Annotated in this window: 41 protein-coding genes (1 of these 41 running past the window's edge); 22 read left to right on the top strand and 19 right to left on the bottom strand. The window is 45.6% G+C overall.

The window, feature by feature from the left end; genetic code table 11:
* Positions 1-883: the 3' portion of an alpha/beta hydrolase gene (locus WJR50_RS07130; RefSeq protein WP_341292554.1), read on the top strand. 11 nt of this gene lie to the left of the window's left edge; 883 of the gene's 894 nt are visible here — the last part of the coding sequence; the start codon falls outside the window, past its left edge; the stop codon is at positions 881-883.
* A gap of 73 nt (positions 884-956) precedes the next feature.
* Here the strand turns inward: WJR50_RS07130 and WJR50_RS07125 are convergent, their stop codons facing one another.
* Positions 957-1,514, bottom strand: coding sequence for a DJ-1/PfpI family protein (locus tag WJR50_RS07125; protein ID WP_341292553.1), 558 nt, complete (start codon positions 1,512-1,514; stop codon positions 957-959).
* An 85-nt stretch (positions 1,515-1,599) separates the two neighbouring features.
* Here WJR50_RS07125 and WJR50_RS07120 point away from each other — a divergent pair, with 85 nt between their 5' ends.
* A complete protein-coding gene (locus WJR50_RS07120; protein WP_341292552.1) occupies positions 1,600-2,190 on the top strand; it encodes a DUF6940 family protein in 591 nt (196 codons plus the stop codon).
* A gap of 5 nt (positions 2,191-2,195) precedes the next feature.
* Here the strand turns inward: WJR50_RS07120 and WJR50_RS07115 are convergent, their stop codons facing one another.
* A complete protein-coding gene (locus WJR50_RS07115) occupies positions 2,196-2,570 on the bottom strand; it encodes a DUF1801 domain-containing protein (protein WP_341292551.1) in 375 nt (124 codons plus the stop codon).
* Between the two features lie 142 nt (positions 2,571-2,712).
* On the opposite strand from WJR50_RS07115, the gene WJR50_RS07110 reads away from it, so the two are divergent.
* The gene (locus tag WJR50_RS07110; RefSeq protein WP_341292550.1) at positions 2,713-3,360 is read left to right on the top strand and encodes a hypothetical protein; all 648 of its coding nucleotides are present in this window, start codon (positions 2,713-2,715) and stop codon (positions 3,358-3,360) included.
* 78 nt (positions 3,361-3,438) lie between these two features.
* On the opposite strand, the gene WJR50_RS07105 is transcribed toward WJR50_RS07110, so the two are convergent.
* The 8 genes from WJR50_RS07105 to WJR50_RS07070 all read right to left on the bottom strand — a co-directional run bounded on the left by WJR50_RS07105 (position 3,439) and on the right by WJR50_RS07070 (position 15,723).
* Positions 3,439-4,029 carry a class I SAM-dependent methyltransferase gene (locus WJR50_RS07105; protein ID WP_341292549.1) on the bottom strand — a complete coding sequence of 197 codons (591 nt, stop codon included), beginning with the start codon at positions 4,027-4,029 and terminating at the stop codon, positions 3,439-3,441.
* Between the two features lie 29 nt (positions 4,030-4,058).
* The gene (locus tag WJR50_RS07100) at positions 4,059-4,190 is read right to left on the bottom strand and encodes a hypothetical protein (protein ID WP_341292548.1); all 132 of its coding nucleotides are present in this window, start codon (positions 4,188-4,190) and stop codon (positions 4,059-4,061) included.
* A gap of 54 nt (positions 4,191-4,244) precedes the next feature.
* Complete coding sequence (locus WJR50_RS07095; RefSeq protein ID WP_341292547.1) at positions 4,245-5,384, bottom strand: DUF819 family protein; 1,140 nt, start codon at positions 5,382-5,384, stop codon at positions 4,245-4,247.
* A gap of 98 nt (positions 5,385-5,482) precedes the next feature.
* Positions 5,483-5,911, bottom strand: coding sequence for a large-conductance mechanosensitive channel protein MscL (gene mscL, locus WJR50_RS07090; RefSeq protein WP_341292546.1), 429 nt, complete (start codon positions 5,909-5,911; stop codon positions 5,483-5,485).
* A gap of 440 nt (positions 5,912-6,351) precedes the next feature.
* Positions 6,352-7,815, bottom strand: a complete 1,464-nt coding sequence (locus WJR50_RS07085) for a SusD/RagB family nutrient-binding outer membrane lipoprotein (RefSeq protein WP_341292545.1) — start codon at positions 7,813-7,815, stop codon at positions 6,352-6,354.
* A gap of 2 nt (positions 7,816-7,817) precedes the next feature.
* Positions 7,818-11,165 carry a SusC/RagA family TonB-linked outer membrane protein gene (locus WJR50_RS07080; RefSeq protein WP_341292544.1) on the bottom strand — a complete coding sequence of 1,116 codons (3,348 nt, stop codon included), beginning with the start codon at positions 11,163-11,165 and terminating at the stop codon, positions 7,818-7,820.
* A gap of 257 nt (positions 11,166-11,422) precedes the next feature.
* Positions 11,423-12,709 carry an FAD-dependent oxidoreductase gene (locus WJR50_RS07075; protein ID WP_341292543.1) on the bottom strand — a complete coding sequence of 429 codons (1,287 nt, stop codon included), beginning with the start codon at positions 12,707-12,709 and terminating at the stop codon, positions 11,423-11,425.
* Positions 12,706-15,723 (bottom strand): LpqB family beta-propeller domain-containing protein, encoded by a 3,018-nt coding sequence (locus WJR50_RS07070; RefSeq protein WP_341292542.1) that lies wholly within the window; start codon positions 15,721-15,723, stop codon positions 12,706-12,708. The genes WJR50_RS07075 and WJR50_RS07070 overlap by 4 nt, the downstream gene beginning before the upstream one ends.
* Before the next feature lie 176 nt (positions 15,724-15,899).
* On the opposite strand from WJR50_RS07070, the gene WJR50_RS07065 reads away from it, so the two are divergent.
* Positions 15,900-17,438 (top strand): FAD-binding protein, encoded by a 1,539-nt coding sequence (locus WJR50_RS07065; protein ID WP_341292541.1) that lies wholly within the window; start codon positions 15,900-15,902, stop codon positions 17,436-17,438.
* A 17-nt stretch (positions 17,439-17,455) separates the two neighbouring features.
* On the opposite strand, the gene WJR50_RS07060 is transcribed toward WJR50_RS07065, so the two are convergent.
* Both WJR50_RS07060 and WJR50_RS07055 read right to left on the bottom strand, forming a co-directional pair.
* Positions 17,456-18,538, bottom strand: coding sequence for a S66 peptidase family protein (locus tag WJR50_RS07060; RefSeq protein WP_341292540.1), 1,083 nt, complete (start codon positions 18,536-18,538; stop codon positions 17,456-17,458).
* Positions 18,539-19,091: 553 nt separating this feature from the next.
* Positions 19,092-19,901, bottom strand: a complete 810-nt coding sequence (locus WJR50_RS07055; RefSeq protein WP_341292539.1) for a GNAT family N-acetyltransferase — start codon at positions 19,899-19,901, stop codon at positions 19,092-19,094.
* A gap of 163 nt (positions 19,902-20,064) precedes the next feature.
* Between WJR50_RS07055 and WJR50_RS07050 the strand changes: the two genes are divergently transcribed.
* Positions 20,065-20,700: a 3-keto-disaccharide hydrolase gene (locus tag WJR50_RS07050; RefSeq protein ID WP_341292602.1), complete on the top strand. Its 636-nt coding sequence runs from the start codon at positions 20,065-20,067 to the stop codon at positions 20,698-20,700.
* An 89-nt stretch (positions 20,701-20,789) separates the two neighbouring features.
* Here WJR50_RS07050 and WJR50_RS07045 read toward each other — a convergent pair whose 3' ends face one another.
* The 3 genes from WJR50_RS07045 to WJR50_RS07035 form a co-directional block, all read right to left on the bottom strand.
* Positions 20,790-21,455, bottom strand: a complete 666-nt coding sequence (locus tag WJR50_RS07045; protein ID WP_341292538.1) for a ClpP family protease — start codon at positions 21,453-21,455, stop codon at positions 20,790-20,792.
* A 138-nt stretch (positions 21,456-21,593) separates the two neighbouring features.
* The gene (locus tag WJR50_RS07040) at positions 21,594-21,863 is read right to left on the bottom strand and encodes a hypothetical protein (RefSeq protein WP_341292537.1); all 270 of its coding nucleotides are present in this window, start codon (positions 21,861-21,863) and stop codon (positions 21,594-21,596) included.
* Positions 21,844-22,392: an RNA polymerase sigma factor gene (locus WJR50_RS07035; RefSeq protein WP_341292536.1), complete on the bottom strand. Its 549-nt coding sequence runs from the start codon at positions 22,390-22,392 to the stop codon at positions 21,844-21,846. Before WJR50_RS07035 ends, WJR50_RS07040 begins: the two co-directional genes overlap by 20 nt.
* Positions 22,393-22,627: 235 nt before the next feature.
* Between WJR50_RS07035 and WJR50_RS07030 the strand changes: the two genes are divergently transcribed.
* Both WJR50_RS07030 and WJR50_RS07025 read left to right on the top strand, forming a co-directional pair.
* Positions 22,628-25,720 carry a PVC-type heme-binding CxxCH protein gene (locus tag WJR50_RS07030; protein WP_341292535.1) on the top strand — a complete coding sequence of 1,031 codons (3,093 nt, stop codon included), beginning with the start codon at positions 22,628-22,630 and terminating at the stop codon, positions 25,718-25,720.
* Positions 25,721-25,736: 16 nt separating this feature from the next.
* The gene (locus WJR50_RS07025) at positions 25,737-27,098 is read left to right on the top strand and encodes an FG-GAP repeat domain-containing protein (protein WP_341292534.1); all 1,362 of its coding nucleotides are present in this window, start codon (positions 25,737-25,739) and stop codon (positions 27,096-27,098) included.
* 5 nt (positions 27,099-27,103) lie between these two features.
* Here the strand turns inward: WJR50_RS07025 and WJR50_RS07020 are convergent, their stop codons facing one another.
* Positions 27,104-30,115, bottom strand: coding sequence for a glycosyltransferase family 117 protein (locus WJR50_RS07020; protein WP_341292533.1), 3,012 nt, complete (start codon positions 30,113-30,115; stop codon positions 27,104-27,106).
* Between the two features lie 141 nt (positions 30,116-30,256).
* Here WJR50_RS07020 and WJR50_RS07015 point away from each other — a divergent pair, with 141 nt between their 5' ends.
* The 3 genes from WJR50_RS07015 (at position 30,257) to WJR50_RS07005 (ending at position 33,127) form a co-directional block, all read left to right on the top strand.
* The gene (locus tag WJR50_RS07015; protein ID WP_341292532.1) at positions 30,257-31,609 is read left to right on the top strand and encodes a hypothetical protein; all 1,353 of its coding nucleotides are present in this window, start codon (positions 30,257-30,259) and stop codon (positions 31,607-31,609) included.
* Between the two features lie 276 nt (positions 31,610-31,885).
* Positions 31,886-32,539, top strand: coding sequence for a response regulator (locus tag WJR50_RS07010; RefSeq protein ID WP_341292531.1), 654 nt, complete (start codon positions 31,886-31,888; stop codon positions 32,537-32,539).
* A 318-nt stretch (positions 32,540-32,857) separates the two neighbouring features.
* The gene (locus WJR50_RS07005) at positions 32,858-33,127 is read left to right on the top strand and encodes a hypothetical protein (RefSeq protein WP_341292530.1); all 270 of its coding nucleotides are present in this window, start codon (positions 32,858-32,860) and stop codon (positions 33,125-33,127) included.
* Positions 33,128-33,479: 352 nt separating this feature from the next.
* Here WJR50_RS07005 and WJR50_RS07000 read toward each other — a convergent pair whose 3' ends face one another.
* The 3 genes from WJR50_RS07000 to WJR50_RS06990 all read right to left on the bottom strand — a co-directional run bounded on the left by WJR50_RS07000 (position 33,480) and on the right by WJR50_RS06990 (position 41,497).
* Complete coding sequence (locus WJR50_RS07000; RefSeq protein WP_341292529.1) at positions 33,480-38,735, bottom strand: PAS domain S-box protein; 5,256 nt, start codon at positions 38,733-38,735, stop codon at positions 33,480-33,482.
* Between the two features lie 1,422 nt (positions 38,736-40,157).
* Positions 40,158-40,760: an outer membrane beta-barrel protein gene (locus WJR50_RS06995; protein ID WP_341292528.1), complete on the bottom strand. Its 603-nt coding sequence runs from the start codon at positions 40,758-40,760 to the stop codon at positions 40,158-40,160.
* A gap of 47 nt (positions 40,761-40,807) precedes the next feature.
* Complete coding sequence (locus WJR50_RS06990; protein WP_341292527.1) at positions 40,808-41,497, bottom strand: DUF4136 domain-containing protein; 690 nt, start codon at positions 41,495-41,497, stop codon at positions 40,808-40,810.
* Positions 41,498-42,438: 941 nt separating this feature from the next.
* Between WJR50_RS06990 and WJR50_RS06985 the strand changes: the two genes are divergently transcribed.
* The 12 genes from WJR50_RS06985 to WJR50_RS06930 all read left to right on the top strand — a co-directional run bounded on the left by WJR50_RS06985 (position 42,439) and on the right by WJR50_RS06930 (position 57,588).
* Positions 42,439-42,654 (top strand): dodecin family protein, encoded by a 216-nt coding sequence (locus tag WJR50_RS06985; protein ID WP_341292526.1) that lies wholly within the window; start codon positions 42,439-42,441, stop codon positions 42,652-42,654.
* 68 nt (positions 42,655-42,722) lie between these two features.
* Positions 42,723-43,283: an EF-hand domain-containing protein gene (locus WJR50_RS06980; protein WP_341292525.1), complete on the top strand. Its 561-nt coding sequence runs from the start codon at positions 42,723-42,725 to the stop codon at positions 43,281-43,283.
* A gap of 250 nt (positions 43,284-43,533) precedes the next feature.
* A complete protein-coding gene (locus WJR50_RS06975) occupies positions 43,534-43,932 on the top strand; it encodes a hypothetical protein (RefSeq protein ID WP_341292524.1) in 399 nt (132 codons plus the stop codon).
* Between the two features lie 133 nt (positions 43,933-44,065).
* Entirely contained in the window at positions 44,066-45,766 is a 1,701-nt protein-coding gene (locus WJR50_RS06970) for an ABC-ATPase domain-containing protein (protein ID WP_341292523.1), read from the top strand.
* 4 nt (positions 45,767-45,770) lie between these two features.
* Entirely contained in the window at positions 45,771-46,745 is a 975-nt protein-coding gene (locus tag WJR50_RS06965; protein ID WP_341292522.1) for a ribose-phosphate diphosphokinase, read from the top strand.
* 138 nt (positions 46,746-46,883) lie between these two features.
* Positions 46,884-48,227, top strand: coding sequence for a sulfatase-like hydrolase/transferase (locus WJR50_RS06960; RefSeq protein WP_341292521.1), 1,344 nt, complete (start codon positions 46,884-46,886; stop codon positions 48,225-48,227).
* A 71-nt stretch (positions 48,228-48,298) separates the two neighbouring features.
* A complete protein-coding gene (locus tag WJR50_RS06955) occupies positions 48,299-49,666 on the top strand; it encodes a sulfatase family protein (RefSeq protein ID WP_341292520.1) in 1,368 nt (455 codons plus the stop codon).
* A gap of 56 nt (positions 49,667-49,722) precedes the next feature.
* Positions 49,723-51,150: a sulfatase-like hydrolase/transferase gene (locus WJR50_RS06950; protein ID WP_341292519.1), complete on the top strand. Its 1,428-nt coding sequence runs from the start codon at positions 49,723-49,725 to the stop codon at positions 51,148-51,150.
* Between the two features lie 114 nt (positions 51,151-51,264).
* Complete coding sequence (locus tag WJR50_RS06945) at positions 51,265-51,879, top strand: TetR/AcrR family transcriptional regulator (RefSeq protein WP_341292518.1); 615 nt, start codon at positions 51,265-51,267, stop codon at positions 51,877-51,879.
* Positions 51,880-51,927: 48 nt separating this feature from the next.
* The gene (locus tag WJR50_RS06940; protein ID WP_341292517.1) at positions 51,928-53,298 is read left to right on the top strand and encodes a TolC family protein; all 1,371 of its coding nucleotides are present in this window, start codon (positions 51,928-51,930) and stop codon (positions 53,296-53,298) included.
* Between the two features lie 132 nt (positions 53,299-53,430).
* Entirely contained in the window at positions 53,431-54,483 is a 1,053-nt protein-coding gene (locus tag WJR50_RS06935) for an efflux RND transporter periplasmic adaptor subunit (RefSeq protein WP_341292516.1), read from the top strand.
* Between the two features lie 18 nt (positions 54,484-54,501).
* Positions 54,502-57,588 carry an efflux RND transporter permease subunit gene (locus WJR50_RS06930; RefSeq protein ID WP_341292515.1) on the top strand — a complete coding sequence of 1,029 codons (3,087 nt, stop codon included), beginning with the start codon at positions 54,502-54,504 and terminating at the stop codon, positions 57,586-57,588.
* The last annotated feature ends 83 nt before the right edge of the window (positions 57,589-57,671 follow it).

Below are 57,671 nucleotides of genomic sequence, written 5' to 3'. Positions count from 1 at the left end.
CAAATCTCTTTTACTCATCATTATTTTCTGCTTGTTGGTTTCGCCTGTAGTGTGGGCACAACAGACTGTAGATACCTTACAGCTCTGGCCGGAAGGAGCTCCCGGAGCGATGGGGCAGGAGGAAAAAGACCATCCCATGCTGATTCGCTACCCCGCACCTGAACATATGGCTTCCGGAGCTGCCGTAGTGGTATGTCCGGGAGGCGGGTACAATATGCTGGCCATGGACCACGAGGGGCATCAGATTGGCCGTTGGCTCAATAGCTTTGGTGTATCAGCTTATATCCTCACTTACCGTCTGGGACGTAATGGCTATAAACATCCCATTCCAATGAACGATGGCAAGCGGGCGATACGAACGGTAAGGGCAAATGCTGAAGCTTGGGGGGTAGATGAAGAACGTATTGGTGTGCTGGGTTTTTCCGCAGGAGGGCATATGGCTTCAACATTAGGAACACACTTTGACGCAGGACAGGAAGGTGCTGCTGACCCGATAGATCAGATGAGCAGTCGCCCGGATTTTATGGTGTTGCTCTATCCGGTAATCTCTTTTACTGAAGATTACCAGCACAGCGGTTCACGCATCTCACTACTGGGAGAAGATGCTGATCCTGCTACGGTGCGCTCACTTTCCAACGAACTTCAGGTCACCGATGATACGCCGCCTGCTTTTTTGGTACATACAACGGAAGATCAGGCAGTACCCCCGGAAAATAGTATCTATTTTTATCTGGAGCTGAAGAAAAGAGGCATCCCGGTAGAGATGCATATTTTTGAGAAAGGCAGACATGGATTGGGCATGGGTGCACCTGGGACTGCCTTCTCCAGCTGGCCGGAGCTTTGTGAAGAATGGATGCTGGAGCGTGGCTACTTGAATGAATAACAGGATTTCATTGCTGTTTCATGTAGAACGACTGTACTACTCACGGTCGTTCTACAAACAATGAAGTTTCTTCTCAACCTCGGTAGTCCATCCGTTTTATTACCTGGGCAGCGGCTTCTTTGCTGGCCCATTTTTCACATAGATATAAACCTAAGTCCAATGCAGAAGATACCGCTCCGGCAGTGATGATGTTCTGATCTTCAACAATACGTTCGGCCACTACTTCTTTGCAGTAAGGCTTAAGCGTATCGTACTCCTGGAAATTGGTGGTCGCCTTACGGTTGATCAAAAAACCGGCTGCACCCAACACCAGGCTTCCCGTACAAACTGATATTTTCTGTTTCACCGGCTCGGCCGTACGAATCCAATCCAGAAAAGGCTTGTCAAAACGTAGAGGCCTGGTGCCAAAACCACCGGGCACGATGATCGCATCATAAGTAGCAAGAGATTCCCTGATTTTAGTAGGTACTACCTGCAATCCAAAATTATCGGTAACCTTTTCGGTAAATGCGCATATGTCCCAATGTAGCTTGGGAACAAATTTTAAGGACTGCAAACGGGTCAACGGATCATACACCCCGAAAAAATCCAGCCAGGTGATACCGTTGAAGAGTATATAGGCGATTTTCATGTAATACAAAGATGATTTAATATAGCCAGCAATTTCTGAAAGCTTTTTTTAATTTCTAATTTTATCCTGAAAAAACCAATCTGATATGTGGGAGGCTACTACAGATAAGCTGCAGAATGGGCAGGTTTTCCAATACTTTATACAGACCGGAGGAGAGAAACTTACTTATGCTCAGGTCGTTAGGCTTTGGCTGGAAAATAGTGCTTTTCGTGGGTTTTTTTCTGAGCTGTTGGCAAACAGCCCTTTTGAAGCCTTCTTCTGGGAGACTCCTCCGCTTACCCACGCTACTTCTCAGTACCCTTTTGAGTTTGTGTTGGTCAACAGTCCACAACTGGCTGGAATACAGGCAGATTCTTCTGCCTTCCGGCTATATTTCGTACATGCGACAGAGAGTATATGTAACTTCAGTAATCTGGGAGGTGACGCTGTACTGCTGGCTCCTGTGCCTGAAGGTGTACTGCAGTATTACGGGCACCTGGCGACATTTGTCCGTAAGGCTCCGGCTACTCAGCAGCAGGCTTTATGGAAAAACCTGGGAAAAATTCTGGAAGAAAAAATCAATGAGCAGCCTATATGGGTAAGTACCTCTGGCTTAGGAGTGTACTGGCTGCATGTTCGGCTGGACTCCCGCCCAAAATACTATCAGTTTGCACCTTATAAGAATTTCTCTCCTTAATCTTTTCAGATTTTCTTTCTTTTAGAGGCATAAGCTACACTTTTGTCCAGCAGAAGAGCTTCCTGTATAATTTCATGGATAGCCTGCTCCGGAATCTCGCTTATGTGATAAAAGACAATGCCTTTGACCTGCTTACGGCCACGGCTTTCCAGAAGTCCCTGCTCATTGGAGAGTTCATTAGCCCTAAGAAACACAAGCTCAATACCTTCATTTTTAACAGGGTTCAGGTAACAAATCCAACTCTTCCGGTAGTAGAAAGGAATCTTATACCTGAGTTTGGCTATTACTCCCGGATTGCTAATCATAAGCTGATGAAAATGCTGCAAAATAAGCTTTTGCTGCCCTTGCTTTTCCTGAATAAACATGCTTACATCATCCATCTGACAATCATATTGTGAGGTTAAAATTAGCGGACTAATCTGCTTTTGGTAGTAATGTAATATTCGGCTTCTTTATCCTTTTATTACTAGTACTGAAGCTTCTATTTTTGGCCGATTAGATGCATACCAAATATAGCAAAGGATGAAAAAAATATTCAGTGTAATTGCACTTCTGGTGATGGGTTTTCAGACACAGGCGCAGATATTGGCCAGGCATACTGAACCTTCTGAAAAGCAGGCTTCGGTACAAAAGCAAAATTCCCCTCAGGCTGCTTATCAATGGGGTATAGGCTTGAGAGTAGGCGATCCAACAGGGCTAACGGTAAAAAGGTTTTTGGGAAGCAGAGCGTTTGAGCTGAGTATAGGCCGCAGTGGAATGATGGGCTTTAATGCAAGGAGAGAATTTGACAATGATAATTATTTTGACGATTACGTCTATCTGGATAGTCGCTTTCGTTCTGCGGTAGGTGTACAACTTCATTATTTATCATTTAAGCAAATACCTATTGAGGGAAGTGATGAGCTGTCATGGTACGTAGGCTTAGGTGGGCAATTGCGCTCAACCTCGGTAGATTACCGCTATCGTTACTGGCGCAACAATGACCGGAGAGATCGTTGGGAGTCGGTGACTGATCTGGATTTTGGTGCAGACTTCTTAGGAGGTTTGGATTACACTTTTCATGATGTGCCTTTATCATTATTTGTAGATGTAACCCTCTTCGTGGAGCTGTTGGACGATCCTCTTTTTCTGCGTTTGCAGGGAGGCGGAGGTATCCGTTATAACTTTTGAGCATTGAGCATTGAGCATTGAGCATAAGTCGTTTTATTGCGAAGCCTGCTGATTTCAGCGAGCTTTTTTTGTTCAATGCTATAAGATGCTACCCGTATACCAGATGGTATGATAAAGCATATTGACCATTCCCTGCTCAGCATATTTTTCAAATATCTTATGCAAAGCAGTTTTGCCCCGTTCAAAGTCAGGATGACTCGGAGGCAAGGCATAGGAACATGACTGATAGTAGCCCCAGAGGTGCTGCCAGTCCATGAACTGCGGATTGGGGGCTTCTTTACGTAGGTACTGATCTCTGAAAAACTGTGCCACACCTTTCCAGTCAAAACGCTGATGATCTACCAACTGATAATCGGTAGAGTAGCAATGCAGAAAACCTTCATAAGCTTTCAAAAAGGCAGAGGAATGCTGCCGTATGTTCCATGCCAGCACCACTTTTCCCTCCGGTTTAAGGACGCGGATAAACTCTTTCCTTGCCTCTTCCGGCCCAAACCAGTGGAAGGCCTGAGCAGCTATGATTATGTCAATACTTTTTTCGTCTAGCGTGGTAGACTCAGCAGAGCCTTTGATACTGCGGAAATTCTTAAACTGCTTGAGTTGAGTTTCCGCCACCGAGCGCATAGCATCATTAGGCTCTATGCCTGTAAGCTGCCATCCGGCTCGTAGCATTTGTTTGGTAAGAATACCTGTGCCGGAACCTATCTCAAGACCTTATTATCAACATCAGCTTGTTTAAACTGCTCCAGATCTTTCAGGAACTCCTCAGCATAAGAAGGGCGGTAAAGATGGTAGTTTTCTACTCTGTCGGTAAATCTGTCGCTTGCTTTCATAAGTAATGTGCTTCAGGTGAAATTTAATATTTCGTGCAGCTCCCGGCAAATTTCCTAGCGAAGCAGCAGTCCGATTCCAATTCCTATAAAAGTACCGATGACATTACCCAGCGTGCCTATCAAGACGGCAGGAGTGATGGCTTTTTTCAGGCCAAAGGTAGTAGCCATAGGGGCAGAAGTAGCACTGCCTCCTATGTTGGCGGCTGAGGCGATAGACAGTTCTTCCAGGCTTATGTTCAGTAAACGTGCACCCAGCAGCATTACGCTCAGGTGTATCAGCAGACTTAATATGACAAAGCCCAATACAAAAGGGGAAGCGGCAATGATCTCATTTACGTCAGAAGCAGCGCCGACTACCGCCAGAAATACAAATACCAGAAAAAATCCTAACTGAAAAGCCACTGGCTCCAGCCGAGCCATTGTTTTTGGAAAAAAATTACTGACCATTACAATCAGGATGGTAATTAAAAGAATTTCCAGTTTAACATCAGTATTCAGCCAGGTTTCCAGAAAAGGCGCCAGCCAGATACTGAAAGCGGCAATAGCTGAGGTAATCAGCAGGCAAACACAGATACGCTCCATTAGCAGCATATCATATCCGCTATTGACCGTTTTCTCAGCTATTGTTGGTCTCTCCCAAGCCTTTTCCTTTTCCTGATGACTTTTAGGAATAAGTCTGTGCATAAGTTTCCAGCCGGGCAGAAAGAAGAGAAACATGATGTAAAAATTGGTAAACACATTGTCAATGGCAACGGCGGCTGGAAAGAGCGGACTTTTAAGAAAGTCTAGTGCATCGGCTACGGCAAAAAAATTGACACCTCCTCCAATATAAGTTGCACTGAACACTGCCGCCAGTTTGTATGTCTCTTGCCCCATCGGAAATACCCACGCTGAAATGATCACTCCTGTACAGATACCTACTGTTCCCAACAGAAAAGCTTTGAGCAGGCGGCCCGACTCGCCTATCATCTTACGTAGATTGACATTAAACAGCAGCAGCGGAATGGCTAAAGGAATGATATAGGTAAATGCTAAATCATAGACCGGCACACTTATATCCGGGTTAGAGGCAGAAGGGATGATACCCAGACTTACCAGTAGAATGGTAAAGGAAATGGTGACGATAATACCGGAGATTTTACCAAACCACCTGCGGCGTTCACCTACCATGCCCAGTGCAGCCGCAAAAAGCATAATGGTAAATATGGCAAAATTATGATCAGTTGGTATCAGGAGAACTTTGTTTGGAATGGAATGATACCCTCTCCCTACTCAGGAGGGTATAAAATATATTATACTAAAGGCGGAATGGATTTATTCCGGTCTTCTTTGAGCAGGTCTCTTATCTCTATGAGTAAAGATTCCTGCAAAGTAGGAGCGGGGGGTGGAACAGGAGCCGCTTCTTTCTTTTTCTGCATCTTTTGGTAAACTTTGATTACCATAAACACACTAAACGCAATAATCAAAAAGTCAATGACAGTCTGGAGAAACATGCCGTAGTTGAGGGTGACAGGCTCTACACCTTCAGTGCCTGCTTTGAGCACAATGGCCAGGTCAGTGAAATCCACGCCGCCCAGCAGAAGGCCGATTGGAGGCATAAGGATGTCATTGACAAATGAGGAAACGATCTTACCAAAAGCAGCACCAATAATGACCGCTACGGCCAGATCAATGATGTTGCCCTTCATGGCAAACTCTTTAAATTCTTTAACGATTCCCATGGTTTAGCTAATTAGAGGTTTAATTTATGGATGCTGAGCATCAGCTACTAAGATTAATCAAAATACTGAAATTAGACAATAAAAAAATTCTTGTTTCCAGAGGATTTATTTACTCATGAGAAAGTGAAAAGCTGTTACTGAAGTTGCTGAGATAAAATAAGATTTTTAAAAAGCAGTGAATAAAAAAAAGCAGTACCGAAACCGGTAAAGCTTTTTTTATTCTTTCAACATAAATCGTTTTAATAATACGAATTAACAATATGAATCAAAAAATAATATAACATTTTCAGTACTTTATTCTGAAATAATAAGGCTTTGTGTAGCAAGATGCCAAAAAATGTATATATCATTCTCCTTTGTTATTTATTTAGATTTAAAAAAGCAGCAAAAAAAAGCCCCGGAAAACTCCGGGGCTATATGTAAATCTGTTTCAGCTTACGCTACTCATATATGCTCATGTTGACGAACGGTCCGGGTACAGGCTTGGGTACATTAGGGTTACCATTGATCTCATCCTGCGAGTAAATAAACCGCCAGGGCAGTTCAGTACCAATATTTGGACTAATAGGAATTCCTGCTATCGATCCCCTGGTACGGCGTTCATCGTTCCAGGCCATAGTCTGGCCATAGAAAGTAACATATCTTTCTTCTACGATTTCCCTTAGTAAGGCATCGCTTGCAGAGAGAGCATCCGGGTTTTCAATGCCTCCACTGGCAAAATCTGCCGCTACAAATGGCGCATAAGAAGCACTGAAATCTGACAGATAAGTAGCGTCAATATACCCTCCGCTATTCAGGAAAGCACGATACTCATTTAAGTAGGCTAGTCCGTCCGCAAAGCTGCCATTGCGCACTGCGGTTTCTGCTAAAGTCAGCAGGTTTTCCTGATAGGTAACCAAAGGAAATGATGCATCCTGAGCAAAAAAGCCATTTACTGTATCACCCAGTGCAGTTGAGAAAGTATTAGGCTCAGTTTTACCTGGAGTATTACGAGCATTTTCAGCCAACACATAGTAATAATTGAAGCGGGCACTTTCGTCAGTTTTGGCATGTCCACGATAGGTGTCACTTTCAGGATTAAGCAGGTCTACCAGATAGGCAGTTCCCTGATCATCTTCGGCAGCGATATCACCTCCACGAGAGGGGCCGAGAAAATCCCAGTACATATTGATATCTACGTCATTAGTAGTACCATGAGGCATGTACATGGAATTAGCAAAACTACTGATACCGTTTGCAGCGGCCTGGGCAGCCAGGTCATATTGCTTAGTATCCATATAAAAGCGCGCTTTCAGCGTATAGGCAGCTTCTATCCATAGCTGAGGATCGGAGTCGTAAAAAATGTCCGTGCCACTTCCGGGAATACCAATGCCGCTTTCCAGGTCGGCAATAGCTTCATCCAGTAATGCCTGAAGCTCCACATAAATATCCGACTGAGGGTCAAAAACCGGGGTTTCAAACTCCTCTATCAGGGCTGCCTGGGTGAAGGGAACATCTCCCCAAAGCGCAGTTGTAGTGCCTATGCAGTGCGCCTGGGTTACTTTGGTCATACCGGCAAATACCCGTAAGCCTTGTGGCTCTACCTTGTCCAGTACCAGTCGAGAGTTGCGCAGAGTACCATAGTACACATTGTTCCACATGTTGGCAAAGTTGGACCCCCCCACATTATAGGCCTGGAAGTCGCCCCATTGCCGGTCTACACCTTTGATCTGGCTGCTCCACATGGCCGCAAGGCGGGCGGTAAGCCCTTCGTGTGTAGTAGCATTGGCGATCTGAACACCCGTAAATATAAGTTCCGCAGGTGCATCTGAGGGGTTGTTAGGATCATCATTTAGCCCTTCAACCACACTCTCGCAGGCGAAACAAAAGCAAATCAATAAAAGATATATCGTTATTTTTCTCATGATTAGTAGTCAATTTTGATGGAGAAGACATAAGATTGGGTGCCGGGATTATTGAAATAGTCCTGTCCCCGAGCGTTGGTAGCACCATCCAGTGAGGTTTCAGGGTCAATCCCTACCACATCGGTCCAGAGGAGCAGGTTACGTCCGGTAAAAGAAAACTCAACGCCTCTAAGCTTGGTGGCTTCTCTGAAACCCGGCGTATTCAAACGGTAAGATAAAGATAGCTGACGAAGTCGGGTCCAGCTTCCGTCTACGATAAACTGCTCCTGCAGATTGCTGAAGCCCTGACCCAAAGTAGTATACCAGCTTTCATCCAGTATTACCGGGCCGCCACCAAAATCGCGTATATTCCCCCTTACTAAAGTACCTTCAGGAATGGTGTTGCCCGCATAATTGACCAGACCACCGTCAGGAACGATAATCTCGTTTCCGGTATCTTCATGCACACCAAAATTGTAAAGCACAGATTTGGTGTTAGGAGCAAAATCAGAGCCTTGAAAAATTTCAAACAATACGTCCAAAGAAAAACCTTTCCAGGAGATGGCAGTACCGAAACCGCCACGCCAGTCGGGATTAGGATCACCAATGATATCAAAATCCGGGGCCACCTTAGGGAATCCATCTTCAGTGAGGTCAAGCGTACCGTCGGCATTGCGGGCATACTGACCACCAAACAGAGAAGAAAGGGGATAACCTACTGCCGCTACTGAACTGGTCAGAGTGTTGAAACCACCCAAAGTAATTACATCTCCTTCACTGGAACCAAGGCTAGTTACGCGGTTTAGGTTGCGGTTAGCATTTCCGTAGAGGCCGATATTCCAATTATTGTTACTAAAGAGCGTTAAGCTCATATCAGCTTCCCAGCCTTTGTTTTCCATGCTACCGGCATTGGTATATCTTTCAGTAAATCCTATTGAAGGTGCTACCGACACTTCCAGTAGCAGATCATTGATTTCATTTTCATAATACGTAAATCCGGCGGTAAGGCGATCGTTGAAGAATCGCAGGTCTGTTCCAATCTCCCACTCTGTTTTGATTTCGGGCTTCAGGTCAGGGTCTCCCTGCTGATTACTCTGTACAAAAGCTCCATTGCCATAGCCTACACCAGATAACAGCGATCCCCAGCTTCCAAACTCATCATCCACTGCGATAAAGTCTGTACCGGTACGATGTGGGTCGGGCTGTACACCTACTTTTCCATACCCCCCTCTGAGTTTTCCAAAGCTCAAAAAGCCTATTTCCTGCATGAAAGGTAATTCAGTAAACTGCCAGGCTACATCAAAAGAAGGGTAGAAGAAAGTCATATTATCCGCACCAAAAGAAGAGGCTGACTCAAAAGCTCCGGTCATATTCAGGAACAGCTGATCGTAAAAACCAAAGTTTGCCGTTCCGTAAGTTCTGGTACTGCGGATAATGGTCTCAGTATCATCCGGAAAGCGGTTGGCACCTACTGCATTGGAAAAGTCAGTTGGGCCGCCAGGGATCAGAAAGTTCTGCATCTCACCGCCCAGGCGGGTGTATGTGCGGTCGTTGATATTCCAGCCTACCAGATAACTGCTGCTAATATTGGAAGTGAGCATTGCGTTGAAGCGGGCAATTACATCAAAGTTGAGCTGTGTTTCTTTAAAAAGCTCTTCCCGATAACTTCCATTATAAGCAGTACCTGCAGAATTTACCGGAAAGAGCGTCTTTCTGACGTCATCATAAGTGTCTACGCCCCCTCTGGCAATCAGCTCAAACCACTGTAGAGGTTTAAGCGTAACTTCACTGTTCATAATCAGACGGTTGACCAAAGTTGAGTTTTGCAACTCTTTGATCGTCCACAGTGGATTGTTGTAAATAGGGTTCCCATTGCCCAGATAACGGCGATAAGAACGCTGGCTATTAGGGATTGGAGCAGCTTCAGGAGAAGAATAATAGTTTCCAATATAATCTGAGCCATTAAAATCAGGTGCTGCCCGCAACATACCCAGATAGAGACCATTTACGTTTGATCCCGTTTGTATACGGTTAGACGTAGTCCGCGCATACGTGGCATTACCAGACACTTTAAAGATGTCGCCAAATTTACGGTCAGCATTGAGGCGTATTGTACTACGACGGTAATCACTGACGCCAACATAAATACCTTCCTGGTTGAGGTCACCCACGCTTAAAAAGAACCTGCTGTTTTCATTTCCTCCACTGATGCTAAGGTAATTATCCAGAAAGTAGCCGGTTTGAAACACCTGATCTTCTCTTACACTGTTAAAAGTCTCAGTTGAGTTCTTTCCTCCGGATGGGTTTTCAGGGGTACCGGCAGGAATGGCGTAATAACGGGTGCCATCGCGAGCCTCAAAGAAGCCTCCGTACCCGGGAGCAGCCGGATCGGTAATCTGTACATCGGCACCACCGCTGCGCTCAGAGATTTTATCTCCAAACGAACGGGAAGATGTTGGGCTGTAGATACCCCCCTCACCCTGACCGAATTTGTTCTGCAAGGGGTGGAGCACATTTACTTTATCCAGCGATAGGGTGGAGCGAAAAGAGATGTCAACCTTACCATCATCACGGCCCTTTTTGGTGGTGATCAGGATTACACCATTGGCTGCGCGTGAACCCCAGAGCGCTGCAGCAGACGCTCCTTTCAGGATTTGCATAGAAGCAATATCGGCAGGGTTGATATCGTTGAGGCGAGACTGCTGTCTTACGCCTCCGGTATTTTCCCCGCTGTTGGCTTTATCGGCATTAGGCGCACCATTGGTATTGCTCATCGGAATTCCGTCAATTACAATGAGAGGTTGAGTTTCACCGGTGATTGTATTCTGTCCACGGATTTGAATGTAAGTACCTGCTCCCGGATCACCACTGGAACGGGATATTTGTACCCCGGCAGCTTTGCCCGTCAGACCGTTAATCAACGTACTCTCACCGGATTTTACCAGTGACTCTCCTTCTACTTTAGAGAAAGCTACACCGCTATTGTCAGCATCTTCCTCAAATCCCAGTGCAGTAACTACAACTTCAGAAAGCTGTTTGGTATCAGATTTCATTTGTACATCTATGGTAGACTGGTTACCGATGGCTACTTCCTGGCTTATGAGTCCGATGAAGGAGAAAACCAATGCTTCTGCATCAGGGCCTACGGAAAGAGAGTAGCCGCCATCTATGTTGGTAATCGTACCATTGGTAGTTCCTTTGACTACCACATTAACGCCAGGCAGAGGTTCTCCTCCTTCTGCATCTGTTACTTTGCCAGTGAGAGTTTTAGACTGTGCCCAGGCGGTTGTAGAATAACATAAAATGAAAAATGTGGCAATCCATCCGATTAGCCATCGGAGATTGCCTGAATGCGTAGAGTTTTGTTCCATAGTGAATTAGGGGTTTGAACTGTAAAATATTTGGGGGTTAAAAACTTTCGTTTTTTTACGGGCTTGGTTGATAGTTTACTTAGACCTATACTGATATAAAAATCTCCTGTAGACGAGAAGGACACGAAGAGCAAACCTAAAGTATTGTAAGTTTAAAATCAATATATACTATTGATATATATTTTATTTTTATTATTTAATTCTGTAAAATTAAATAATATCAAATAATTATATTTAAATAAACCTTATTTTCAAAATTACTTATGTTTAGCGGTAAAGCTATCCAGTGTTGAGAGGCGAGCCAGAGAAAAAGAAGTTTCAAGGCTCTTATCCTGAAGAATACTTTGGCTGGTAAGTTCTCCCATAGCAGGACCATGTTTGAAAGCATGGCCAGAGCCTCCGCCTACAACCCACAGGTTTTTTGCCTCGGGATGCTGGTCCAGTATAAAATTTTTATCCGGTGTATTGCTGTGTTGACATACTTTGGCGTCTATCAGAGGAGCGTCTTTCATGAAAGTAAAGCGTTTTTCCATGAGATAACGGGCATGCGCAACTTCCTCATTACGCACACGGCGATCGTCCTGGCTGGGATTCATCTCCTCTTCTTCCAGTTGGGTATAAGCAAACTTGAAAGTACCGGAAGACAGGTCATATACCCCATAGGATCTTTCCTGATTGGCAGTATCACGGTTCATCCACACCGGAAAGGGCTTATCCATTTTTTGGGCAAAGTTTGCTGGCGGGCCGAAGAAGAATACCGGCTGACGGGTAACCTGAAGTTTATCAGTAAAAAGCTCAGGAAAGCTGTATTTCAGCCAGGGACCATTGGCAAATACGTAGACATCTGCCTTTTTAATGCTGCCATCCGACAGGCGTACTCCCTGTAATTTTCCATTCTGATAAGTAAACGGAGTGGCAGCGGATAAGATAGTTTTGCCTCCCTCTCTGGCAATAAAATCACTGAGGGTACGGCAGCTTTCTCTGGCCAGGACATAGCCTGCATCAGGGTCATAAAAGGCATGATTGAGGTCTTCCGTATGGAGGAAAGGATATCTTTTTTTAAGTGCTGCCGCAGGAATTTTCTCCAAAGCAAATCCATTTTGCTCATAATATGGGCGTGAGATTTCAGCATATTCATAGTGAGGCATTTCGCAGAAAATAAGCATGCCGGTCTGATACAGTAGTTTTTTGCCTAGCTGAACTTCTTCACTTTTCCAGAGCTCCATCGCCCGCACTGCCATGCGGAAGTAGATTTCATTTTCTCCGTATAGGTAGCGGATCAGCCTGCTTTCGCCTCCCGAACTGGCTCGGGGATTTCCGGCTCCCCAGGGATCGCACAGGCTTACATCATAGCCATTTTTGTGCAAAAAGTAGGCAGTCCAGCTCCCCATAGCGCCTCCGCCTGCTACGATAGCCGTTGGCTTGGCGCCAAAATTCACATTAACCGATTGTGCCTTGGCCAGCAGGGCAGGAGACAAACCAGCCCCTACTGAGACTGACAAGCTGGTTTTTAACCATTTTCTTCTTCCTTCTTGCAGACTCATAGTGTTGGGTTTTCCAGCAGTTCATCAATATCGTAGCGGGTGCCTCCTTTAAAGGTGCTTACCACATTCCAGGCGTCTTCAATATTTTGAAGGGGATCACCTTCTACGATGACAAAGTCGGCGAGCTTACCCTCTTCTACACTTCCCAAATCTTTGGCTACACCTATTGCCTCAGCAGCGCGGATGGTAGCTGACTGTAGTGCCTGGTAAGGCGTAAGTCCGCCATCCACAAAAAGCTGTATTTCCACATGCAGACTGGTGCCGTAAGGAATGAAAGGAGAGTCCGTACCGGCAGCAACTCTTCCACCTGCCTGTACAATGTCATAGACGCCTTTCTGGATAGCCTCAAAGTTTTCCAGGTAAGCAGGAAATATCTTGTTAATTCGCTGAACATTTGTTCTTAATCCCAATACATACTGCTCAGGATAGAGCGCATTGAGCTGACGGTTAGCATATATGCCGGGATTTTTTTCTGCCAGCACATAGAAGCCTCCCTGCAAACCAATGGTAGGCGTGATGTTCATCTGAGACTTGGCCAGCAGTTGGATGACATCATCGTAAGTAGCTTTGAGGTTGGACTGTTTCATAGAATAGCCCCGGCGGCTGGTGCCCCGGATGTGTTCTACCGCATCCACATTGTAGCGCATGGCCGGATAGATTTCATGAGAGGAGACCGGAATGCCCATCTCATGCGCGGCTTCGGTAATGATCTGCTGTATAGAATCCGGCATACGCACATAGGTTTTGATGAGGTCGTAGCCTAATCGTTTGGCTCGTTCCAGTTCCAGTTCCATATGGGCTCCGTGGATCACGCTATTGGCCAGACCATAATAAATACGGCTGCCATCAGTAAGCCCTCCGGTAAAAAACTCCCGGGGACCGGGACGTTTGCCGCTGGCCCATGCTTCTTTTCGTTCCAACGCATCATAAGGATCAGCTCCTGGTTCGCGCACATTGGTGATGCCGTAAGAGAGCCAGATTCTGCCCAGCTTTTCTCCCACGGTAGCATGCTGATGGGTATGCATTTCAAACAGACCGGGAATGATGGTTTTATCGGAAGCATCAATCACCGGAATATCATAATTGTCCTGATGAGCGGTGATTTCTTTAATGCGATTACCCTCTACAATGATATCTACATTTTCCCGGTAGGTAGAATCAACTCCATTGAAAAGCTTGCCGGCATGTACCACAAACTGCGCATCGGATACTTCATTCTTCCAGTGCAGATCCAGGGGAATGGGCCGAGTTTCTTTGGTTTCTATGTCTACCAGCTTGAGGCTATCGGTAGCCAGATAGAGCATCTTTTTACCATCCTTTGTCCAGCTGGGAGCCGAAGCCAGTTCCTGTGTAAGGGCTTCAGGAGTTCCATCAGGCATGCCATCTTCATCAACAGGCAGCGTCCACAGCAGTCCATCCTGAACATAAGCCATATGTTTACCATCCGGCGACCAGGCAGGGCCATTCATATTACGTATAGCAGGTGTGCGTCCTTCTTCCGGTGAAACATAATCCAGCACTTCACCTTTGGTAGTAATTAGCATGATCTGGCTCACCCCCTCGCGATATCGGGTAGAAGCAGCCTGCAATACCATGATGGCCAGTGTTTTGCTATCAGTAGACCAGGAAGCTTTGCTGGGTACAAAATAAGTGTTTTCCAGAGCATTGATTTCTCCGCTGCTCACCTCTACAATCTGTAACTCTCCGCTGCCCCATACATTACGCGTATCACGGGCAAAATAGGCGATACTTTTTCCATCCGGCGACCAGGCGGGGAAACCCAGCTCTTCTTCCAGATCCACCAGTTTTTCAGTTTTTCCGCTGCTGAGTGTATGTATCCACAAATCCATATTGCCATCCCGGTCAGACAGGAAGGCTACCTGATCACCATCGGGCGACCAGTCGGGATTGATGTCCACAAACTTATCGTTGGTTAATTGTTGTGCCTCTCCTTCCAGAGGTTTCAGCCAGATATCGCCCAAAGCAGTGAAAGCCACTGTTTGCCCATCCGGAGAAATGACCGGGCCCATAATACCCAGTGTCGGCTTGGCGGTAGTATCGCTGAAGTTGTAAGCCTTTCTGTCGTAGGCGGAACGCTGCAGCGTAACGCTCGCTTCCATGGGTACGGTGCTAAAGCCTTCCTGCCCGATGATGCGCTTCTTGATTTTCCCATCAGCAGTGTAAAGAATTTCCTGATCGGAAAGCCAGGCCGCCCGGAAAGGAAAAATGTCTTCATCGGCAGTAAGCACCTGAGAAGTATCGGAACTATTGATCGTATGATACACCAGTTGGCTGCTTTTTCCATCATATGCGGTGAAGATCAAATGTTGCTGATCGGGACTCCAGGAGGGAGAAGCCAGGCTGTTTTCTGAAGCAGCAGCAAGTTTAGAATTGGCGCCATCAGCATCCATTAGATAGATACCTGGCTGCTCCTTATTTTCAGAAACAAAAGCGATACTACTGCCATCGGGAGCATAGGAAGGGTGATATTCATTGGCAGGGTCTTCGGTGAGTGCTTGTATGTCACCGGAGTTGAGGTTTACCTTCCAGATATCGTAATTTCCATTTCTGTCAGAAGAAAAGATAATATGCTGCCCATCTGGTGACCAGTGAGGCTCCCGGTCGTCAAATTGTCCATGCGTAATCTGTTTGAGCTGACTGCCATCTTTTTGCACGGTCCAGATGTGGTAATAGCCGCTTTTATAAGAATGGAAGGTGAGTTGTGTGCCATCCGGCGACCAGGCAGGTTCGTGGCAGTCGCCCATACCATCGGTGATGGGCTGTGCTTTTCCGCCGGAAACGGGCATGATCCAGATGGTGCCTTGCAGGTCTAAGGCGAGCATACTGCTGTCGGGTGAAAGGGCAATCGCCATATTGGTACCCTCTTCCAGGAGCACTTCGGTACTGATTACCTTTTCATCCTGAGTACTTTGCGAGCCTGCCGAACAGGCATAGAGATATAATAGAATACAAAAAATGGCCAGATTGTAAGGTATAGAAGCTTTTGTGATCATGTTGTGTAGTTCTTGAGTAATTTGACTAAATAATGGCAAAAAGATTAATAAGTAAAATTTAATTTTAAATATTTATTATTTAATAGAATATTATATTGATAAATAAGTCTATGGTTGGAATTTATTGATGAATGAAATTTTCGTAAATTAAAGCTAACTACCAGCCTTAAATCATCATGAAAGAGTTTCGTCACCGCCGATGGAAGAATAAGATCAATCGCCATGAAGTCTTCCCTTACAAATATTTATTGCCAGAAAACCTAAAAGATATACAGGATGCGGTGCGGGAAGCTGAACTGGAAGGTTTCAGGATACGTGCAGTAGGAGCAGGCCATTCTTACTCGGATGTGGCTATGCCCGATGGCTTTTTGCTGGATATGCGCTATCTTAAAAAGGTCAAAGTATTGGAAAATGACAAAGTAGAAACCAAAGGCAATTCGCTGGTAGAGGTGGAAGCAGGCACTACTGTCCAAAAACTCAATCGGGTGCTGGATAAGAAAAAGCTGGCGCTCATCAATATGGGAGCCATTGACAATCAGACCATCAGTGGAGCCATAGCTACAGGAACCCATGGAGGTGGACGAAATTTAAAATCACTTTCTGGCATGGTGCGTTCCATACTGTTGGTAGCCGCAGAAGGAAAAGTATACAGAATAGAGCCTTCGCAGGGAGTTACTTTAGCTTCCAATCACCATGATGATGAAGTTACGCTGATCCAGGATGATGGAGTGTTTTACAGCGCTATCGTCAGTATGGGCTACACCGGTATTGTACATTCTTACATCATAGAAGTGCGTCCCCGCTACTGGCTGTACGAAAACCGGGATGTTATGCAGTGGTCTGTGTTCAGACAGCAACTGATGGATGGTTCTATCTTTGATGATTATCCCATTAAAATAGAAGGAGAACTTGTAAAGCGCCCAATCCGAAGCCTCTTCATTGTGGTTAATCCTTATGAGATTGATGGAGATCACAGTTGTATGATTGCCCGTACCTTTGAAGTAGATAAACCTCGTCACCGGACTTTAAGGGACAGAACAAGAAACCTGCTAAGTCTTATTCTGGGGAGTATTCCCATCACCTATTATTTGACTTTACTAATCGTTAATTATCTGCCGAGACTGGTACCGGCTTCGCTCAACCAATCCATCAAAGCGGTGAGGGATCAGACGTATGTAGACAAATCGTATAAAGTGCTTTTCCAAGGGTTAGAATTTATTGCGAGTCAGGGCCACGGGGCTGAATTTGCTTACGACAGGCACAAACCTGCGGAGTACATACAGGTAATGGAGGCTATTTTTGCCAAAGTAAATGAACTGGTAAAGCATGTAGGAGTGTATCCCAGTTCTGCGCCGACCATTCGTTTTGTCAAAGCCTCGGAGGCGTTCATCGCTCCGGAATATCAGATGGATGCCTGCTACATCGGCAATCCGGCTTTGGTGAAGCAACGCAAGTCAAGACTAATTCTCAATGCTTATCAGGACCTGAACCTGAAAATGGGCGGTAAACCTCATTGGGGTAAGATCACCAACCGTCTGGATGGACATCCTGAGCTCATTAGAAAATGGTATCCCAGGTTTGATCAATGGCAAAAAGTGATGCTCCGCTTCAATCCGAATGGGACCTTCCTGAATGGATTTGCCGATCGTCTGCGTTTGGCAATCCCCACCGAAACCCTGCTAAGTGCTAAGAAGAATGTGGCTACTAAATCCTGAACTTGGGATGATAATTTTTATATAACCGCTGCTTCTGAAAGCGTTAGGCTCTTGGCTGAGGCATCCAGACAAGCAGGTACCCCAAAAGGCAGTGTCATGTTACGACGGATGTGCCCGAAAGTGAAGCCATAGAGTACAGGAATGCCTAAGTCAGCCAATCTGTCTTGCAAAACCTGGGCAAGAGAAAAAGAACTTTCTTCATTCTCTGCTTCGCAATTGGTAAACAGTCCCAATACGATGCCCTTCGCTGCCGGAAGTTTGTCCGGTGACAACAAAAGCTGGGTCAACATACGGTCTATGCGATAAGGTGCTTCCCCCACATCTTCCAGAAACACGATTTTATCGCGCATATCCACATCGTAAGCTGTGCCGCAGAGAGCGGTGACCAGGCTTAGGTTGCCACCCACCAATGGTCCTTCGGCCACCCCATCAGAGAGCGTGACCCGGCTGGGTTGAGAAATTTTCACTTCCTCTCCCTGCAGATAAAGCGGTACCAACTCCTCCGGAGATAAATTTTCAGGCTGCTCGTAGGTCAGTCTTTGCTGAGGCTCCATCAGGACCTGACGAAAGTATTTTGTGGTAAAATCATTATAATCCGAATCGCCTACCGGCCCATGAAAGCCAACCAGGCCTGTTTGACTGTAAATGCCGTACAGCAGTCCGGTAATATCGCTAAAGCCGATCAATGGCTTAGGGTGACTTTTGATAAGGTCGTAATCCAGATAAGGTAGCAGTCGGGTAGTGCCGTATCCTCCGGTCACGCACATGATACCTGCCACTAAGTCATCAGCAAACATCTGGTTGATATCATCGGCCCGCTGCTCATCCGTACCTCCCAGATATCCTTTGCGCACCAGCATGTTAGGCGTATACTTTACGCTGAAGCCTAGCTGCGCCATGTTTTTGATCGTACTGCGCAACTGCTCTTCGGTAGCGAAATGAGAAGGAGAGATCAGCCCAATGGTATCTCCCGCTTTGAGGCGTTGGGGTTTAAGCGTAGCAACGCTAGGGGAAGCATTAGCAGATGAAAAAGGTAGAAAGCCAGCCAAAGCACTGGCACTTACTCCTTTGATAAACTGACGGCGATGAGTGAGGTGCATAGTAGTGTATTCGGTATTACGGTGAGCTTAAGTTAAGCTCCTAAAAATAGCAGATCATAAGAAAAGTAGAAAACGCAATATACAGACAGTAGGTGGCAAATTAAGCTAAACACTAGCGAGGTGAAAATCACTGCAAATTATTCGGGATAAATATGCCTGATAATCAGTAAGTTGATCAATTTCTAAAAAAATTTCAGCAGAAGGAAACAACTATTTGGCAATAATGAGGGTCATGGGAATTGAAACGACATTAATCCAAATTTTTTAAGCTTCAATAAGGGCTGATGACAAATAATAAGTTTGTTATTGGCCCTTTTTATTTTTGCTTCGCGATCAGCCTTTTTAGTATATGTCAAAATAATATTAACAATTGATAAAAAAGAGTAAGAAACTAAGCGATAACTTTGCCAAAATTGTAGTTCGCAAACAGAAAAATATCTAAGACACATATTATTGAGCAACTACTATACGCACAACCTAACTACTCAACCTTGTTATTTTGATGTTTGTAAGCGGTCTTTTCCTGACCGCTTTTTTTCATTTGTAGAAAAGCTTAAATCAGAAAACTTACTTTCAGCATCAGGTTTTTATTGACAAAGCCTGCATTCTCAATCATCCTTTTTGAGCCTGCATTATCATAACGGCATGAGCAGATGGGTTGTAAGCCTCTGTCATAGCAGATGGATTTGCCCTTGAGCATCAGGTAAGTGCCCAATCCCTTTTCACGATACCTGGCCGATACGATAGCCCCCAGGTCAGCATACCCTGCTTGTGTATCGCTCCTTCTGATTTCACAGATTCCCAGAATTTCTCCTTTTTGCAGCAGATAGTATATCCCCTCTTTGTCTACCCATTCCTGAATGTAGCTACTCAGCCAGGCCTTATCCGCCGTGGTGGTTTGCTGACAGAAGCTAACAATCTTTTCTATATCATTTTCATCTGCTTGTAGAAAATCAGTTTCTATAAATTCCGGCGAAAGCATAGGCTGAAGTGATTGGCTCTTTAGGTCTTCAAAAAGGTAATAGTAGACGGACACACGTTTGGCAAATTCCATACATGCTGTCAGAAAAGCAGGATGGTTGGTGCTAACGTAAGCCTGGGGGAAAGCTTCAGTTTTCAGCAATTGAGCAAAAATCTCAGCCCTGCGGTTAAGCCATGCTTCTGCTATAAAAAAATTGATAAGGGTAAAAGCCTGGTCGTGGCACAAATACCCGATACAGTCATTCCGATAGAAAATTCCTTTGATCACTGCCCGGTGTATCAGCCCATCCCACATCCCATCCAGTGGGGCAGTAAGCGACTGATAGCATTGCTGGCGTAATCCATCCAGCTCGGTATCTGATATAGGAGCAAAGTGGAACATGGGATAAAGCTATCAACAGGTAAGCTAGAAAAATTAGAGAATTAAGCGCGGGTTTTTCCATTAATAAAATGCTCTGCCTTCATATTTTAGTATATTTCAGCACTAAACCCTCTGCTGATGAGGAAATTTTGTATTTGTACACATCCTATAACTTATGAAAACTATGAAAAAAGCCATGCAAGGCATCGTCTGGACACTTCTCCTGGCAGTGATAGCCAGTTTTTCTACCAAACAGGAAGGAGAATGGATCAGTATTTTTGACGGTAAATCATTAGACGGCTGGAAAGCCAGCGAAAACCCCTCTACTTTTTCGGTGGAAGATGGTAAAATAAAGGTTGCCGGCCCACGCGCTCACCTGTTTTATCAGGGACCTGTAGAGAATCATAACTTTGATGATTTTGAGTTTAAAGCCCAGGTCATGACCAAGCCCGGTGCCAACTCCGGAATGTATATTCATACCGAGTATCAGGAAGATGGCTGGCCCAGCAAAGGCTATGAGATTCAGGTGAACAATTCCCATACTGACTGGCGCCGCACCGGTAGTCTCTATGCGATTGACGATGTCCGCGAAGTGCATGTCAAAGACAATGAGTGGTACACTGAGCATATCATTGTAAAGGGTAATCACATTACCGTTAAGATCAATGACAAAACTGTGGTGGATTATACCGAGCCTGAAAACCTGGAACGCGAGAGCAACATGTCAGGACGTAAGCTTTCCAGCGGTACAGTAGCCCTGCAGGGCCATGATCCCGAAAGTGTAGTCTACTTCAAAGACATTATGGTGCGTCCGTTGTAGGACTTTAAAGGTGATGTTTTTAGTCAACTTTGACAAAGCTATCTTTACTATGGTTATAGCTTTGTCAAAGTTCTTATCCCCGAGCTTTCCTAATTATTCGGCAGTTTCTTTCCATTGTACAGACTAACTTCCAGCTCTGATTTATTCAACATGATCAGATTGCTGGTGTCGCCCAGTACTTCATCTATCAGTCCAAAGGCCTGGGCTTCCTTGGCATTCAGGAAGCGGTCGCGTAGAAAGTAATCTTCTATTTCCTTCCAGCTATGGCCGCTGTGCTTACCCATGATGTGGAAAAGTTGTGTCTGTAACCTTTCCTGTTCTCGGGTGGCGATGCGTACATCTTCGGTATAGCCTTTGGCCCCTCCTCCGGTGGGGTGCATGTGGACGGTCGCCTGCGGAAGCGCATAACGCTTGCCGGCATGCCCGGAACAAAGCAGGGCGGTAGCCATACTGCCGGAGAAACCCATAGCTACAGTAGAGACCGGAGCAGAGATCATCTGCATGGCATCATAAATCGCCAGCCCGGCATATACACTGCCTCCCGGACTCTGAATGTACAGATCTATCTGCTGCGTCTGGCTTTGGCTGTTGAGGTAAAGTAACTGCGCCACAATCACATTGGCGATCTGGTCATCAATGGCGGTGCCCAAAAAGATGATGCGCTCTTTGAGCAGCAAACTATAGATATCGTAGGCTCTTTCTCCCCGGCCACTGTTGTCAATGACCATCGGGATTACACTTGCGTTGATAGACATGCGCTTTTATTTAATGATGAGTGAATAATGATTGATGAATAATGATTGATGAATAATACATTTTTGAATAGGCAATAGGATACCTGTCAGCGCAAAGGGATCTGGCTGCCGTCTTTAGCAATGGGTATATTCTATGGATTATTTAGCGAAGAGACTCAGCACTTTCTGCCGGAAACTTCTGTGTCTGGCTTGAGTGAATAGTTGCTGATGTATCGCTTCTATTTCCGCCCTGAGCTGCTTGCGTCCGTAGGCACGCACCAGTTGATAAGCCTGCTGCTGCCACTGTACGTTCTCTTTCAGACCTTCATCCAGCATCATCCGGGCTTCAAAAAGTAGTGCTTCTTCCGGCTGTTGTTCCTGTAACAGATGCTGCTCTATGGCTTTGATTTCATTCAAGGAAGTCCTCATAGCGCAGTGATTTTTCTTTGATGGTATCTCTTACTTTTTCTATGCACTTGTACTTCTGCACCGTAGCCGAACGTATGCCTGAGTAGCCAAAGCTCTGGGCGATATCTGCCAGAGGTAACTTGTCGTAATAGAAGGCTCTTAGCATATCCATACATTTTTTTCCGGCAGTCTCCAGGAAGCGTAACAGCTTGGTCCCAGAAGGATTTTCTGCTGCTTCCTCCTCCATTACATCTGTTTCAGGGTGATCAAGCGTAGTAGACAGGAGGTCTTTTCTGCATTTCTTGAGCCACAGATGTTTGGCAATACCCAATATATACCCCTCCTCATGCTGCACATGCGTATCCTGTGCTGTCAGCACTTTTTCATAATAAATGAGCAGCGCATCCTGAAACACATCTTTGGCTTCTTCAAAAGAGCCTCCTCTTTTACTGATATATTGAGCAACCAGCGGAAAAGCTTTCTGATAAAGCGCAAGAAAAAGTTGTTCTCTTACTTCGCTGGCATGCTCAGGACAATCATTACAAATCATAAGCCTGCGGTTTTTATATATATGTGCCTCTGATCAGGCAGGTATCACCTTTTTATACTGATTTTTTTAAAGATGATATAAAATAATCAATCCCTTGATGAATATTCTCCTTAGGTCAGCCTTTCTTTTGAATACGGATAAAAAATAGTAACATTATAGTACTATCTTATCAGAACTTTGCCTGAACGTAAAGTTGAGATATACTTGAATACAACAACCTAACATTACGTATTGTATGACAGTCCCAAGGATGATTACTTGTGCTGTGGTCATTTCTTTTCTTCTGGGTGCTTGTAGTCATAGCCAGGAAGAAAGGGAAGAAAACGAAGCCCTGTACAGCGGCAGTAAATTCAGCGAGCATATCAGAACCACTGAAGCCCGTACACCGGAAGAAGAACGGCAGGGCTTTAAGCTCCCTGAAGGTTTTGAAATTCAGCTTTTCGCCTCCGAACCGGATATTGGCAAGCCGCTCAACATCGCTTTTGATGCCCGGGGCCGGCTTTGGGTTACTCAGTCGCACGAATATCCTTTTCCTGCCGAGCCAGGTGAGGGTGCCGACCGCCTATCTATCCTGGAAGATACCGACGGTGATGGTAAGGCCGATACATTTACCCATTACGAAGATACGCTCAACATTCCCATAGGGCTGCTGCCCATAGCAGATGCTGCCATTGCCTATAGCATTCCCAATCTGTATCGTTTTACCGACAACAATGGCGATGATCAGGCCGATCAGAGCAAGGTGCTGCTCGGCGAGTTTGGCCATACCGACACCCACGGCATGGTCAATAACCTGACGCGGGGCTACGATGGCTGGGTGTATACCTGTCATGGCTTCACCAATACCTCTACCATCGCCGGTACCGACGGGGATTCTATCAGCATGACTTCCGGGAATACCTTCCGCTTCCTGCCTGATGGCAGTCGGGTGGAGCAGACCACTTTTGGTCAGGTGAATCCTTTCGGTCTGGCTTATGATGAACTAGGTTATATGTATTCTACGGATTGCCACACTTCTCCCATTTACCAACTGATCCGAGGTGCCGATTATCCTCACTTTGGTAAGAAGGAAATAGGCATTGGCTTTGGTCCTGATGCCAAGCCCATGGGCGAGGAGTCTACTGCCCTTGCCGGTTTGGCTTTGTACGATGCCAAACAGTTTCCTGAAGCCTATCAGAATAACTTTTTTATTGGTGATGTGGTGACCTGCCGGGTGCATCGCAATTCTTTTGAGTTTAAAGGTTCTACCCCCATAGCCAAGGCGGAGGAAGATCTGGTAAAAAGTGAAGACCCCTGGTTCCGTCCGGTAGATGTCAAACTGGGACCGGATGGCGCATTATATATCGCTGACTTTTATAATTCTATTATTGGTCACTACGAAGTACCGCTGGACCATCCCAAAAGAGATAATATCAGAGGGAGAATCTGGCGCATTACCTATAGGGGGGCTGAAAATACCGATGATACCAATCTGGCGGATGATACTGTAGAAGAATTGCTGGCTGCACTGAACCATGATAACATCAGTGTACGCATGATGGCGGCAGATCAACTGGCCGATCAGGCAGGAGAGGAGGCCATTGCTCCCGCCAAAGCTTTGCTCAATGATGCATCTACTGAGGCGAAGCCTTATACGCTGGCGCTTTGGGTCTTGTACCGGCTAAATGCTTTGGATGAAGCAACAATCCAAAAGGCTGCCGCCCATGCTGACCCCATTGTAAGGACTCATGTGATGCGGATTATCAGAGAAACGGATGATCCTGAGCAGCAATATTATGATTTGGTGACCCAGGTACTGAATGATGAGAATCCTCACGTGCAAAGGGCAGCGGTAGAAGCCATTGCTAACTATCCTACAATGCAGACGATAGAGGCATTGGTTGCGCAAAAAGAGAAGATTCCTGACTATGATACCCATTATAGGTATACCCTTCGTCTGATGCTGCGCAACCTGATGCGGGATGAGGAAATGATGCGGATGGTAGCTGCCAGAGATTGGGATGCGCAACAAAGCGCTACACTGGCGGATGTGATGGTAGGGGTAGAAAATACCGATGCCGGACGCTTTCTCTACGATTATCTGGCCTCTACGGATGCGGATGAAAAGCTGGAGGTCAATCTGCAACATGCCGTACGTTTTTTGCCTGCCCGTCAGATAGCGGAAGTGATCCGGCTGGGCAGAGAGAAGGCAGGAGAAGACCTTGATTTAAGCTTCAGCATCTTCAAAGCCATGCAGGAAGGTCTGGTACAGCGCGGTGCCACCGGACAGGCTGCCATGCAGGCTTGGGGAGGACAGCTCGCGGAAGATCTGTTTACCGCCTATCTGCCAGCCAACAGCTCTCCTGAACTGCCTGACACTAGCAAAGTCGCTGCTGAAGATGCAGAAAAACTTAAGTTAGCCGTTGATCTGGCAGGAAATTACAAGCTCAGGTCCTTGGCTCCTGAGATGAAGAAAGTGTTGCAAAGCTCGGTAGATGATCCGGCGGTGAAAATAGCTGCTGCACAGGCCTTGCTCACCATTGCTCCCCAGGAAAACGCACTGCTGGTGCAGGACATTTTGCAGGATGAGCAGCAGTCGCAGGAGGTAAGGCGTCGTCTGATTACGATGCTGGGGGAAATGCCTCCCACAATTAGTACCAATATCCTTTCTGAAGTAAATAATCTTCCTCCTGACTTGCAGAAAGAAATGGCAAGCGCTTTGTCATCCTCACCGCAGGGCAGGGACCTTCTTTTCCAGAAAGTACAGCAGGGAGAAGTATTTGCCCGTGCTCTGGTGGACCCCAAAATCAAAGAGCGCTTACTTCTGAATATCTCAGATGAGCAGCTCAGTACTTTTGAAGAATTGGTGGCCAATGTTCCGGCGGTTACGGAAGAGAAGAACCAACTGATTGAAGAACGTCTGGCGAATTTCAGCAATGCAGACTCTCTGGTGCAGTCGGGAGTGATGGTGTTCAACCGTAACTGTAAGACCTGCCACCGGGTAAGTAACGAAGGCGGGATGATAGGGCCGCAGCTAATCGGGATTGGCAACTGGGGAGCAGAGGCTCTGGCTACCAAAATTCTGGACCCTAACCGTAATATTTCAGAAGCCTTCCGCACTTATACTATCAAAACCAGAGATGGTCAGGTCAGAACAGGCTTATACCGCCGGGAGGAAGGAGAGGCTCTGGTCTTTGCCAATATGAACGGAGAAGAGTTTTCAGTAGCCAAAAGCAATATTGAGGAGCGTGAACCTTCAGAATATACCCTGATGCCCGATCACTTCGGAGAAGTCCTTCCGCAGGAGGATTTCAATGCCTTACTTTCTTATCTCTTGAACCAACAATAAAGCATTATATATCATTATGAAACACAATATTCCCCCCAAATATAACCTGCATCCCAAGGTCTTCCACTCCAAGGTCTGTGTCCTCACAGACCTTTACCATGAACCTTTTCAAAGTCATCCCGCAGCAACAGCGGAGCTGCCGGGGCCCGGGGATCTTTACCAGTTAGAAAGTCCAGCACTTTTTTCAATGCGGACAAGATTCCTACGGAATGACACTTTAGCCATTCTCTTGCTCCTTACTATGTTCGGTTTCACCCAAGCATTTGCCCAGACAGGACAAGACATCAGCAAGCCGGTACAGTTCAAGAAGCAGATGGTGGCTTCAGAAAGTTATGAGTCAGTAGGGGTATTGGATATCAACGGTGACGATACCCTGGATATCATCTCCGGTGCATTCTGGTACGAAGGTCCGGATTACAGAGACAGACACTTTGTAACAGAGGTAAGCCGCTTCGGGCATGAGTACTACAATGACTTTTCCAGTATCCTTATAGATGTTGATGGCGATGGACATCGGGATTATGTAACCGGAGGCTGGGGCAGTAAACATATTGTCTGGCTGAAGAACCCGGGAAATACGGACAACTGGCAGCAAACAGTGATTGACACTACCGGACCGGTAGAGTGTACCCGAGCCTGGGATGTAGATGGTGACGGACATTTGGAAGTGGTTCCCAACAATCCGGGTAATGCGCTTAAGTTCTATAAACTGGAAAGAGATAGCCAGGGTAAAGGCACTTCCAGGTTTACCCGCTACGATGTAGCCGAAAAGCAGGGTCATGGCCTGGGCTTTGGTGATATCAATGGAGATGGCAGGGGAGACTTTATCATCAGCAATGGCTGGCTGGAAGCTCCAGCGAATCCCCTGCAAGGAAAGTGGCAGATGCATGAAGAATTCAACATAGGCACCGCCAGTGTACCTGTGCTTATCGTGGATGTCAATGAAGATGGGAAGAATGATATCATTGCCGGGCAGGGACATGGCTATGGGCTACATTGGTACGAGCAAAGCACCGATGACTCAGGCCAGCGCAGCTGGATCAAGCATCCTATTGATCCTTACAATTCACAGTTCCATACCATGGAGTGGGCAGATGTGACCGGAGATGGAAAGCCTGAGCTAATCACCGGCAAGCGATTTCGTGCCCACAATGGCCATGATCCGGGTAGTAATGATCCTTTAGGTTTGTACTACTTCCAGTGGAATGGTGACTCTTTTACCAAGCACACTATAGATTACGGTCCTTATGGAGAAGGCAAAGGAGCAGGACTTTACTTTGCCGTAGTAGACCTGAGAGGTACCGGCAGAAATGATATTGTGGTAGCCGGCAAAGATGGACTTTGCATTTTTTACAATGAAGGCTATGAAGGAAAGTAATGCACTCATAAGCTGCCTTCCAGTCTGCTATAAAATTGGATAAAGTCTTGGTTTATCTTCTCCGCAAGCTTAGGCTGATATATTTTTAAAATCTCGGCAAGTACATTAAGTACATATAGGTTTCTGTTGATTTCCAGTCTGTCAGTAACGCTTCCTCCGTTTAGATAATAATCCAGTAGCTCTGCGGCGTTTTCATGCAATTCTTTGCTCAGTGTGATAGCCCTTTGTTGCTCTTCCAGTTGAAATAAGTACCGGACAATATGAACTGTATTGAAATCCATAGCATACGCCTGCTGAGGCATTACTTTCATATATTTGTCCAGCACTTCTTTGGCCTGATCCTCTTTGCCTTCCCGTATCAGATTCTCAATAAGCGTATTGAACCACTGCCGGTAAATGGATATGCCCCGGTTCACATGGTCTTCGGTATTGTAATAGGTATCCTCATTGTCCAGTGAACGGAAATTAAATTCATTCATCAGGTTATTATACATCGTCTCGGTATTGATCAGCATATCCGATGGGTTAGGATTTTCTACTGGCAGTAGCCTGAAAGTCATACCTTCCTGCACCACGTTGGCGCTGAAATCCAGATGAGTACCCTGTAGTGAAGTAGGATTAAAATAAATAGGGCTCTGCCATTTGTTGGTCTGGATCAGGTCCAGCAGCATCAGGTCTTTTTTCTCCAATCCTCTGTCCTTCAAACCAATATGTAGGCGGTCGGTATATAGCTGCTGCATATCTTCCGGAATAATTTCCCGCAGTTCAGCAGGAATAAGGGGGGCACTGCCTGAGGTTGAAGAAGAATAATGCTCTGAGGGAGATACTGTCTCTATATCCAGATAAAAACTATCCGATGGAACCGTGTTGTAGCGGAAGCCCGCATTGGCTATTTGTAACGCCTGAGAATTGTTTCTGATCAGCTTGAGGTACTGCTTCAGACTGATAGCCCCTTTGATGTTGGGTCTTTCCACATAAGGCAGGTAATCATTCGGCCCTCCCTGCTTGTAGTTTTCTTCGGTAAGGCTCAGCGGAAAAGGCTCGGACTCATAAGCCGGTCGCCGCATTTGCTCAATGTACCAGTCGGTATTGGAATAACTCAGCACGATGACCCGCACATCGGTACGAAATCCTTCTACCTCCTGTAGATACCACAGCGGAAAAGTGTCGTTATCACCACCGGTAAAGAGTATGGCATTGGGTGCGCAGGAAGCCAGGTAGTTGCGCGCCAGGTCCAGGGCAAAGTAGCGATCAGAGCGGTCGTGGTCATCCCACCCCTGTACAGCCATAAGCAGGGGAACAGATAAGCAGATGATACCCGCAGCGATACCTGTTTTGCTTTTATCTCTCACGAGCTTTGTAAGCAAGTGCGCCAAGGCCATTACGCCAAAACCAATCCATATGGCAAAGGCAAAATAAGAACCCACATAAATATAATCTCTTTCGCGCGGTTCTACCGGTGGAGAATTCAGGTATACCACCAGCCCCACTCCTGTGAGGATAAAGAGCAAGCCGACGATTGAGAAGCCTTTTACATCCTTACGATAATGATAAAATAAGCCTACCAGACCCAGCAGGAGGGGAAGCATGAAGTAGTTATTTCGGGCTTTGTTTTGGGCCAGTTGCTCCGGCACATCCTTTACACTCTCCCAGGGCATAAGCCATCCTGCGTCTTTGACGTCACTCTCGCGACCTGCGAAATTCCACATAAAGTAGCGCATGTACATATGCCCAAGCTGGTAACGAAAGAAGAAGCTGAGATTGTCCGCAAAATTGGGCACTTCATTGGGGCGTAAGCCTATCCACTGCCGGTACAATGCCGGATGGTTATCCTGGGTGCTGTACACTCTCGGAAAAATTGTAGACTGCTTAGGGTCGTAGGTGTTCTCCAGTTTGTAATTGGTAATGACATACTCATGATCTCCTTTTTCATAAACCGGCTTACCTTCTTTTTGGTCTACCAGTTCGGCAGTAAAGTAAGGACCATAAGCCAGCGGTCGGCTGCCATACTGTTCCCTTTTCAGGTAAGAAACAAAGCTGATGATGGTTTCGGGATCGTTCTCATCAATAGGAGGATCATACTCTGAACGGATCAATACCAGCACATAAGATGAGTAGCCAATCAGTATGAAAGTCAGGGCTAGCAGGGCGGTGTTGAGTACCTGTCTGCGATGTTTTATTGAAAAATAGAGTCCATACAGCAAACTTCCCAGCAATAGAATTCCGAAAACCGCAAAGCCAACTCCAAAGGGCGTTCCCAGACTGTTGACAAAGAATATCTCAAAAGCTCCGGCCATAGAGGGCAGACCGGGAATGATTCCGATCATGATAAGCCCGATAAGGCCCAGGCTGATCAATAGCGTGAAGACAATGCCCAGCTTAGTGCTTTTGTATTGGTTGAAGTAAAAAATCAGTCCCAGGGCAGGAATGGTAACCAGGTTGAGCAGATGCACGCCAATGGATAAGCCGACCATATAAGCGATGAGGATGAGCCAGCGGCTACCAGCAGCACCTTCCATATGTTCCCATTTAAGAATTGCCCAGAATACAAAAGCAGTGAAGAAAGATGAGAGTCCGTATACTTCTGCCTCTGTGGCTGAAAACCAGAAGGAATCCGAAAAAGTATAAGCCAGCGCACCCACCGTGCCGCCAGCGATCAGCCAGATACTTTGTGCTGAATTAATTCCTTGCTCAGATACTTTCAGTACTTTCTGGCCCAGCAGAGTAATGGACCAGTACAAAAACATAATGGTGGCGCTGCTGCTGATCACGCTGATCATATTGATCCAGAAAGCTACCTTTTCTACCTGCTCACCCGCCAGCAAGGAGAACATACGGCCCAGCAGGAGGAAAAAGGGTGCTCCGGGTGGGTGAGGCACCTGCAATTTGTAGGCAGCAGCAATAAACTCTCCGCAATCCCAAAGGCTTACCGTCTCCTCTACGGTAAGCGTATACACAATCAGCGCAATGATGAACAGCAAGCCGCCCATCAGCGTATTTATTTTCCGATACGTCATAACTTCAAATTATGGGCGTAATATTAGGGAGGGTTAGCGCTTTGGGCTTATACACAGCTTGTGCAAGTTCATACAAGTTGGTACAAGTCAACTAGGGGCTATGGAAACTTTTATTTATTTTGTGGATAAATACACCCAAAGATGAAAGAGGTAGAACAAATGTACTTGCAGCAGTGCCGGCTAATAATAGAAAAGCAGCTGGGCTGGGGAAATGCTGGCCAATGGACCAACCAGGATTTTCTCCACCTCAGCGAAATGATTTTGGAGGCAACCGGTGTAAGCCTCAGCAGCACTACACTTAAGCGCCTCTGGGGGAAAGTCCGGTACAATAGTGCTCCTAATGTCACTACCCTCAATGTGCTGGCACAATTTGCCGGTTATGCGGACTGGCGTACCTTCAAGTCAGCTAACTTTACATCTCCCTTACCAGGGCAGAAGGGGATGGGTAAAGCTGAGACCCTAGGCGTAAGGCAGCATGCTGTTCGTGCTAACCCAGTTCCTGCAACTGTCTACCAACAGGATAAAAAAGTGTTGCTAAAGTCATTTATGCTTATGCTGCTGCTGTTGGTAGGAGGAGTGATCATCATTGGTCTGCTTTTCTCCATGCAGGCTCAGAAAAAGGCAGCCTTTGTATGGAACGAAGAAGATTTCTCTTTCAGCGGTAAAGTGGTAACGAGCGGTGTGCCCAATACGGTCATTTTTCAGTACGATGCATCTGCTGCTCCCTCCGATAGCATTTACCTTCAGCAGTCTGCCAGGCCGGATGATAGGGTGAAAGTGCCGGTACAGGATCGTCAGCATGCTGCTATGTACTACTATCCCGGAGCGTATCAGGCGGCTTTACTTGCTGATGATCAGCCGCTAAAGCAGGAGGATTTTATCATCAATACCAAGGACTGGACAGCTTTGGTGGAGCGTGATCCTATGCCCTACTACTTCTATGAAAATATCATGCATGGAGGTGCTTTGCGTGTGCCTGAAGAAAAACTGGGGGCTGTGCATCCTGATAGGCAAGCCTCTACCCCCTGGCTGGCTTACTACAATGTGAAAGACTTTGGCGAACTGTACAATGATAACTTCGTGTTGGAAACCGCATTGAAAAGTGAATTCAAAGAGGGAGAAGCAGTTTGCCAGGACAGTAGCGTGGTCATACTGTACGAGAATTCTGCTTCACTGGTGATTCCGCTGAGTATTCCTGCCTGCCTGGCCAATGTAGATCAGCAACTCAAAGCGCAGGGTATGAAAACCGAAGATAGTAACCTGCTTGCCTTCGGAGCGGACTTCTCCGATTGGGTAGAAGTGAAGTGCGAAGCCAGAGAGCGTAAACTTCGCCTGCTCATCAATCAGCAGCTGGCCTATCAGGGCGTTTTACCTCAAACCCACAGTAAAATCATTGGCATTGGCTACCGCTTTCACGGTGCAGGCGCTGTTAACTATGTCCGCCTCAGCCAGCCGGATGGAAAATCCTTGTACTACGAAGATTTTAATGGATGAGGTTCCCTTTTGGCGGAGAAGTCAGTCATCATAGCTTTTCACAGGTTATTAAAATTATGAGATGGGTTTTTGAATAGTGGATACCCTAAAGCTGAGAGCATCTTTTCTTTGCCAATTTTTTGTAATTATTTACGAAAATAAGTGTAAACTCCAAACTAATGTGTGCATAAAAAGTTGACATTGAAACACATTTCCGCTATTTTGAGGTAGCAGTTTTTCTTAATTTTTTATTATAAAGCTGCCAGATTGATTTTTTTCAACTATAATTTTTTTGTTATGAATAAATGTAAAGTTGTTTTGGCTGATGATCATGTGATTCTCACTCAAGCGACATCTTCTCTGCTCTCAGATTATCAGGATATAGAACTTGTAGCTACCGCTTCCGATGGGGAACAATTGCACAAACTGGTAGAGGAACTCCAGCCGGATATCCTTATTTCTGACATCAACATGCCCGGCATGTCTATTTTTGATATATCTGAAGAGATCAGAAAAAAAGAGTTGGCTACTAAGGTCATTATCTTTAGTATGCACGACTCACCTGACTATGTGTACAAAGCGCTCAATAGCTCAGTAGCGGGCTACATCACCAAGCAGGCAGAAAAAAATGAGCTGATAGAGGCAATCAAAAGCATACAGGAAGGTAAGGAGTATTACAGCCAGCCTATCAGCCAGATCATTGTGAAAGGCTTCAAAAACAGAAACGAATCTTCCGGCAATGATCAGAATCCTATCAATATACTCACCAAAAGAGAAAAAGAAGTGCTTATGCTTTTGATTGAGGGCTTAAGTTCCAAGCAGATCGCGGATAAACTCTTTCTAAGTGAACGTACGGTTTCTAACCACCGGGCCAATATGCTTCAGAAATGTAAGGTGAATAATACTGTGGAACTGGTAAGGCTGTATCTGGATAATGCTAATAAATGGTGATTTGAGCTACACAGCTAATGTACGATAAGACTGAAGCTGGCACTATTTGAGTAAGCCTGAGGGGTATTATGCACCTCTGATAAGCGCTGATTTTTGATCACTTCAGGAAACAAATTTTACCTCCTCATTATGGCCTTTACGCTTTCTATGAGTAAATAAGCTCAGTACCATGAGGAATGAAAGTAGTCAAACTAGGAAGTAAAAATTAGGCGGAAATTGAGTAGAATCACTGGACAATATGAATAATAATGGATATGGACAATGCTGTTTTTATTTCGTTGTTTGGGAGTATAGAAGTGATTATCAAAACTATCTTATATGGAACCACAAAGTTTACGTTCACTCAGCTATCATGAAAAAATCAAGTTGCTAAAACAGTCCGGCAGTCACCTTACTACCCGTATCAACCCTTACTACTATATCAAACTTTATAGCATACAAGGACAGTTCGTAGAAGTATGGTCATCCAGCCACCTGCCCTGGGAAGGTGTAGTGAAGATAAAAGTATTAAATAATAATAAGTTACTTGAGCCCTACCTTAGCAAAGAATTATACCAGAGGATAACCTTGCAACAAGTCTCAACTTGATTGATTCTTAATAGAGCAAGCATCAGGCTAATGCTTACCAAAGTAAGCGAATAGTCGGATGCTTTTTCTTTTACTATACTAAGAGTTTGTTTAAGTCTTTATAAATACTTGTATTTCAGTGTGTTGGCCTGGGAGGCCCCGCCTGAATATCCGGCGGGCGTGCGAAGGGAAGCGCGTGGAAGCGTTCGGAGATTTCCCGGCCGGGACGGCTAGACTTTTTTGGTTACTTTTTGTGGCAATGACAAAAAGTAACAATGCTATCAGGTTAAATGTAAAATCAAAGTTTGTAATTAGCTTCAAGTGCCATAGAAATTTTTAAACATACTTTAAGTAAAATTAAGACCATCCAAACTTAGCCCAGTTCCTCCAGCCTCTGCTGAATACTAGCAATTACCTCCTCCAAGCCCCTTTGCACCTTATCAATTTCATTGCTTAACGTTTTTGTTGAATTGCCTGCCCCTATCTGATAACGCACATGCTGCATTTTTTCATAAAAAGCTTCCATTCCCAGCAGATTAAACAGCATTTTTACTTTGTGCATAATGTCTTCCAGTTGCTGTTTATCCCCTTTTTCCATTCCCTCCATATATTCCTTCTGAAAAACACGTAGTGCGTTAATCGCCATCTTATAAAAATGTTTCTTCTTTTCCTCACTTCCTTTAAAGGGCTCTTCAGCTTTTTCAAAGTCAGGCGTAAATATATCATCATTCGGCTGGGCTTCCTGCTTTTTGGAAGGGGCAGAGACTGAATCCCCTTCTCTTACTACCTGTGATATAATGGTTTTCATCAGCTTTTTCGGTTCAAAAGGCTTGGTCACCACTGCATCAAAGAGTTTGGTTCCTTCACTTGAAAGTTCTTTTCCCACAGAAGTATCGGCAGACAGAATGATGATGGGAATCCGGGCATAATGCTCACTAAGCTTGCGAATACTACGTGTGGCTTCTACGCCATCCATCTCCGGCATGCGCTTGTCCATCAGGATAAGGTCATAATCAACTTTTTTCGCTTTTTCTACCGCTTCTTTTCCATTTATGGCTTCATCAGCTTTCAAGCCCCACCACTCTTCCAGATGCTGTAGCACTACCATACGGTTGATCTCTGCATCTTCTACCAGCAGGATTTTTAACTTTCTTAAACGGGCAGTATCCTTTTTGCTTTCGGTATAAATATGCTCTACCTTTTTGAGGTTAGCTCTACTGCCAATTTCCTGCCTCAGGATGAAAGAAAATACGGAACCTTCACCTTCCTCACTTTCCACTACGATTTCACTGCCCATAAGCTCCAGCAAAGACTTGGTAATGGAAAGCCCCAGCCCTGTACCTCCATAACGGCGTACCGTACTGCTGTCGGCCTGGGTAAATTTTTCAAAGATCGCCTGAAGTTTGTCTTCCGAAATACCAATACCGGTATCTCTTACCTCAAAGTACAGCCATGCCCTGTCTTTTTCCAGTTTCTCCAGTTTTACATTCAGGTAGATACTGCCATGCTCGGTAAACTTAATGGCATTACTGATCAGATTGTTGAGCACTTGTGCCAGCTTATGAGGATCATTCCTGAGTACATCCGGTACATTATCAGCAATGTGAAAATGCAGTTCATTGTCTTTTTGCTCGGCCAGAGGCAAATGTGCCTGCCGGATGCTGTCCACCAGGGTAGAGAGCTGGTAGTCTACATGTTCCAGTGCTACCTTGCCTGCCTCAATTTTGCTGTAGTCCAGGATATCATTGATGAGAATGAGCAGACTATGGGCAGAAAACTTCAGCGTATTGAGGTTTTCTTCCTGATCCGGGCGAGGCTCTTTTTGCAAAAGAAGGTTGGTGAGGCCATTGATGGCATTGAGGGGCGTACGTATCTCGTGGCTCATGGTAGAAAGGAACTCCTCCTTGGCCCGGGCTGCCAGCTCCGCTTCACTTTTGGCTTTTTCCAGCGCTTCTTCGGCAAGCTTACGATCCGTAATGTTCTGGGCAATTCCTATAATCTTTATAGCTTCACCATGTTCATCACGAAATACCCTGGCATTCATCTCCAACCAGTTGATACCATTGTCCTCTCTTTTTATTCTAAAAGTAGGGTTATAAGTGTCTACTTCCTCTTGTGCAAGCTCCAGTTCCTTTTGTACTCGCTCCCGATCATCTTCATGAATCATCTGCATCATTTCATCCATATTTCTGGGTAAGTCCTCAGCAGAGGAGATGCCGACCACGCTGCTGGCACTACCAGAATAGAAAAACTCTTGAGAGGCTATATCCAATTCCCAGGAGTACATATTGCCAGTGGCAGTGGCCAGTTGGAAACGTTCTTCCGACTGCCGCAGCGCCTCTTCCGCCTTGCGTTGTTCGCTCAGGTCAACCGTTACAGCCAGCACGCTGGGCTGTCCCCTTTCCTTGTTACTCAGTAATGAAAGCGCGCTATTGGCCCAGACCTTGCTGCCATCCGCTTTTACATAGCACTTATCCACAGATTCCGGCTCAGCGGTTTTGAGCAGACGCTCTAAAGCTTCCTGACTTTGCGGCAGATACTCAGGCAGGGTGACATCAGCTATGTTTAATTGGAGAATTTCTTCGCGGCTCCGGCCAAGTATGCGGCAAATTTTATCATTAACGCGCAGAAAATGCCCTGCTGTGCTGATCTCGCATATCCCTGCCTCAGCCTCATGGAAGATCGCAGCTAAACTTTCTTCTGATTGTCGCAAGGCTTGTTGTGCCTCTTTCTGTTCTGTAATATCGGTATTCATGCCCACATACCCACGCAGCGAGCCATCGGCGTTTCTCAAAGGTACGGCACGTACAGTAGTCCAGCGCCACTGCCCGCTTCTGTGGCGAACCCGGAAAACGGTATCCACCATTTTCTCTTCCTTGGCACTTTCACGCCACCAGCTTTCGGCAAACTCCCTATCCTCTGGATGTATCGCATTAAGCCAGCCATAGCCCTTCCACTCCTCAAAAGTTTGCCCGGTAAATTCGCGCCAGGAGGGTGAGTCTTCCACTACTTCTCCCTGCGCATTGGTCGTCCAAACGATTTGGGCAGTAGCCTCCACCAGGGCACGGAATTGCTCAGCACTCTCTCTTTGATGCGCTTCCGCCTCTATTCTTGCGGTAATATCAATAAAGGTAATGACCACGCCTTCAATCTTATCCTCTACACTGCGGTAGGGCAGCACCCGCGTCAGGTAGGTATTGCCCCGCTTATCTTTTACTTCCCGCTCCACGGGTACTAGTTTGTTGAGTACCTTTTTTGCATCAGCTACCAGCTCATCATAGCCTAGCTTGTGCGTCTGGTCCGAGATCAGTCGTCCCCGGTCGGCCGGAAGTACATTAAACAGCTCTCCCAGCTGAGGTGTAAAACGCAGTATGCGTAAGTCTTTATCCAGAAAGAGCGTGGCAATATCGGTAGCGGCCATCAGGTTTTGCAGGTCGTCCGACATCTGGCTAAGCTCCTCTACTTTGTGCCGGTTTTCCTGGTTGAGGGTCGTCAGCTCTTCGTTCATGGATTGTAGCTCCTCTTTGCTGGTTTCCAGTTCCTCCAGGGTAGAACGTAGCTCTTCATTGGCCGATTGCAGCTCCTCATTAGAGGCTTTCATCTCTTCCCGGCTGGTTTCATACTCTTCTATCACTGCCTGCAGGCGCTGGCGAGTGTCCTGTAGCTCCTGGTTTAGTTCTTTGACCTGCTCAGAATTAGAATCTTCAGAAGTAGCAGCGGTACTATCCTCTTTGATATTGCTTGGTTTATCATATTCCTCAAAAAGGACCAGAGTTACATTTTCCTGGGAGGGTTCATCTATTACCCGGGCAGACAGAATGATCTGACGGGCCAGCCCTTCCAGGACGATTTTTACCGGTTTGGAGAGCGTGAGCTTTTTGCTTTCCCGCGCCGCATAAATGACAGAGCGTAATTCCATTTGCAATTCCGGGCGTACCAACTTAAAAGCATCACGGCTAAGCTCTCCCCCAGCAATCTGTAAATAGCGTCCGGCATTGTCAGAAACATGCATCACCTGATAGTCAGGGCTCAGCAAGATACTGGGTGGTCCGTAGCGTTCTACCATTTTCTGGTGTAGTGCTCCGTAGGGCAGGCTGGGCTGCTCTCTTTCTTTTGAAGATTCTTGCTGAAAGCCCATTTGCACAGTAGGAAAAACAGGAAGGCGAGGCTCCGGCCCGGCTATATTGCACTTGGTATATATCGAGAATTCTTTGTTTTCGGTACGGAAAAGGTCGGCACTTTCCAGGTGCTCGGAGCCTCCCAGTATCAGGATCCCATTATGCCGCAGGGAGTAATGAAAAAGCTCAAACACATCGCGCTGCACATCCCGCTTCAGGTAGATGAGCAGGTTACGGCAGACGATCAGGTCAATGCGGGAGAAGGGGGGATCACCCAGCAGATTATGAGGAGTGAAGATCACCAGCTCCCGCAGCTCTTTGCGGATACGATAACCTCCATCTTCTTTGGTAAAAAAGCGGCGCAGGCGCTCCTCGCTCACATCTATCTTAATGTCTCCCGGGTAAAAGCCATCACGGGCTCTTTGGAGGGATTGCGGGTGCAGGTCAGAGGCAAATACCTGTAGGGAAGGCGCCGTCTCCCTGCGGCTGGCTTCCTCAATGAGCAGCATACCCAGCGAATAAGCTTCCTCACCGGTGGCACAGCCTACCGACCATACCCTGATCTGTTCATTCGGTTTTATTCGCTCAAAAATCTGAGGAATGGTATTCTCTTCCAGGTATTGGTAAACGTCCGCATCCCGGAAGAAGCTGGTAACATTGATCAGAAAGTCGTCAGAAAGTAAGCGTACTTCTTCAGCATTATTCCGAAGCATCTTAACATAATCTTCCAGATGCTCTATCTGGTGAAGCTGCATACGACGCTGCAAACGGCGCAGTATGGTAGAGTGCTTATAGCGGCTAAAGTCCCGTCCGGTACGGGCTCTTACCTGGGCATAGACTTTCTGGATAAGCTGCCTGCCTTCCCCCTCCGGTTCCTCAGCAGTGTCCAGCATTTTAAGCTTGGGTCGGGTAGAAACAAATTTGAGCAAATAAGGAGGAATTTCTTTTAATGTCATCACCTTATCTACCTGCCCGGAAAAGATAGCGCTTTGGGGCATGCCATCAAACTCGGCTTCCTCCGGGTCCTGTACTATGGTAAGGCCGCCCTGCAACTTTATTTCTCTAATCCCTAGTGTACCATCAGAGCCGGTGCCGGTAAGGATAATGCCTACCGAATTCCCGTCATGGGCACTGGCCAGGGTACGGAAAAAATGGTCAATGGGTGCGCGCTCCCTACGGCTGGCTTTCAGGTCCGAGAGGCGCAGGTGGGTATCAATGGTGTTGAGGTTGGCATTGGGAGGAATGACATAGACATGATCAGGTTCTATGGGCATGGTTTCCGTCACTTGCTGTATTGGCATTTTTACATGTGGTTGTAACAACTCAACCATCGCGCTTTTATGGTCGGGAGAAAGGTGAACCACTACTACAAAGGCCAGCCCGCTATCCGGGGGAATAAGAGAGAAAAAGGTTTTCAGTGCAGTCAGTCCGCCTGCTGAAGCCCCTATACCCACAATGGTTAGGGCGGATGATGAGCGTTTATCAGCGGTTTTTTGTGTTTCTGTGATCATTAAAAATAAAATTACTGCTGAGTCATAATGTAGCAAAATAAATAAACCAACCAACCAACCAACCATAAAGAAGCGAGTTAGATTAAATATATGAACAAATACTCATACAAATTTAGGCTTATTTTACAGTTTGCAGTCTGTACTGCAAGAGCAATTCATAAAAAAAGTACAACTTTCTACCCTTAGGCTTAGCTTACAGCGACCTTAGGGAAAGCTTACGGAAACCTTAGGGATAGAAAAGAGAGAGAAAATAAGAAAAATGCAAATATGGAAGCCCTGTCTGATGGGTAAAGTCTACAGTACGATTTAATGACAAAAACTAAGACCCCTGACAAAGCAAAGAAGCAAGCGTCCCGCTTGTTTTTTTATTCTTTATCCTCTCACTCAGCGTTACTCGCAGAGAACGTTGAGGAAAATATCCTAAACTAAAGTAAATAGCTTAACTCAGTGACAAGCAACTTATTGACTATACAACATGAGGAAAATTCCTTTGTTTGGGAAAAAGCTAACTGATGCCTGACGAGCGCACTTGCCGTAAACAAAGGAAGCCTTGTATGTGGTGGAAGCTTTTGGGAACGTTCTCTGAGCAAAAAGGCTGTCAATGAGTCATAATGGCTATACGTTTAAGAAAAGCCCGCTTGTGCCTTTACAAAGAAAAGCAGCAGACCCTGTACACTATAAAAAAATGCTGTTTCAAAAAATGGCACTCCCAAACTGGAGCAAGCGTCCCGCACAAACTGACACAAGCGACTTACTTGGGTCTTCATCCCACCTACTCTCGCTAAATTTCCCCATTCTACTGAGCTTAAGCTAAAGCAAACTTAAGCCAGACAGGCATCCAGATTCTGACATCATAGTTCTGACCTAACGTAAGTCTCCGTACTTTTCACGCATAATTTTACATAAATACTGCGATAAGCATCAAAACTGCCTGATGTGCCGGCTTAAAATCTTCTCAAATCACCCGAATAATATACTGCAAAAATTAGTTTTTGCCATAAATCAGTGCTTCCCGGAGGTTAAAACTTTTGTTCCAGACATCAGGAAGCGCTTCCCTGACATCAAAACATTTATTTTAGGCCAGGGAAGCTGCTTCCCTGGCACCAAAACTTTTGTATTAACCACAAAGTAAGGCTTACCTGTCATTAAAACTGTTGATTTTGCCTTGGGAATGGGCTTCCCTGTCCCTAAAACATCAGAATATGGCCTGGGAATCACTAATTCACACCCAGGATTCCTGGCTTTTCAATGTTTTTATTACAAAAGTGAAGTTTTTTTGATTTCATAATAGCGAGGCTGCAGCTTTCTGCTAAATAAACTTTCCCGCCTCCAAATGTACCCACTGAAGTAAGCGTCCTATCTCTCTACAAACTAGAGCAAGCGTCCCGACTGGTCTCTATTCTACTTATTCTTATTCTACCGCTAGCGTGGAGCAGGGTAGAGCACGATGCCCATGTCCAGCGTAGCATACGACTGAGCAGGTAACTCATCAGCCTCAAAGGTTTGGTAATATTTCCCTGCCAGTTTGAAGCCCAGCTTGGAGCTTAAGCGGTATATGATACCAATCTCCGGTCTGAGGCTGAAGTGCCAGGTATCAGTCTCCGTGCTATATGAGCCTATGCGGGTATCCCGTAGCGTGTAGATGGTCCCAATACCCAGGCTGGCGTAAGGCGTAAGCGTCTGTGCCGGATTCAAAAAATAACCGACCGAAGCCATAATGGGGAAGCTGTTGGTATAACGATACTGGGTGCCGGTAAGAGAAGCCGTACCTTCATTGTAGGTATCATAGCCTTTTCTTTCGTAAAAAGTATTGACACCCCCACTTATTCCAAAACTGAGGTTAGTAGAAGTAAGATAAGTATAATCTAATGCCAATCCTCTAAAGCTGGTTTCTCCAATGTAATCGTTTAGTTCCGAGGTAGGAAAACCAACAGAGTACTGGAGGCTGAACATATTTTGCTGCGCCCACCCCAGCTGTATACTGGCAATCAGGCTCAGGCAGGTGAGTATAATTTTATATTGCATAGCAAATAAGGTTTTAGTGATACACCAAAGCTATAGTGCTGAGGGTATTAAATATTGAGATATGGAGACTGGTCAAACGCCTGGTTGATGGTCAGTTGCAGGCGGTTGTTGATATTGTTGGGGCTGCCTTCCAGTAGCCCATTGACTACTCCCATCCACACTACGGGTACATTATCATTTACCCCGGTATTGGCAGGTTGGGTCATCTGTATCAGCAGGGAGCCGGAGCGGTAACCGGAAACATAGCCCGGACTGTAACCAAAAGTCGGATTAATCCCTCTGTAGTAGCCGGGAAAATAGTTGGGGTAGTACCATCCCAGGCCTGCGTATGAGCCGGGGTACCACCAATCCCAGTAGCGCAAATCATAGTTATAATACAGATTGGTAGTACGGGTTACGGATAAGAGTAGAATCACATCCGGATCATCCTCTATTTCTGTCTCTGTCCAGCCACTTTCCACCATATTTTCTCTAAGCTGTTCCAGAATAACATCGGCGTAAACAGGGTCTACGATCTCTGGTGTGTCATCACCGTCTACCACCACAAAGTTTTGTTCACTGATAAGAATGATGCTGTCGGGCACCGCAAAAGTATTCTGGGCAGAAAACGCAAACTCCGGGTCGTAATTGGTGTACACCACATCCAGATCTTCTACATATTCGGGTCCTTCGGGATAGCAAGCACACATGCTTGTTAATGCAAAAAGCAATAGTGCCTTATGAAATCTTCTTTTCATTTTATCGGCTTTATTAGATTAAAAAAATTATTAGCTGGCTCAAAAAGTCTTGTGCAGAAGAAGAGGTGGTGTTTTCTACCCCCTGATGTGGGTGAAAAATAAGCCTAAAGATTTAGGCTTACCCAATGTTAAAAAATTGTTGTTTTCAATTCATCCAGTAATACAAAGCTAAGGAGCTTATGCTTGCTATGAAATAGTTACTTGCCTTCCTTTTTATTAGGTGAATAGTACCAGTTACAATTGTTCAGGAAGAGTTTGAGGGAATCCGGCCTGGCACTGAATAGCCATTCCTGATCATTCAGCTAAGCATTTTGTGGGATTAAACGACAATAAAATGACTAAGCTTCATAAGTACATTTTGACATATTGGAATAGTTAATAATTAAGTGCTTGTTAATCAATCATATAGATCAATCCAATAGTCAAAACAATTGCCTGGGCTAATCAGTATAAACATTGAAACAGCTAAACAAATTGATGTGGTCAAGCAGGTTACTGACAGGTGAAACTGACAGCCCACCATAGGCTGGCTTCACGATTTGATCCCTTACTGCTAACAAAAAAAGTAAGCTATAGTAGCATCTGCGCATAGGGAACAGAAAGTAAATGTTAATTAATGACGCCTCTGTTTGTGTCTAGGGTAGCACATTAAAAATTAATAAACCTGGTTCCCCGGTTTGTGCCGCCGGGGCCCGGTCTCACAAAACGGAATTTCAACCGCAAAGCAAGATGTCAGAACACTTGACCTTGGATAAGCGAAGAGCAGTATTAATTTTCAATGTACGGCGCTACTCATAGACATATTTACATATTGGAAAGGCTTAAATCTTGCTGATGCAGTACATACCTGATCAGCAGTATTAATTTTTGATAAAGATTTATCCATGGTGATTTCCGGGTGGAAATGCACCTTATTTTTTTTCACTATAAATTTTTTAAACATGGCTATTACAAAAGTTATAGAAGTAATCGCAGGATCTGAAAAAAGCTTTGATGATGCAGTACAAAACGCATTGACGGAAGCTTCCAAATCAGTAAAAAATATCCATTCTATTTACGTCAAAGAGATGAACGCCAATGTAGAGAACAACAAGATTGTCTCCTACGGCGTCAATGCCAAAGTCTCCTTTGATGTGAGTAAGGACGAATCTCATTGATTGTCATTTCAATATTAACAAAAGCCTGGGGTCTTTCCTCAGGCCTGTTAAACCTAAAATTAATCATTATGAAACTGAATATACCAAGCGCTACACTAAGTCTGATTTCTCCCTTGCTACTGTTCCTTTTTGCCTGTGATACAGGAGGTTATGAAACTTACGATGACTGGGACATAGACGAAGACAATTACATTGACAATGATGAATTCTATGATGGCATCACGGCTACCGGATATTATACCGATTGGGGTTTGGATGAGGATTCCGATCTGGATTTTGACGAGTTGTATGATGCCTACTATAACATCTGGGATCTGAACAACGATAATGCCTTAGACCAGGGTGAATGGAACAGCGCGGTAGACTTATATTATGAAAATTACGATGAAGTACTCTACGGTACTTTTGACGACTGGGACCTGAATAATAATGGGAAGATAGATCTGGGCGAGTACCGCGCAGGAGTAATGGACACTGGCTTGTTTGTAGACTGGGATGTAAACGCCGACGAAATTATTAGCGAAGAAGAATTTTCTGAAGGAGCATACCACTATTGGGATACAGACGGTGATGGATACATAGATGATGAAGAGTACGAAGAGTGGAAAGATCGCTACTGGGAAAACTAGGGGTTCAGAAGCGCTATCCTTCATCTGGTTTTATGCTTACTCCCAATCTTCAGATAAATACGATAGTAACATTCTGATGATTTTTGATATTTTTTGGAGTGTTTGCGTCCTTGTTACACCTACTTCAACAGAAGGCAAAGTATTTAAACACAAATAGTAGAAGTATCGGCTATTGAAGGATAAGCACAATCACTTTGAGTCCTTCTATAAGCTGATGCTGATTTGTAAAATCCTAAAAAATTAACATACAATGATACTGGCAGAAGTCATTGCTATCATCGTCATTACTTTAGTTATCGTAAGCATTTTCTATTATGGTTTGAGAAGAAGAGGGCCCTGGGGGAGCCTCTGGAGCTTTTTGTTAGTCCTTTTCTTAGGCATATGGATGGTTTCAATATGGATAGAACCCATCGGGCCTGTTTGGTATGATGCTGCCTGGCTTGATCTTTTGGTAGTAGGCTTGATACTGGCGCTGCTGCTTGCTGCTGCTACGCCTTATACGCCCAATGGCAGAAAAAACAGGTCAGATGTAATAGGTGAGGGTGATGTAAAAGGAGAAGAAAATACTTCAGTAGTCGCGGTAGGCATCTTCTTCTGGCTACTGATGTTCATGCTTCTTGCTTTGATCATCATCGGACTCAGCCTGTAAGGAGAGTTTGCAGCTATTTCTCAAAAATTCATTCAATACAGGCTAAGTGAAATTCAGCCCCAGTCTGCCTAACCTTCCGCTTTGCTTATGGTTAATGCAGAAAGTTGGATTCATGCTTTAACAGCAATTTCTTATGAAGAATTATGAGGAGCTTCGCCGACAACTCCTTACTATTGACCGCAAAAGCTACAAAGCTTATAAACAGATCAAAGGGCAATATGCCTTTGGCAATTTCAGTTTAAATATTGACTATGTACAGGGCGATCCTTTCGCCAGTCCCAGCCAGTTGGCGGTGCGCATGTCATTAGCAGAAAGTGGATTTCCGCAGGGCAGCTATAAAAACAAAAGCCGACAAATAGCTTTATGCGACTATATCAGTAGGGTATTTGCCCAGAATTGCATAAAGCATTCTAACCGTCGGGGCACCGGCCATAGTGGGAAAATGTTTATGCCTTCCATAGGGCAGGAGATACTGGAAAGGAATGCCACCGTACTTACCGATCAATCCATAGAAGTCAGGTTCAATGCAGGTTTGCCGGCCAGAGGCAGAAGTGTACTGGGCAGGCAGGCAGTAGATATGCTGATAGAAGATTTGCCACAAATTGTACAGGAAAGCTTGTACTACAATACGCTGGATAAGAAGGCATTGCAAAAGCACATTGAAGTAGCCGAGGATGCAGATTTTCTAAGAGCACAACTTGAGTCAATGAACCTGGTGGCTTTTGTGGCGAATGAAGCGATACTCCCTCGCCTAAGCGGAGTAGATGATCGTCCTATGCGTGAGCAAGCCGTTCCTTTCCGTTCGCCTTCCTCATTAGAAGTCACAGTAGACCTCCCGAACAGAGGGAAAGTTAGCGGTATGGGTATTCGCAAAGGTATTACCCTCATCGTTGGAGGCGGTTATCATGGTAAGTCTACCTTACTTCGTGCCATTAGCCTGGGCGTGTATAATCATATCCCCGGAGATGGACGTGAATACGTAGTAACCGATGCCAGCGCGATGAAGATACGGGCAGAAGACGAAAGAAGCATTCAGAAGGTAAATATCTCTGCTTTTATCAATAACCTGCCTTTGCAGCAGTCAACCGAAGCTTTTTCTACCCCCAATGCCAGCGGGAGTACTTCCCAGGCTGCCAATATTATGGAAGCGCTGGAAGCAGGCTCAAAACTTCTGCTGATTGACGAAGATACCTCAGCCACCAATTTTATGATCCGCGATCATCGGATGCAGCAGCTTATCAGAAAAGAAAAAGAGCCTATCACACCCTTTCTGGACAAAGTGAAGCAGATGTATGACGATCATGGCGTTTCCACCATTCTGGTGATGGGTGGCAGTGGCGATTATTTTGAAGTAGCTGACTGTGTGATTGCTCTTGAAGAATTTAAGATAGAAGATGTCAGTCAGCAGGCCAAGTCTATTGCAGAAGAACACCAAACGCACAGAACCAGAGAAGGAGGACAGCAATTTGGAGTGCTAAGCAACAGGCAAATTGACCATCAAAGCCTGAATCCCGAAAAAGGTAAAAAGTCGGTAAGCATCAAAGTACATGCTACGGATCACATGCTCTACGGAGGAGAAAAAATTGATGTGAGCCAGATAGCACAGCTTGTGGATCAGGGGCAACTCAAAGCAATTGGCGAAGCGATGGTAAATCTGTATCATAATGCGAATAGAAAATCCACACTTGCAGAGGATCTGAGCCACTGCGATCAGCTGGTGGAGGAGAAAGGACTGGATGCTTTGTCTCCCAAACTGAGAGGCGATCTGGTGAGGTTCAGAAAAGTAGAATTGGCAGCGGCCATCAACCGCTTTAGAAATCTGAAAATCATATGAGCTTATGAAAAAGGATATCAAATTGTTTGCCTTGAAACCCGATGAAGACCTGGGGAGAAAGGTTGCTCAGCGACTGAGCATAGCGTTGTCTGAGCTGAAAGCAAGAGACTTTGAGGACGGAGAGCACAAAATCCGCACGATGGAAGGCGTAAACGAAAAAGATGTCTACGTTATCCATTCGCTCTACGGTGATCTGGATGCCAGTGTAAATGATAAGCTGGTCAAGTTGGTCTTTTTTCTGGGCTCCCTCAAAGATGCCGGAGCCAGGAGGGTAAATGCTATCATCCCATATCTCGCCTACGCCCGCAAAGACCGTAAGTCCAAAAGCCGTGACCCGCTCAACACCCAGTACCTGGCCCGCATGATAGAAGCGGTAGGTACTGACAGGGTCCTAACGGTTGATGTACATAATCTGCAGGCTTATCAGAATGCTTTCCGTTGTAAGACGATACACCTGGAAGCCCAAAAGCTTTTTGCAGACTATCTTGAAACAAATAAGAAGCATGAGCCACTGGCGGTGATGTCGCCGGATGCCGGGGGAGTAAAGCGGGCCCAAGCTTTCCGGGCGTTGATGCAGGAAAAAACAAAGCAGGAGATTCCACTCATTTTCATGGAAAAAGAAAGAAGCATGGGTGAAGTCAGCGGTGAAGCCTTAGTGGGCGATGTGGCAGATAAAAACGTGATCATCATTGACGATATGATCAGCACCGGCACTACGCTCAGCCGAGCAGCCGCTGCCTGCAAAAAGGCCGGAGCAAAATCAGTAAGAGCTATGGCCATCCACGGACTGTTTGTCAAAACTGCCGGAGAAGTATTGTCAGCACCGGAAATTGAGGAGTTGATCATTTGCAACACCATTCCACCTTTCCGCCTACAGAATACCGAAGTAAGCAGAAAACTGAAAGCACTGGACATCTCACCCTTGCTGGCCGATGCCATACATACTCTGAGTGAAGGTGGCGAACTGGAGATGATGTAGGTGTTAATTTTTATGCATGTCCATAATTCCAGAATGTATTTTAAGGAGATTATTCTCTCAAGGGAAGCAAAGCCTGGAGTAAAAATTTATATTAGGTGAAATTTACCTGACGGGGTGAGAATAAAGCTATAATACAACATGCACAACCTATACCTATGCTGCATAGCAGGCTTACTGTTATGCGCTTGTACAAGTCAATCGCAGACGGAAAATAAGGAAACTTCCAAGCCCAATATCGTCCTCATCATGGCGGATGACTTAGGCTATGGGGGAATTAGCTGTTATGGAGAGCCTAATATCCAAACCCCTCATCTGGATTCATTAGCTGCAAATGGTATCAGGTTCACCAATTTTCATGCCAATGCCCCGGTCTGTACCCCTACACGAGCTGCCTTACTCACCGGAAACTATCAGCAGAGAGCAGGGCTGGAAGGCGTGATTTACGTTCGGGGGGAGACCAGAGAAGTAGGTCTGGATACAAGCCAGCTGACCATAGCCGAACTGATGAAAGCCAATGGTTATGTCACGGGTATAATGGGTAAATGGCATCTGGGTTATAAGAAGGAGTTCAATCCAGTACATCATGGCTTTGATGAGTTTTATGGCTACGTCAGCGGCAATGTAGACTATCACTCCCACTACGATAATGCCGGTATTTACGATTGGTGGCACAATCTGGACTCTATACAGGAAGAAGGCTATGTGACAGATTTGATTACCGAGCATTCGGTAGATTTTATCAATCAACATAAAGATGAACCCTTTTTTCTCTATGTACCACACGAATCTCCTCATGTTCCTTTTCAGGGTAGAAATGACCCTGCCTATCGCTTTCCCGGAGAGGAGTTTACCTATTACGGTCCGGTAGAAGATCAGCAAAGAGCCTACAAAGAAATGGTAGAAGTAATGGATGAAGGTATAGGCAAAATTATGGCAGCCCTCAAAGCCAATGGACTGGAAGAAAATACTTTGGTGATTTTCATTTCTGACAACGGAGGGGAAGCTTTTGGGAATAACGGAGGCTTAAACGGACAGAAAGGAAATCTGTACGAAGGTGGACATAGAGTGCCTGCCATCGCTTACTGGAAGAATAAAATTGAGCCGGGTGAATCTTCAGTAACACTGATGACCATGGACCTACTACCTACCATTTTATCAGTCAGCCAGACGCCTATTCAGCAGGATGTTGCCTTTGATGGTAAAGATTTTTCTTCGGTTTTATTTGAAGGAGAGGCTGCTGATCAGACTGCACTTGAGGATAGAACCTTGTTCTGGAGATACCGGGATCAGAAAGCTGTCCGCCGAGATGCGTGGAAATTGCTGATCACTGAGTCGGATACCGCTTTGTACAACCTGACACAGGACCTTGAGGAAACGACCAATCTTTCCGAACAGCAGCAGGATATTGTGGCAGACCTATTAGATCAGCTTGCCACCTGGGAAAGAGAAGTAGGTCAGGAAAACGATATGAAAACCCTTTAAACTAACTCTGGAGCGCGTTTGTAACGCGTTCTACAACAGTTAATAAACTTTTATACAACCCTAAACACATTATGCTACACTACTGGATTACTGCTTTAGCATTTTGCATTTCGCTGATTTTCTTTCCTCTGCATACCCAACAATCTCCCCCTGAAGACACACCTCCCAATATCCTGCTCATCCTCACCGATGATCAGGGTTATCATGATGTTTCTTACTACGGCACGGAAGATTTACAGACTCCCCATATTGATCAGATTGCCGCCGAAGGTATGCGCTTTGATAATTTTTATGCCAACTGCCCGGTCTGTTCTCCCACGCGTGCAGCACTGCTTACCGGTCGCTATCAGGATTATGTAGGGGTGCCGGGTGTAATCCGTACCCATGCTGACAATAACTGGGGCTATCTGGACCCAATGGCTACGCTGCTGCCTCAGGAGCTGAAAATGGCCGGTTACCATACCGCCATCATTGGTAAGTGGCATCTGGGGCTGGAATCTCCCAACACTCCGGTAGAGCGGGGCTTTGACTACTTTCATGGATGGCTGGGCGATATGATGGACGATTACTGGACACACCGTCGGCACGATATCAACTACATGCGCCTCAATGGTAAAGAGATTGACCCTGAAGGCCATGCGACTGATCTTTTCACGCAGTGGTCAGTAGACTACATCAAAAGTCAGGAAGACGATAATCGCCCTTTCTTTCTTTATCTGGCTTACAATGCGCCTCATTTTCCGGTACAGCCTCCGCAGGAATGGTTGGATAAAGTGACGGAAAGAGAAGAAGGCATAGACGAAACCCGTGCCAAGCTGGTCGCTTTTATTGAGCATATGGACGATGGCATCGGGCAGGTGATCAACGCACTGAAAGAGAGTGGGCAGTACGACAATACCATTATTGTTTTTTCCAGTGATAATGGTGGTCATTTGCCCAGCAAAGCCAATAATGGCCCGCTGCGTGATGGCAAGCAAAGCATGTACGAAGGAGGTTTGAAAGTACCCACCGCAATCAGCTGGCCGGGAAAAATAGCAGCGGGTAGCGTGTCGGAGAATAGATATTTGTCTATGGATTTGTATCCCACTTTGTTGGCGCTGGCCGGTATGGAGCCCAAAGATAACATTGAAGGACAGAACTTTCTCCCGGAATTACTGAACGGCTCGCAAGCCGATTTTGACCGCCCAGTGTATTTTACCCGGCGGGAAGGCGGAACCCGTTACGGTGGGCAGAGCATCTATGCGGTACGATTGGGCGACTGGAAGCTTTTGCAGAATAGCCCTTACGAAGCGTATGAATTGTATAACCTTAAAAATGATCCTCAGGAGGAGAATAACCTGGTGGAAGCAGAACCGGAGAAGTATGAGGAACTCAATAAACTGATGATGCAACATATTCAGAAAGGAGGGAAAGTACCCTGGCAAAAGCCTGAAAAATAGCAAAATGCTCATAAGAAGATTGCTGATTTTTACCAAATACTGCTAATAGCAACACCATGAAACTTATATTCAAACTAAGCCTATTGCTTTGCTGGAGCTTCACTTTCAGCAGCCTACGAGCACAAAGCACGAAAAGCCCTAACGTCATTCTGATGCTGGCCGATGATCTGGGGTATAATGATCTATCCATTTACCGGAAAGCCCATAAAGAACAGGGAGAACGGCCTCCCACCAGTCAGACGCCCAACATAGATGAGCTGGCCGAGCAGGGCATGAGGTTTACTGATTTTTATGCCGGGGCAGCAGTCTGTTCTCCTTCCCGTTCTGCCCTGATTACGGGGCGTAATGCTACGCGTGTGGGTATCTACAACTGGATTCCAGAGAATGCGCCCATACATTTGCGAGATGAGGAAGTCACCATAGCAGAAATGCTGAAAGAACAAGATTATGCTACCGGACACTTTGGCAAGTGGCATTTGACTTCTCAGGGAACTGAACAGCCTCTGCCCAACGATCAGGGTTTTGATTACAGTTTTTATGCCTACAACAATGCGGTTCCTTCTCATAAAGACCCCGAAAATTACTACCGCAATGGTGAAGCAGTAGGGAAGATGAAAGGTTACGCCTGTCAGCTGGTCATGGATGAGGCGCTGAATTGGCTGGAGGAAAAAGGAAATACCGATGATAAGCCTTTTTACATCAATGTGTGGTTTAATGAACCTCATATGAAAGTGGCTGCCCCTGAAGAACTGACCAAACGCCATGCTTACAATCAGGAGTATTATGGGGCGATAGAAAATATGGACCTGGCAGTAGGCAGATTGATGGACTACCTGAAACAGAATAATCTAGAGGAAGAAACTATCGTGATGTTTACTTCAGATAATGGGTCTCAGTGGGACTGTTCTAATGATCCTCTGAGGGGAGAGAAGTGCTTTAATTTTGAAGGAGGCATACGCGTGCCCTTTGTCATCCGGTGGCCAGGCAAGGTGCCGGCAGCTCAGGTGAGTGAGTTTCCCGGAGGCTTTACCGATGTACTGCCTACGCTGGCTGAATTTACCGGGTCCTCTTTACCAGCCGAGCGTACAATTGATGGTGTTAGTCTGGCCTCAGTGTTTAGAGGGGAAGCGAAAAATACTGAACGGGAAAATCCTATCTTTTTTTATCGCTACTTCCATGATCCTATCTGCATGTTGAGAGACGGTGACTGGTGCCTTTTAGGCTACAAAAACCTGATTCCTTATGCAGAAAGTCTGAACGAAGGAGAACTGGCGAATATCCGGCCCTGGCATTTTCAGGCAAACCACATGGAATATTTGAAAGACCTTGAGCCGGAACATTTTGAACTCTATAACCTGCGAAGGGATAGGGAACAAAAAAACGATGTAGCTGACGCACATCCGGAGCGAGTTGAGAAAATGAAAGCCAAAATGCTGCATCTGAGGGATGAAATGGTTAGTGAAGGTGGAAATTGGTATAGATAGATAGGCCAATTCCGACATAATAAAAGAAGTTTTTTGCGATGAATATGTAGTTTGTACAAAAAAAGTATTAATTTTACTGAACACTGTTCATTATATTCACGTTGTATAGTCTATATGGGAACCAAAGACAGAAAGCAGAGAGAAAAAGAGCAGCTCAAAGGGCTTATTTTAAAAGCCGCCAAGGAAATCTTTTTTGAAAAAGGATTTCATAGTACCAGCATACGCAATATCGCTGACCAAATAGAATACAGCCCGGGAACTATTTATCTCTACTTCAAAGATAAAGATGCGATTTTCCATGAGCTGCACAAGGAAGGTTTCCAACTGCTGAGAGAAAGCAAAATGCAGGTATTGCGAGAGATAAAAGATCCTTTTGAAAGGCTGATTGCCATGGGAAAAGGCTATCTGGAATTTGCCCGTGAAAACCCTGACTATTACGATCTGATGTTTGTCATCACTAATCCCATGGAAGCACTGGAAGATAAAGAGTGCTGGATGGAAGGACAAACTGCTTTTGACATTCTGGTAGGAGTGGTAGATGAGTGCATTCAGCAGGGCCGCTTTAAGGGGCACGATGCCGAGAACCTGGCCTATACCGTATGGTCTACCCTACACGGTATGGCTACCATTGATATCCGGGGGCGCTGTATGGTCATTAGCGAAGATAAACGTGATCATATTGCTGCTATGGGTTTTGAAACCCTGGTCATGCTGCTGGAGAAAAACTAAATTTTTTTGTCATTATACTAAACAGTGTTCATTAAAAATACAATGTATATGTCTCTAAAAATCAAACCATTACTAGCTGTCAGCCTGCTATGTGTTTTGCTCGCAGCTACCCCTCAAAGCAAGGCTCAGGAGGTGCTGGATGCCTATACTCAGGAAGGCTTAGAAAATAACCTGGTAATTCAGCAGAAGCATGTGGGATTAGAAAAAGCCATGTATACGCTTAAGATAGCCAGCAGCTATTTTCAGCCTGCTTTGGATTTTAATACCAGTTTCAACCATGGGGAAGGAGGTCGTGCTATTGCCCTACCGGTTGGCGATCTGCTGAATCCGGTATATGCTACGCTCAATGAGTTGGTAGAAGAAAATAACTTTCCGCAGATAGAGAATGAAAACCAACAGTTCTTTCCTCAGAACTTTGTTGATGCCCATGTGCGTGCTTCCATGCCGCTCTATAACCGTGATCTTTACTATAACCATACGATACAGCAGCATCAGGTACAGCTTCAGGAGTACGAAATCAAGGTATATGAAAGAGAACTGGTTAAGGATATCAAGACAGCTTATTTCAGGTACCTGAGCGCAGTGGAAGCGGTGAAAATTTATGAAAGCGCGCTTTCGCTGGTCAATAAAAATGTAGAAGTAAATCAGGCTTTATTAGATAACGGAAGAGGCCTTCCCGCTTCCGTTTTGCGGGCAGAAAGTGAGCTGGAAGCGGTAAAGGCACAACTGCAGGATGCTAAAAACTATGAGCAAAATGCCCGACGTTACTTCAACTTTTTGCTAAACCGCGAACAAACTCAGACCATCAGCATAGATAGTGCACTAAAAAACCAGGTAAATGAGGTGGCCACCATGATGGATGCTGCGGAAATTCAGCACAGAGAGGAACTGGAAATGCTCAAAACCGCGGACCTGATTAACCATACTGTTCTCAACATGAAGCAGAATTTCTGGCTTCCCAAGCTCAATGCTTTTGCAGACCTGGGAGCCCAGGCAGAAAACATGGACTGGACCAGCCATTCACGCTATTTTCTGGTCGGCCTTTCTGTAGACATCCCGCTCTACCAGGGTAGAAGAAATCACTACCAGATCAAACAGGCCGAATTAGACCTTCATGCCAACCGATTCAACCTGGACCATACTACACAACAATTGCAAATGGCAGTTGATGTAGCACTGAACAATCTGAATACCGCTTATCAAAATCAACTGGCTGCGCAAAAGCGTCTGAAGTCAGCAGAGAGCTATTTCCGCCTGATAGAAAGAGGTTATCAGGAAGGCACGAACTCACTCATTGAATTTATAGACGCCCGCAATCAGCTCACTTCTGCCCAGCTTCAGCAGAGCATCAGTACCTATAAGGTGCTGGGCGCTATGGCTGAGTACGAAAGAGAAAGCGGAACCTATACTTTACCCTAATTACAAATTAAAAACTCCACATTACAAATTGCTAAGCTTTTGATTATTAGTCAGTTATTAAATTTTCAATATGCAATTGTAATCAATAATGGTATCCATAAACCAAATCATTGTCTATAAAAACTAAGTAATATGAAAACTTTTCAATCTCTGATTCTTATTGCTTTCACAGCACTGCTGTGGCAGGCTTGTAGCCCGGCAGAAAGTGCCAGGGCCATACCCGAAGCTGATGCACCTATTCCGGTACAGGTGATGAAACTACAAAAGGAAGAAGTAGCCCAGCCCATCACTACTTCAGGGCAGTTTACCACTGATGATGAAACTACCCTTTCTTTCAAAAGCGGAGGAGTAATTAAGGACATCTTCGTGAAAGAAGGAGATTTTGTTCGCAAAGGCCAACTGCTGGCTACACTGGACCTGACAGAGATCAAGACAGGCGTAAATCAGGCGGAACTGGCGTATCAGAAAGCGCAGCGAGACTTCAAACGTGCTGAAAACCTGTACCGTGATAGTGTGGCTACGCTGGAACAATACCAGAATGCGCAAACCGCTTTGGCACTGGCAGAAGAACAATTAAAATCTGTAAAATTTAACCTGAATTACGCTGAAATCAGGGCGGCGGCAGATGGCTATGTGCTTAAGAAGTTTGTCAATGCCGGACAGGTAGTAAGTTCAGGTGCTGCCATCATCAGAATCAACGGAGCAGGAAATTCGCATTGGATTTTTAAAGCAGCGGTGAGCGATAAAGAGTGGGCCGTGATACAGGAAGGAGATAATGCCAGTATCACTACCGATGCTATGCCCGATCAACCTATCCCGGCTGAGGTCGTCAGAAAGTCAGAAGGCGCTGATCCGGTGAACGGCGCGTTTAGCCTAGAGTTAAAAGTGAAGGAATCAGGACAAAAGATGCTAGCTTCTGGTCTATTTGGTATTGCCACCATTATTCCTCAGCGTAAAATTAATGTATGGCGCATTCCCTACGAAGCACTGCTGGACGGTAACGCTGACCGTGGCTATGTGTTTATCACCTCAGACAATCAAACTGCCCGGAGAGTAGAAGTAAACGTAGCTGCTATGGACAATGACTATGTCCACATCAGTGGTGGTTTGGAAAATGCTACAGCGCTTATCACCCGGGGCAGCGCCTATCTGAAAGATCAGTCTTCCATCAGTATAGTGGAGTAAACCTCAAAAACCAAGAGCATGAAAATATCAGAATACGCTGTAAAAAATTATCAGTTTACGCTGGTGATCTTCCTGATGGTGGTAGCCCTGGGCGTGACTACCCTGCTGACCATGCCTCGCAGTGAAGACCCTGAGATCAATGCCCCGCAGTTTCCGGTAGTGATCATCTACCCTGGTACCAGCCCTGAAGACATAGAAGAGTTGGTAGTAGACCCATTGGAAAAGAAAATATCCGAGCTGGAAGATATCAAAAAAATCATGACTTCCATTAGCGATGGTGTGGCCGTGATGCAGGTGTTTTATAAATACGAAAGCGATGTGGATGATAAATACCAGGAGCTGGTGCGTGAAGTGAATGGCCTGCGTGATGAGCTTCCCAAGGATATCCATAGCATAGATGTGAATCAGGTGAACCCTTCTGACGTCAACATTATGCAGATTGCGCTGATCTCGGAAAATGCATCCCGCAAAAGCCTGAAGTTTGAAGCAGAAAGGCTACAGGATGAACTGGAAAAGCTGACCGAGCTGAAGAATGTAGAAATTCATGGCCTGCCGGAAGAAATTGTACGGGTAGACCTTCGCCTGGAAAAAATGGCGAATATGCATGTGCCGCTCAATGCCGTCATGGGTAGCCTGCAAAATGAGATGACCAACATCCCCGGAGGAAGTGTGGAAGCCGGACTTAAATCTTTCAATGTCAAGACCAGTGGAGACATAGATAAAGTGGAAGAGATCGCCAATACCATTGTCTTCTCGCTGAACGGCAAAAACATCTTACTGAAAGATATAGCAGATGTGCGTCTGGACCATGAAGTAGATAAGCATATTACACGGCTCAACGGGCATCGCAGTATCTTTGTCACCGCTGCGCAAAAGGAAGGCTATAATATCTCTCAGACCCAGGAAAAGTACCAGCCAGTGCTGGAAGCATTCGCCACACAACTCCCTTCCAATGTTGACATGGTGCAGCATTTTGATCAGGCAGATAATGTCAACAGTCGCTTGGGAGGTCTGGGCATAGACTTCCTGGTTGCAATTCTGCTGGTCTCCATTACACTACTGCCGCTGGGTGGGCGTGCCGCCCTGATCGTCATGATTTCTATTCCCCTTTCGCTGGCGATAGGTTTGGTATTGCTCAATGTGCTGGGTTATAACCTGAATCAGCTTAGCATAGTCGGGCTTGTGGTCGCTTTGGGCCTGCTGGTGGACGACAGCATCGTGGTAGTAGAAAATATAGAAAGATGGCTTCGTGAGGGCTATAGCCGGATGCAGGCTACCATTTTGGCTACCAAACAGATTGGTTTGGCAGTAGTAGGTTGTACCGTAACGCTGATCATCGCTTTTATGCCACTGGTTTTTCTCCCTGAAGGTTCAGGTGATTTTATCCGAAGTCTGCCTATGGCGGTGATCACCTCGGTACTGGCTTCCATGCTGGTGTCGCTCACCATTATTCCCTTTCTTGCCAGCCGTATGCTGAAAGAGCAAGCCGGTCATCCGGAAGGTAATGTGTTTTTGAGATCATTACAGAAAGTCATTCATGGCAGCTATGCCCCTTTGCTAGACAGGGCTTTGAAAAGACCGGTGCTAACTTTAATCATTGCGGCAGTTATCTTTTTTGGCTCATTACAATTGTTCCCGGTCATTGGATTCAGCCTGTTCCCTATGTCGGAGAAGCCTCAGTTTCTGGTCAATGTGATCGCACCATTGCAGTCTAATATAGGCTATACCGAAGCAGTAGCCAGAGAAGTAGAAAAAGAGCTGACCAACATTTCGGATGTAAAATACTTTGCGACCAATGTAGGAAAAGGCAATCCAAGAGTTTACTACAATGAGATTCCTGAAAATGAGCGGACAGATTTTGCCCAGCTGTTTGTGCAACTGGAGGAAGGCACTTCTATGGAAAGAAAGCTGGAAATCACCGAAAGCTTACGCGATAAGTTTAAGCAGTATCCCGGAGCCCGTATAGAAGTAAAAAACTTTGAGCAGGGACCACCGGTCACCGCACCTATAGAAGTGAGGCTATTGGGTAATAATCTGGATACCTTGCGTATGCTGGCGGGCTGGGTAGAGAATATGCTGAAGAAAAGTGAAGGTACGCTTTACGTTAACAATCCGGTGAGCCATCTGAAGTCTGATATCAAAGTAGATATCAACAAAGAAAAGGCCCGTATGCTGGGCGTCAATACCATAGATGTAGCGCGTACTGTGCGATTGGCCATTGCCGGACTTCCGGTAGGAAGCTTTTCTGACGATGAGGGAGAAGACAGAGAGGTACTGCTGACCACTCCTCTGATGCAAAGCCGCAGTGAGCGGGCTTCACTCTCCGCTTTTGACCATATGTATGTCAATAATATGCAGGGCGATGCCATTCCTATCCGCCAGATCGCAGACCTCAGCCTGGAAGCTTCACCGCTTACCATTGATCACTATAATAAGACAAGGATGGTAGCAGTAAGCTCCTTTGTAGGCAAAGATTATCTCACCGATGATGTCTTGCAGGATGTGATGAATCAGATGGATGAATTTTCTTTCCCGGCAGGTTATACCTATATGATGGGCGGAGAATACGAAACCCGGCAAGATTCTTTCGGAGGCTTCGGCACAGTGATTATCGTAACCGTATTTCTATTTATTGCCGTGTTGATTCTGGAGTTCAAAACTTTCAAAAGCACGCTGATCGTATTGTCTGTTATTCCGCTGGGCATGGTAGGAGCACTGATGGCCTTGTGGATGACCGGCAATTCGCTGTCTTTCGTAGCCATCATCGGACTGATCGCGCTGGCTGGAATTGAAGTCAAAAACTCCATACTGCTGGTAGACTTCACCAATCAGTTGAGAGAAGAAGGTCGGAGTTTGGAAGAAGCCATACGGGAGGCCGGTGAGCTACGCTTTCTGCCCATCGTACTTACCACTTTAACCGCCATTGGCGGACTGATTCCCATCGCCATCTCCAGCAATCCCCTGATTTCACCCTTGGCGATCGTGCTTATCGGAGGATTGATCAGTTCCACTTTGCTATCCCGCGTTGTGACGCCGGTGGTGTACAAGCTGATTCCACCCAGGATGGAGCGGGTAGAAGAGAAGAGGCTGGTGGCACAGGCCTAAATTACTATACAGATAATTTGATAAAAGTGAGTAGTGAGCAATAAACAGTCACTACTCATTTTTTTATGATTAAGCATAAGGGT

This window comes from Catalinimonas locisalis (assembly GCF_038039535.1).
In the GTDB taxonomy this organism is placed as follows: Bacteria; Bacteroidota; Bacteroidia; order Cytophagales; family Cyclobacteriaceae; genus Catalinimonas.
The sequence above is the reverse complement of the archived record's forward strand: the minus strand, read 5'-3'. Positions and strand labels throughout refer to the sequence as shown.

Coding starts and splice junctions, on each gene's coding strand:
- WJR50_RS07125 (WP_341292553.1), bottom strand. CDS start 1,514: ATGAAAATCGCCTATATACTCTTCAACGGTATCACCTGGCTGGATTTT.
- WJR50_RS07120 (WP_341292552.1), top strand. CDS start 1,600: ATGTGGGAGGCTACTACAGATAAGCTGCAGAATGGGCAGGTTTTCCAA.
- WJR50_RS07115 (WP_341292551.1), bottom strand. CDS start 2,570: ATGGATGATGTAAGCATGTTTATTCAGGAAAAGCAAGGGCAGCAAAAG.
- WJR50_RS07110 (WP_341292550.1), top strand. CDS start 2,713: ATGAAAAAAATATTCAGTGTAATTGCACTTCTGGTGATGGGTTTTCAG.
- WJR50_RS07105 (WP_341292549.1), bottom strand. CDS start 4,029: ATGCTACGAGCCGGATGGCAGCTTACAGGCATAGAGCCTAATGATGCT.
- WJR50_RS07100 (WP_341292548.1), bottom strand. CDS start 4,190: ATGAAAGCAAGCGACAGATTTACCGACAGAGTAGAAAACTACCATCTT.
- WJR50_RS07095 (WP_341292547.1), bottom strand. CDS start 5,384: ATGCTTTTTGCGGCTGCACTGGGCATGGTAGGTGAACGCCGCAGGTGG.
- mscL (WP_341292546.1), bottom strand. CDS start 5,911: ATGGGAATCGTTAAAGAATTTAAAGAGTTTGCCATGAAGGGCAACATC.
- WJR50_RS07085 (WP_341292545.1), bottom strand. CDS start 7,815: ATGAGAAAAATAACGATATATCTTTTATTGATTTGCTTTTGTTTCGCC.
- WJR50_RS07080 (WP_341292544.1), bottom strand. CDS start 11,165: ATGGAACAAAACTCTACGCATTCAGGCAATCTCCGATGGCTAATCGGA.
- WJR50_RS07075 (WP_341292543.1), bottom strand. CDS start 12,709: ATGAGTCTGCAAGAAGGAAGAAGAAAATGGTTAAAAACCAGCTTGTCA.
- WJR50_RS07070 (WP_341292542.1), bottom strand. CDS start 15,723: ATGATCACAAAAGCTTCTATACCTTACAATCTGGCCATTTTTTGTATT.
- WJR50_RS07065 (WP_341292541.1), top strand. CDS start 15,900: ATGAAAGAGTTTCGTCACCGCCGATGGAAGAATAAGATCAATCGCCAT.
- WJR50_RS07060 (WP_341292540.1), bottom strand. CDS start 18,538: ATGCACCTCACTCATCGCCGTCAGTTTATCAAAGGAGTAAGTGCCAGT.
- WJR50_RS07055 (WP_341292539.1), bottom strand. CDS start 19,901: ATGTTCCACTTTGCTCCTATATCAGATACCGAGCTGGATGGATTACGC.
- WJR50_RS07050 (WP_341292602.1), top strand. CDS start 20,065: ATGAAAAAAGCCATGCAAGGCATCGTCTGGACACTTCTCCTGGCAGTG.
- WJR50_RS07045 (WP_341292538.1), bottom strand. CDS start 21,455: ATGTCTATCAACGCAAGTGTAATCCCGATGGTCATTGACAACAGTGGC.
- WJR50_RS07040 (WP_341292537.1), bottom strand. CDS start 21,863: ATGAGGACTTCCTTGAATGAAATCAAAGCCATAGAGCAGCATCTGTTA.
- WJR50_RS07035 (WP_341292536.1), bottom strand. CDS start 22,392: ATGATTTGTAATGATTGTCCTGAGCATGCCAGCGAAGTAAGAGAACAA.
- WJR50_RS07030 (WP_341292535.1), top strand. CDS start 22,628: ATGACAGTCCCAAGGATGATTACTTGTGCTGTGGTCATTTCTTTTCTT.
- WJR50_RS07025 (WP_341292534.1), top strand. CDS start 25,737: ATGAAACACAATATTCCCCCCAAATATAACCTGCATCCCAAGGTCTTC.
- WJR50_RS07020 (WP_341292533.1), bottom strand. CDS start 30,115: ATGACGTATCGGAAAATAAATACGCTGATGGGCGGCTTGCTGTTCATC.
- WJR50_RS07015 (WP_341292532.1), top strand. CDS start 30,257: ATGAAAGAGGTAGAACAAATGTACTTGCAGCAGTGCCGGCTAATAATA.
- WJR50_RS07010 (WP_341292531.1), top strand. CDS start 31,886: ATGAATAAATGTAAAGTTGTTTTGGCTGATGATCATGTGATTCTCACT.
- WJR50_RS07005 (WP_341292530.1), top strand. CDS start 32,858: ATGGAACCACAAAGTTTACGTTCACTCAGCTATCATGAAAAAATCAAG.
- WJR50_RS07000 (WP_341292529.1), bottom strand. CDS start 38,735: ATGATCACAGAAACACAAAAAACCGCTGATAAACGCTCATCATCCGCC.
- WJR50_RS06995 (WP_341292528.1), bottom strand. CDS start 40,760: ATGCAATATAAAATTATACTCACCTGCCTGAGCCTGATTGCCAGTATA.
- WJR50_RS06990 (WP_341292527.1), bottom strand. CDS start 41,497: ATGAAAAGAAGATTTCATAAGGCACTATTGCTTTTTGCATTAACAAGC.
- WJR50_RS06985 (WP_341292526.1), top strand. CDS start 42,439: ATGGCTATTACAAAAGTTATAGAAGTAATCGCAGGATCTGAAAAAAGC.
- WJR50_RS06980 (WP_341292525.1), top strand. CDS start 42,723: ATGAAACTGAATATACCAAGCGCTACACTAAGTCTGATTTCTCCCTTG.
- WJR50_RS06975 (WP_341292524.1), top strand. CDS start 43,534: ATGATACTGGCAGAAGTCATTGCTATCATCGTCATTACTTTAGTTATC.
- WJR50_RS06970 (WP_341292523.1), top strand. CDS start 44,066: ATGAAGAATTATGAGGAGCTTCGCCGACAACTCCTTACTATTGACCGC.
- WJR50_RS06965 (WP_341292522.1), top strand. CDS start 45,771: ATGAAAAAGGATATCAAATTGTTTGCCTTGAAACCCGATGAAGACCTG.
- WJR50_RS06960 (WP_341292521.1), top strand. CDS start 46,884: ATGCACAACCTATACCTATGCTGCATAGCAGGCTTACTGTTATGCGCT.
- WJR50_RS06955 (WP_341292520.1), top strand. CDS start 48,299: ATGCTACACTACTGGATTACTGCTTTAGCATTTTGCATTTCGCTGATT.
- WJR50_RS06950 (WP_341292519.1), top strand. CDS start 49,723: ATGAAACTTATATTCAAACTAAGCCTATTGCTTTGCTGGAGCTTCACT.
- WJR50_RS06945 (WP_341292518.1), top strand. CDS start 51,265: ATGGGAACCAAAGACAGAAAGCAGAGAGAAAAAGAGCAGCTCAAAGGG.
- WJR50_RS06940 (WP_341292517.1), top strand. CDS start 51,928: ATGTCTCTAAAAATCAAACCATTACTAGCTGTCAGCCTGCTATGTGTT.
- WJR50_RS06935 (WP_341292516.1), top strand. CDS start 53,431: ATGAAAACTTTTCAATCTCTGATTCTTATTGCTTTCACAGCACTGCTG.
- WJR50_RS06930 (WP_341292515.1), top strand. CDS start 54,502: ATGAAAATATCAGAATACGCTGTAAAAAATTATCAGTTTACGCTGGTG.